Origin of the sequence: Roseinatronobacter domitianus (genome assembly GCF_023336755.1) — a bacterium.
Lineage (GTDB): Bacteria > Pseudomonadota > Alphaproteobacteria > Rhodobacterales > Rhodobacteraceae > Roseinatronobacter > Roseinatronobacter domitianus.
Genome location: NZ_JALZWP010000001.1, coordinates 74,037 through 130,157, shown reverse-complemented (window position 1 = coordinate 130,157; position 56,121 = coordinate 74,037). Strand labels below are relative to the sequence as shown.

The window sequence follows — 56,121 nt, the reverse complement described above, 5'->3', positions numbered from 1 at the left end:
GTGCTGAAACTGTTCCATTTCGGGCGCTTCGACATTGCGCTTATGGCGCATAGCTACGGCGTGACCTGCGCGCCGGTTTATTGCACCAAGATCGCCTCGAAACTGGTGCGCACCTATACCGACCGGCATGGGCTGAAATACCTGCTGTCGGAATTGCTGGGCGTGGACATCTCCAAGCAGCAGCAAAGCTCGGATTGGGGGGCTGTCACGCTGACGGATGCACAGCAAACCTATGCCGCCTCTGATGTGTTGCATCTGCACCGGCTGCGCGACGCGCTGGATGCGATGCTGGAACGCGAGGGCCGCCGCGATCTGGCGCAGGCCTGTTTCGACTTCCTGCCAACCCGCGCCACGCTCGATATTGCGGGCTGGCCCGACACCGACATCTTCGCGCATTGATGAACGCGGCCCTGCGCGAGACACTGACACGCGTGCTGCGGCTTGGCTTGCCGTTAAGTGCGCTGGTCTTGCTAATGACCGTGTTTCTTGTCTCGCGCTCGGTGGACCCCACCCGCGCGCCGGGTGTGGCGGGTCTGGACCCCGAACAAATGACGCGCGAACCCCGCATTGCCACCGCACGCTTTGCGAGCGTCACGGATGACGGCACCGCACTGACCATTTCCGCAGGATCCGTCCGCTCGCAATCCGCAGCCGTTGGCACCGGCCCGCTACAACTGAATTTCACCGACCCCGAAGGACTGCTGCGGTTTCCCGATGCCAGCAGCGCAAGTTTCGATGCCGCAACTGCCATTCTGGACGAGACCGCAGGCGTGCTGACCGCCCAAGGGCCGGTCATGCTGGAAAATTCCGACGGTTATGTGCTGGAGTTGGGCGCGCTGACAGCCATGCTTGACCAGACCCGGCTGACCGGCACAGGCGGCGTAGATGGTCTGGCCCCGGCAGGCACCATACGTGCCGACGCCTTGGAACTCACCCGCAGCGGTGGGCCACAGGGCGGATATAGGCTTGCCTTTACCGGCAATGTCAGGCTGTTATACACGCCAGAATGACCGGAGGAGCAGACTTGCGCAAATTCGCACATATCACCCTCGTGGCAGCCTGCCTCGCGACGACTGCCCCGGCGGCGTTCGCGCAAGGCACCAGCCTATCTTTCTCTGGGCTGAACGCCGTGCGCGGCCAGCCGGTCGAAGTGCGCTCGGACACGTTGACGGTCAACAACACCACAGGCCAGACGACGTTTTCAGGCAATGCCGTGCTGGGACAGGGCGACATGCGGCTCGCCGCGCAGACCATCACGGTGGTCTATACGCAGGGCGACACCACGCGGATTTCGCGGCTGGAAGCCTCTGGCGGTGTGACGCTTGTGACCGCCGTCGAAGCGGCCGAAGCCGCGAACGCGGCCTACGACATTGATGCGGGCACCGTGCAGATGAACGGATCGGTGATCCTGACACAAGGGCCAAATGTGCTGTCAGGCGACCGGCTTACGGTAAATCTGCGCAGCGGACAGGGCCGCCTTGAAGGCCGGGTGCGAACCATCATCCAAACCGACCGTTAATCGCCTATGACAACGCAAAACGGCCAAGACGCGCTGGACGTGTCGCAGCTTCAGAAAAGCTATGGCAAACGGATGATCCTGCGCGACATCTCGCTGCATGTCTCTCCGGGCGAGGTGGTGGCGCTGCTGGGACCAAATGGTTGTGGCAAGACCACCTGTTTTTATTGCATTGCCGGTATCGTGAAACACGAAGGCGGCACCGTCCACCTGAACGGAGAGAATGCCACCGGGCTGCCGCTATTTCGGCGTGCGCTGATGGGTCTTGGTTATTTGCCGCAGGAAATGAGCATCTTTCGCGGCCTGAGCGTGGCGCAGAACATCCTGTCGGTGCTCGAAATCCGCCTGAAAGACAAGGCGGAACGGCTGACCGCGCTGGACCAGTTGCTGGCCGAATTCTCTATCACGCATCTGCGCGACGCGCCCGCGCTGGCGCTGTCGGGCGGCGAACGTCGCCGGGTAGAGATTGCCCGCGCCCTTGCCGCCAATCCGCGCTACGTGCTGCTGGACGAACCTTTCGCCGGGGTGGACCCGATCGCAGTGGGCGAAATCCGAACGCTTGTGGCCGATCTGAAGACACGCGGGCTGGGCGTGCTGATTACCGATCACAATGTGCGCGAAACCCTCGCCATCGTAGACCGCGCTTATATTCTGCATGATGGCTGCGTGCTGCGTGCGGGCACCCCCGCCGAAGTGGTCGCCGATGAGGATGTGCGCCGGGTCTATCTTGGGCGCGATTTCCGGCTGGACAGCTTTGATACCTCTGATTGAGTTTTTCACCCTGCCCTCAGCGATCCGTTGACAAAGCCCCCCGATCTGTCGCCAAATACCTGAACTGATGCGACGCGCTTACGGCACCCCTCGCCGCACCGCGCGCCGCGACAGAGCAGTATGACCCAAGCGGGGCGGCCTCCGCGCACCCCGATAATCAGGAAGGAATGGCCCATGCGCTATCAGATCAGCGGCAAACAAATCGACATTGGTGATGCACTGCAAACCCATGTGAAGGCCGAGTTTGGCGAGCTGGTCGAAAAATATCAGCAGCGCCCGACAGAGGCCCTGGTGGTGTTTTCCCGCGATGCGCATAACATGGTTTGCGAAGCCACGCTGCACCTGACCACCGGGCTGACGGCACAGGCACGCGGGCAGGCACATGACATCTACGCCGCCTTCGAATCATGCCGTGAAAAGCTGGACAAGCAGTTGCGCCGCTACAAGCGCCGCTTGAAAGACCATCACCGCGACCGCACGACCCCGGTTGAGTTCGGCGGTGGATCATCGTACGTGCTGGCCTCAAGCGATGACGAGTCGGCGGAAGAACCCGACACGTTGCAACCAATGATTATTGCCGAGATGGAGACCAAGATCCCCTCCTTCTCTGCCGGGGAAGCCGTGATGCAGATGGAACTTGCCCATGCGCCCGTGCTGGTGTTTCGCAACGAACGCCATGGCGGCCTGAACGTGGTGTATCGCCGCGAGGATGGCAATGTCGGCTGGATCGACCCACAGCAATAACACCCCACCCTGAATGACCCGCCGCGCCATGGGCCTTGCGCCCCGGCGCGGCATTTCATTATACCCGATCGGAGACAGCCTATGCAGATGTCAGAGCTTCTGGATGCAGATGCCCTACGTGTCATCGGATCGGCGACCAGCAAGAAACGCCTGTTCCAGACATTGGGCGATATGGCGCAATCGGTTTACGGCCTGTCTGGCAGCGCCGTGGTCGAAGCCTTGCAGGAACGCGAGAGCCTTGGGCCAACCGGTGTGGGCCACGGCGTGGCCCTGCCGCATGCCCGACTGGACGGGGTGGACCGGGTGCTGGGTGTGTTCCTGAAACTGGACCGCCCGCTCGATTACGGGTCGGTCGACAAAAGCCCGGTCGATCTGGTCTTCGCGCTGTTTGCCCCGCGCGATGCCGGGGTGAACCACCTGAAAGCACTGGCATTTGTGTCGCGCACCCTGCGCAACCCCGCGATCTGCGAGAAATTGCGCGCTAATGACGAGCCTGCGAAATTCATCGAGATCTTGTCAAGCGAAGCCGCGACGAAGGCGGCGTGACAAGCGGTCAGCACCGCATTCAAAAACGCAAAGGTCGCTGTAGTAATCGATAAGGATTACCTTTCTTGACAATTATTTTTGACTACATAGACCACGATACAGTTATTTCTGTAAGTGATAGGAGAGTAACATCACAATATAGAGTCCACAGCGAACTATTTAACAAGTCAATTTTTTGCACGACGCGATCTGGATTCTTACATATTTCATTCACTGGACTTGCTGAAATCAAAGGCATTCAAACCGACTTTTGGCTTGCGTCAAAGATTTTGCGTAGGCGCTTGGATCCAAGAGTTGTGCTATCAACCCAGAGACAAGAACAAATCTCGCTGTTACAATCACCAAATCAAGTGCGGAACGCGATTGTGAGAGCAATCATGCATGAAGCATCAAAAAACAGAATTTTAAGAGAACATGGCGTCGAGATTATTACCTCTGGACTTACACTTTTCCGGGGGTCTCTAAAACCAGATTTTCTGATCATTAAGACCAACAAGCAAGGTGAATTCGTGTTTAATAAGAGGCTAAGGCCAAAGCGGGCGCCTCCAAATGGGTATGTTCTTAACGCATCAGGCGGATGGGATATAAAATATCCAGAATTATGGAAGAAAGCTTGCTGTCAAATACGGGAAATTCGCGAGGCAGGTTTGAGTTCGCTAAGAATTGTAGATGTTCTAGTTGCCACTCTACAGGCTTTTTCAGAGAAAACTCCAACAATCGGCGGCAATGCAGTTGCGACAATCACCAGAATATCTGAGAGGAAAACACAAGTAACTTATTCAGAAAAATATTCTACCAAAAAAGTGGATCCAATAGCAAGAATTTTAGGCGCCGCAACTCCCGCTTTCACACCACTTTTTATTTCTCCAACGTCAGTGAAAGGGCCGATAGCTGTAACAGGAGCACCATTGAGAACTTTGCTTTGGAGAGTAGCCGGCGAGGAGCATTGGGCTGAAATAGCCCCACCGCCTGGCGGAAACTATTTTTGGATGGGTTCATATAAGAGATAATGGTGAGCGAGCTTAAAAGCTTAAAATGGGAACCAAAAAATACAATATCTGAGTTTTCTTAATCGTAGCTGGCAGGGTCTTTAGCAAAAAAGGCCGCAGCATCCGCTGCGGCCTCTCTCTTTCCCGAACCGATCCGCGAAGGATCAGTCGCGGTCCTTGAGCGCGGCGCCCAGGATGTCGCCCAGGCTTGCGCCTGCGTCCGACGATCCGAACTGTTCCACGGCTTCTTTCTCCTCCGCGATCTCGCGCGCCTTGATCGACAGATCAAGGCGGCGGGCTGGGTGCTGAAATTCGGGCCTGCCAGTCTTTCTGCCATCGCAAATTTGCCGTCGATTCAGAGTCGCATCACAAAAGATCATATGTATAGTCCTATCGAGCCTTGAGGGCGGCTCGATGATCTTGGGAGGGATTATGAGCCATTCAGACCGTCCGTGGACCGCGTATTACGGCCCGTCCATGCGCTCCAGGATAGAGGCCGCACAGTTCCGCACCATAGGCGACATGGTCCGCGCAGTATCGCACCTGTATAGTGATAAAACAGCGTTTACGGCCTGCTTGCCCAACGGCATAAACGGCTCCCTTACCTTCAAGCAAGTCGACGAGATGTCCGACGGCCTTGCAGTCTATCTGCGTGAAGCCGTTGGCCTCACGCAAGGCGACCGCGTTGCCATACAGATGCCCAACGGTCTGTCTTTTCCAGTGGCAGCCTTTGCAGTCCTGAAAGCGGGCTGCGTCATCGTGAACGTCAACCCGCTTTATACGGCCGAGGAAATGGCGCATCAGTTTGCGGATTCCCAACCACAAGCCCTGATTGTCGTGGACATTTTTGCCGACAAGCTGACCCAAGCCCTCAAGGGGCATCAGATCCCCAATATTATCGTCACTCAAGTGGCAGAGTTTTTCCCCGCCATTCCACGCGGCATTGTGCGGCTTGTGCAAAAACACTGGGACCGCACGCTGGCCCCGATCACCTTGCCGCATATCCGGCTGCCCGAGGCGATCGAGGCGGGACGTCAGATAAGCCAGCGCAAGAGCATTACCGTTGAAGGATATAGCAGCGTTCTGTCGCCCGATGACATCGCCTGCCTGCAATATACCGGTGGCACCACGGGCGTCGCGAAGGGTGCAATGCTGTCCCATGGCAACCTGATGATAAACATGGAACAAACCATGGAGATGATTAGTGATGGCGTTGAAAAAGGTCGAGAGGTCGCGCTGACGGCCCTGCCGATGTATCATATCTTTGCGTTCACCGTGAATCTGCTGGGGTTCTATTACCTTGGCGCACGCAACGTCCTGATCCCCAATCCCCGGCCATTATCCAACCTCAAACGCGCATTCGAAAATTATCCGATCACGTGGATGAGCGGTGTGAATACGCTGTTCAACGGGCTCAGCAATGAAACCTGGTTTCTGGACACCCCCCCAAAACACCTCAAATTTGCCTCTGCCGGCGGTATGGCGCTGCAAAGTTCTGTGGCAGAGTGTTGGAAAGAGGTCACTGGAAAGCCTGTGTTGGAAGGGTATGGGCTGACGGAAACCTCGCCTGTGATCACCTTTAACCCACTTGGCAAAACCCGCCCGAATTCCATCGGTATCCCTGTGCCGTCGACCGAATTGTCATGTCTGGATCAGGACGGCAAAGAGGTGCCGCGCGGCGAGGCCGGAGAGCTGGCCGCGCGTGGGCCGCAGATCATGAAGGGGTATTGGAACAAACCCGAGGAAACGGCCAAGACCATGCGCGGTGACTGGCTGCTGACGGGCGACATCGGGGTAATGGACGGGGACGGTTATTTTTCCATTGTGGATCGTAAGAAAGACATGGTGCTGGTATCCGGCTTTAACGTCTACCCCAATGAGATTGAAGACTGCCTTGCGCGCCACCCCGGTATCCTTGAGGCGGCGGTGATCGGCGTGCCCGATGGCACATCGGGCGAGGCAGTGAAGGCCTTTGTCGTGCTGCGCGATCAGACGCTGACCGGGGCGGACATTCGTGCCTTCTGCAAGGAACATCTTGCCGCGTACAAAGTCCCGAAGACGGTCGAATTGCGTGCCGATCTGCCGAAATCGAATGTCGGTAAGATCCTGCGCAAAGATTTGCGCGCCGAAGAAACCGCCTTGCGCGATGCGTCCTAAGGTCACTGATTACAGGTAGATTTTCAAAATGGTCGGACCACTCGAACAGGCAATCCTCGCGCTCATGATCTTTGTGATCATGCTGGGCATGGGCGCGTCCCTTACACCGCGCGATTTCATGCTGGCTCTTAAACGCCCTTACGGGCTGATTATTGGCGTGGTGTCGCAATACGGGTTTATGCCATTGATCGGATTTCTACTGGCGCTGTTGCTGCCCGTATCGGACCCGATCAAAATCGGCATCCTGATAATGTCCTGTATGCCCGGCGGCACAACGTCCAATATTTTTACCTATTTTTCAAAGGGTAATCTGGCGCTTTCGGTATTGATGACTGTGACATCGACCGTCGCAGGCGTGGTGATGATCCCTATCGTTTTGATCCTTTATGCAGGCGCATTGGACGTGGATATCCCGCGCGAGAACATCATCATTACGTTGATTCTGCTGCTGGTGCCTGTGGGTATCGGCATGGTCCTGCGCAAATTCAATGCCAACATTGGCGCAGTCATCGAGTTTATGGGGTCCATGTTGGGTGTCTTCTTCATCGTGTTCTTGGTGGTGTCCTGGATTCCACGCAACTTCAGCTTTTTGCTGGAAACCAACTGGGCGACATATGTGGCCACCATCGCGATCGGCGCCATCGGGATTGCGGTTGGCTATCTGTTCGCAAAGGTTCTGAAACTGCACCCTCGCAATGCGCGCACCGTGGGCCTAGAGACGGGGATCCAGAACGGTCCATTGGCCATCGCCATCATCGCCTTCACCTTTTCGGGCGCCGAGCAGCAGGCGATCAACGCCGTGCCCGTCCTTTATTCACTGTTCATTGTGATCATCGCGACGCTCACCACCCTCTATTTTCGGCGCGCCAATACGGCAGCGGAACAGAAGATGCCTGACGGGTTGCTGTAGGCACGCAGAGCTATAGGCACAAAAAGTGAACCGGCCCTTTGCATCAGATTGATGCCGACATTGCGTTCGCCACCACCCCCGACATTCGCGGCAAAACAGAAAGTTGGGAAGTTTGGGCTGACTGCTGTCCCGGTATCGGTTATCGAACCGAAAAAGGCCGCAGCTTTCGCTGCGGCCTTTCTCTTTCCCAAACCAATCCGCGAAGGATCAGTCGCGGTCTTTGAGCGCGGCGCCCAGAATGTCGCCCAGGCTTGCGCCTGCATCCGACGATCCGAACTGTTCCACGGCTTCTTTCTCTTCCGCGATCTCGCGGGCCTTGATCGACAGGCCAAGGCGGCGGGTCTTTGCGTCCACCGAGGTGACACGCGCATCGACCTTGTCACCAACCTGGAAACGCTCTGGGCGCTGGTCAGCCCGGTCGCGTGCCAGATCCGAGCGGCGGATGAAGGCTTTCATGTCGTTGTAGATGACCTCGATGCCGCCATCTTCGATCGAGGTGACTTCGCAGGTCACGATCGAACCACGCTTCACGCCTTCGACAGCTTCCGAGAAGTTGTCATTGGCCAGTGCCTTGATCGACAGCGAAATCCGCTCTTTCTCGACATCCACTTCAGAGACAACCGCCTGAACGATATCGCCCTTGCGGTATTCCTGAATGGCATCCTCGCCGCGCTGATCCCAGCTTAGGTCGGACAGGTGCACCATGCCGTCGATATCGCCGTCCAGACCCACGAACAGACCGAATTCGGTGATGTTCTTGACCTCGCCCTCGATCTGGGTGCCGGTCGGGTAGCTTTCGGCGAACTGCTCCCACGGGTTGCGCAGAGTCTGTTTCAGGCCCAGCGAAACACGGCGCTTGGCGCTGTCGATCTCCAGCACCATGACTTCCACTTCCTGCGAGGTGGAGACGATCTTGCCGGGGTGCACGTTCTTCTTGGTCCAGCTCATTTCCGAGACATGAACAAGACCTTCGACACCGGCTTCCAGTTCGACGAACGCGCCGTAATCGGTGATGTTGGTCACGCGGCCTTTATGGACGCTGTCCAGCGGGTAGTCACGCTCGACCGAATCCCACGGATCGGCTTGCAGTTGCTTGATACCAAGCGAAATGCGGTGGGTTTCCTTGTTGATCTTGATGACCTGCACCTTGATCGTTTCACCGATGGTGACAACTTCGGACGGGTGGTTGACCCGGCGCCATGCCATGTCGGTGACGTGCAGCAGGCCATCGACGCCGCCAAGGTCCACAAACGCACCGTATTCGGTGATGTTCTTGACCACACCATCGACGGTCTGACCTTCGGCCAGTTTGGCGATGACTTCGGCGCGCTGTTCGGCGCGGCTTTCTTCCAGAATGGCGCGGCGCGATACGACGATATTGCCGCGGCGACGGTCCATTTTCAAAATCTGGAAAGGCTGCTTCAGACCCATCAGCGGGCCAGCATCGCGCACGGGGCGCACATCGACCTGAGAGCCGGGCAGGAACGCCACGGCACCGCCCAGATCGACGGTAAAGCCACCCTTGACGCGGCCAAAGATCGCGCCTTCGACGCGGGCTTCGTCGGCATAGGCTTTTTCCAGCTTGTCCCATGCGGCTTCGCGGCGGGCCTTGTCACGGCTGACAACGGCTTCCCCGCGCGAGTTTTCGACGCGCTCCAGGAAGACCTCGACCTCATCGCCCACGGCGACAGAGGGGGCTTCACCCGGATTTGCGAATTCTTTCAGATCGACACGGCCTTCCATTTTGTAGCCGACGTCGATGATGGCTTGTCCAGCCTCGATTGCGATGACCTTGCCGGTCACGACACTGCCCTCAGAGGGCGTGTCCATTTCGAGGCTCTCGTTGAGCATTGCCTCGAAGTCTTCCATGGTTGCTTTAGCGCACATTCAGATCAGGTTCCTTTGTTCATGTTTCTGGCCAGACGGTTGACTCCGCCGGTCTTGGGTTGGCACCAGAAGGGCGTGCCGACACGCCGCGCGGGGAACAAAAAACACAAATGCGGGTCTGGGCATTGGCCCGACCCTGTTCCAGTTGCGCAAAAGGCATGACAAGCCCCCTGATTGCGCGTGTCCATAAGGGGTCAGAGCCGCTATGGCAAGGGTTCGAGCGCGAATTCGGCGCAACGAGCGAGCGTGGACTACAGGTTTTCCAGCATTTCGGCAATCCGCGCGGCCTCTGCCGCCATGCCCCAGGGCGCGCGCAGCACTGCCATGCCGGACCCAATCATCCGGTGGCCGGGGCGCGCGGGTTTGAAGCGCGCCTCAAAACAGGCGATTTCGGGCATCTCGGCACGCAAAGCGGCGGTCAGGCTGGCATGCGGGCCATCGCGCAGGATGGGAAACCACAGCACCAGCACGCCCACATTCCATTTGCGCGCGATCTGGCCCAGCGCGCGGGGCAGCGTAACGTAATCGGCCTTCACCTCGTAGGACGGGTCCACCATCAGCACCCCGCGCCGGGGCGTGGGTGGGCACATGGCCTGCGCCATGTCCAGCCCGTCGCGTTTATAAACCCGCGCGCCCTGCCCGGCCATGGCGCGGCCCAGCGCGTCATGCTCGGCGGGGTGCAGCTCTGCCAGCGTGATCCGATCAAACCCTGCGCGCAAGCAATGCGCGGCAATCAGGGGTGAACCGGGATAGGCATTTGGCCCATGCGCAGCGCGCGTCGCGGCCAGCGCACGCATATAAGGATGGTCGAGGGCGAATAGGCTTTCGGCGCAGGAAATGCCCGCCGCCGCTTCGCCGGTCTTCAACGCTTCCGGCGCGCCAAGGTCATACAGCCCGCGCCCGGCATGCGTTTCGATATAGGACAGCGGCTTGTCCTTGGCGGTCAGGTAATCCAGCAACCACGCCAGCAAAGCGTGTTTATGGACATCGGCCAGATTGCCCGCGTGAAACCCGTGTTGATAGGACAGCATGCTAACAGCGCAGGCTATCGGGGCCGGTATAGGCCCCAATGTCGCGGGTTTGCAAACGCCCGGCCACCAAGCGTGTCGCCAGCACGCGCCGCCACTCGCGGTCGGCCGTCACGATTTCCAGCCCTTGACCGCAGTCGAACACGCCGCCTTCAATGTTGGGCGCGCCGTAGCGATGGTTGGTGTGTCCATCGGCACTGGCTACAGGTTCAACCCGCCAAGACTCACCCGCTCGCCAGACACGGATCACCCGCAACACCCGCGCCAGATGCGGGCGGTCGACATAGGCGATTTCCATGCGCCCGTCGCCGTCCAGATCGGCAATACCCGCAATCGCCAACCAGCGGTGGCGGGTGCCGATGGGGGTATTCCAGACCAAGGGCGCCAACGCCCCGTCGCGCAATCCCCAGACCATGACCTGCGCGCCTTGGTCGAAGATCGAAACAACCGTCACCACCTCTGGCGCGCCATCGCCATCCAGATCAGCAAGGCGCGGCGCGGTATCCTCAAAAACCTGACCTTCCAGCCGCACGCGATAGCTGCCTTGTGCTGTCGTCACCTCCAGCCCGGCGAATTCGCCATCGGGCAATGCCCCATGGCCATATTCAGCGCTTGGGGTGACATAACGTGCCCCGGTGATGATCTCTTGCGCAGACGCCGGGGCCGCGAAAACCAGCAGGCAAACAACAAACCGCCACATCACGCGCGCGTCTCCAAGCGTTCGGCAATGACCTCTTTTGCGGCCTCAATAGCCTGTGCCACGGTCATTTCTGTCGTGTCGAGCAAGATCGCGTCCGGCGCGGCCAGCAAAGGTGCGTCGGCCCGGCCAATATCGCGCGCATCACGGGCGCGGACCTGCGCCAAAACCTCTTCGTAGCCGCCTTGCTCTCCCGCTTCCAGCCAGCGGCGGCGGGCACGGGTTTCGGCACTGGCGGTGACAAACAGTTTCACCTCGGCCTCGGGGCAGATGATCGTGCCGATATCGCGCCCATCCAGAACCGCACCGCCCGCGCGCTGCGCGAAATCGCGCTGAAACGCCACCAGCGCCGCGCGCACCTCTGGCAGCACGGCAACACGGCTTGCGGCCTCGCCCGCTGCCAAGCTGCGCAACCCATCGCGCGCCAGATCATCCGAGGACAGGTTCCGCGCCGCAATAATCGGATCGCCGCCCTTCATGCCGACGGCCCGATACAGCAACCCGGTATCCAGATGCGCAAACCCGAACTCGCGCGCAATGGCGCGGCTGATCGTGCCTTTGCCAGCTGCGGCGGGGCCATCTATTGCAACCGTGAATGACATTTCGATACCAACTTTCCCCTAGGCATTTGCAATTTCCAGCGGTCAAAGCGGCAGAAACCGCTGGTTCTGGAATATGGTGTGCATGGATATGCAGATTGCAGTAGCGCGGCTTTTACGCTTTGGTCAATGGCAAGACGCACACCGTAGCAGAGTGAAAAATGCCAGCAACTTCGAGCTTGGGGATCGAATGCATATCGGATGCAATCGTTCACCCGACAAAACTCATCGACTGGGCGCCCGAAAATATGAGCACGGGCGTTCAGACGCGTGACGGACAGTTCTTGACATCAGCAAACCTGACGCGCCTGGATCAGACCGGAAACCGCTACGAAGCCCAGCGTCCCGCACTGGCGGCAGACACAAAACACGCCATTGAAAAGGGCTTTTTTGCTGGAATGCTGGACCACCGATATGGTCATTTCCTGCTTGAAAGCTTAGGCCGACTTTATTGCCGGGATGACTTTCCCGATTATCCGGTCGTCTGGTCCGCACGCTGCGATGTTGCGCAGCAGGGCTTCCAAATCTGGCAGTCTCAGTTGCTCGATTTACTTGGCGTCAAAGGCCCACATATTTTGGTGACTGAACCGTGCAGCGTTTCCAGGCTTATGATCGCGCCAAGCGGCTACGTTATTCAGCATGAGTTCACTCAAGCACAGCAGAGCTTTCTCGCAAAGGTGCCCTGGCGTCCAGAACGCGGCAAAAAGACTTGGCTATCTCGCCGAAACCAAACGCGGCGCCCCGTTCCCGGAATGTCAGAGTTTGAAGACACATTGCGCGCCGAGGGTTGGACGATCATCGCGCCAGAAACGCTCTCCGTTCCCAAACAACTGGAGGTTCTTGCACGCTCCGAAAGAATCGCTGGACCTATTGGCTCTGCCCTTCACAGCTTGATTCTTCTGAAAGACGCCGATGGGTTGCAAGTAGATCTCTTCGTGCCCGAGCCATTTGGCACAGAGGCCCGGATGAACCAAAATTATGTCACGATTGCGCGCGCCAAGGGGTTCAGGCAGGCTGTGCATTTCATTCCGAACGCAGATTACGTGGCACGCCAAAACATCAGCATGTCTGATGTTATCTCTCGGCTGCAAAGCTGTCTTGCCTGACCTATTTTGCAATCCGAAACGCCACAGACGCTCTGGCTGAGGCGGCACGCCCAAGAGAGTTCCGACTTTAACCGCCCGTATGGCTCATGTGGCGGGTCATCTGTCCGTCCACGGCCTGGCGCGAATAGTCGAAATCATGGCCCTTGGGTTTGCGCCCGATTGCGGCGCGGATGGCACCTTCCAACGGTGCGTCACTGTCCGACGACCGCAATGGCGCGCGCAGATCGGCCATATCCTCTTGGCCAAGGCACATGTAAAGCTCCCCTGTGCAGGTCAGCCGAACGCGGTTGCAGCTTTCGCAGAAATTATGCGTCAGCGGCGTGATGAAGCCAATTTTCTGCCCCGTCTCCTCCAGCCGCACATAGCGCGCCGGGCCACCAGAACGCTCTGCCAGGTCGGTCAGCGTGTAGCGTTCCGCCAACCGCTTGCGCAGGTCCGAGAGCGGCCAATACTGGTCCAGCCGGTCCTCATTGCCCAGATCGCCCATCGGCATGACCTCTATCCAGGTCAGGTCCATGTCGCGCGCGGCGCAGAATTCGGTCAGCGTAAAAAGTTCGTCCTCGTTGAAGCCTTTCAGCGCCACCGCGTTCAGCTTGACCCGCAGGCCCGCTGCTTGTGCGGCGTCAATCCCGTCCAGCACTTGGGCCAGCTTGCCCCAGCGCGTGACATCGGCGAATTTCTGGTCATCCAGCGTGTCCAGCGACACATTGATACGCCGCACCCCGCATTCGGCCAATTCACCCGCGAATTTGCGCAACTGGCTGCCATTGGTGGTCAGCGTCAGCTCTTTCAAAGCGCCACTGTCCAAGTGGCGGCGCATGTTCTGAAAGAACGTCATGATCCCCTTGCGCACCAAGGGTTCGCCCCCGGTAATGCGCAGCTTTTCCACCCCCAACCGAATGAAGGTCGAACACATGCGATCCAGTTCTTCCAGCGTCAGAAGTTCCTTCTTGGGCAAGAAGGTCATGTTTTCCGACATGCAATAGACGCAGCGAAAATCGCAGCGGTCCGTAACAGAGACGCGCAGATAAGAAATCGGGCGGGCGAAAGGGTCGATCAAGGGGGCTGTCATACCGGCAAGGTAGCCACTGCCCCGGCCACCGACAAGAGGATATGTGATTGCCGCGCGACAGCATAGGTATTAACCTACCCAGCATGAAATCTAGCATCATGCTTTTTTGTGGGATCGGTATTCTGGCGGGCTGCGCGCTGGCGCCGTTGGACAGGTGGAACCCGAACACACCGGGCACAGCCGACATTGTGGTGGCGCGTCCCGATTCTGAGACCCCGCGCCCGCAAGCGCGCCCCGACCGGGGTGCCGATACAGAGGGCTCTTCGGACCTCGCTGCCAACTCAAGTGCAGGCCAAAGCGTTGCAGGGCTGGGCGAAACGCTGGCTAACCTTGGCAGCCCGACGGAACCGGGACTATGGCTGCGCACGGGGCTGGTCACACGCGTGCAGCAAGGCCGGGTCGCGCGCGCCGATGGCAACGGCACGATCCGCGTGGAACTGCGTCCCTCTGGCGCGGCCCCAAGCGCGGGCAGCCAACTATCACTGGCGGCATTTCGGGCGCTCGATGCCCCTCTGACCCAGCTTGTGAAGCTTCGGGTCTTTGCGGAATAACGCAACCCGCCCGCGTGGAACCACCGCGCAGTTGAGCGATCCAAACACAGGCCACGGGCCACCCGGGCACGGCTTCGCTCTTGCCCTGCGCCCAGATCAGCCCTAAGCCTTGCGACATGAAACTGCTTTTTCTTGGCGATGTGATGGGCCGCGCGGGCCGCAACGCGATCACCGGCTGGTTGCCGGTGCTGCGCAAGGCTTGGGCGCTGGATTTCGTTGTGGTCAATGGCGAGAACGCAACCGGCGGCGCGGGCCTGTCACCGGATCATGCCAAAGCGCTTCTGGCGGCGGGCGCAGATTGCCTGACGCTGGGCGATCATGCTTTCGACCAACGCGCCATGCGCGAGTTCTGCGCGCAGGAACCGCGCATTATCCGGCCCCTGAATATCGCGAAATCGGGCGCGCCGGGCCATGGTGCGCATGTGTTCACCGACGGGCGCGGGCGGCGTGTTCTGGTGGCGCAGGCACTGGGCCAAGTGTTTATGAAACAGCCCTATTCCGATCCGTTTTCAGCGGTAGAGCCCGTGCTGCGAGCGCACCCACCCGGTGGCAGAGTGCAGGCCAGCCTGATCGACATCCACTGCGAAGCCACATCCGAGAAAACCGCAATGGGCCATTGGTGCGACGCGCGCGCCAGCGTGGTCGTGGGCACCCATACCCATATTCCCACCAGCGATGCGCAGATCCTGCCCGGCGGCACCGCCTACCAGTCGGACGCGGGCATGTGCGGCGATTACGATTCGGTAATCGGCATGAAGAAAGACGAACCCATGCGGCGCTTCATCACCGGCATGGCACGCGCCCGGTTCGAGCCGGCCATGGGCGTTCCCACGCTCTGCGGGCTCTATGTCGAAACAGACGATGCCACGGGCCGCGCCACCCGCACCGAGATGGTGCGCGCGGGCGGGCGGCTGGCCGCGTCCGGCCCTGCCCCGGTGGATCTGCCCGCCATGACAAATGGCGCGGCCTGACCACGGCGCATAGTCCAGACCGCTGGATTTTGGCCTGCTGGGGTATCTTCGCAGCGCCTATGGCGGGCCAATGCGCATTGGGCTGGACCGTGCTGCGGGAATATCCCCCGGCCAACCCGCCATGGCGCTTGCCGGACAAGCAGTTGTGCGCCCAAAGGCAGGGCACAGCGGCGCATAATCAGGCAGGCTCTTGCGCAGCCTCTCGACCTTTCCGCGCGATTTGTTAGGTTGGGTGTACAGGCAGAAGGATTTGACATGCGCAGGCCCGTCATCGGCATAATCGGCAATTCTCATCTTATCAACGACGAATACCCGGCGCATGCGGGCGGGGCGATGAATTCCGAAGCCGTGGCGCAGGTATCGGACGGCATTCCGCTTCTGGTGCCCGCTGACCCGGCTTTGGTGTCGGTAGAGGAGTTGCTGGAGGTCTGTGACGGTTTCTTGCTGACGGGCGGCCGCCCCAATGTCCACCCGGAGGAATATGGCGAGGATGAGACCCCCGCCCATGGTGCATTCGACCGCGCCCGCGATGCGATCACCCTGCCGCTGGTGCGCGCTTGCGTGGAACGCGGGCAACCGTTTCTTGGGGTCTGCCGTGGGTTTCAAGAGGTCAATGTCGCTATGGGCGGCACGCTTTATCCCGAAATCCGCGATCTGCCGGGCCGCATGAACCACCGCATGCCCCCCGATGGCACGCTGGAAGAAAAATTCGCCCTGCGCCATATCGTGCGCTTTACCCAAGGCGGCGTGTTCCACCGTCTGATGGGCGCGCCAGAGGTGATGACCAACACGCTGCACGGCCAAGGGGTAAAACGTGCAGGCGCGCGCATTGTGATCGACGGGCACGCGCCTGATGGCACACCCGAAGCGATGTATGTGGACGGCGCGCCGGGCTTTACCCTGTCGGTGCAATGGCACCCGGAATGGCGCGCGGGCGACGACCCGGTGTCGCGCCCCTTGTTCGAGGCATTCGGTCAAGCCGCCCGCGCTTGGGCCAGCGGCGCGCGGGAATGGCGGCTGAGTGCATGAAACTGAAACTGGGCATACTGGGCCTTGCTATTCTGGTCGGTGCAGGGTTCTGGGCCATGAGCGGACAGCAGGCGCAAAGCGTCATGGTCGATGTGACGGTGCCAGAGCTGAGCGCGCCGGAACAAAAGGGCGCAGCGCTCTTTGCGCAAAACTGCGCAACCTGTCACGGGGAAAATGCAGCCGGCAAGGACGGCGTCGGCCCGCCCTTGGTGCATATCATCTACGAACCCAGCCACCATGGCGACGGGTCTTTCTACGTTGCCGCCCGCATGGGCGTGCGCGCGCATCATTGGTCTTTCGGAAACATGCCCGCACAGCCGCAGATCACGGATGAAGACGTGGCGAAAATCGTAGCCTATATTCGCGCATTGCAGCGCGCGAACGGGATATTCTAACTCGGCCGCCGCGCCTTGACCGCGCTGACCGCGTCCTGATTGTCATGCAGGAATTGCACAATATGGGGCGCCACCGCTTCGGGCGCCTCTTCATGCACCAGATGCCCCCAATGCGGTAGCGCCAGATGCGTGGCGCGCGGCATTCGGGCTGCGGCCTCGGCAGAGACGCGCGTTGGAACCGCCTTGTCGCCTGCCGCCGTCATCAGCAGTGTCTGCACCGCGATTTGTGGCAATCGCTCCAATAGCGGTTCCAACTGCCACTGCGCCATCATGCCAAGCGTGCCTTCGATGTGACGGGTGCGGCTGACAAGCCTGCGATACATGTCGACCCCCTCGGCGTCGAGCGGCGAGCCCATACCCGCGAGCAACCGCGCCACTTGCGGACGCGACGAGGACAGTTTCGTAACCACCGCCGCGGCAAAAGGCCCGGTCGCCATGGCCCGCGCCAGCTTGGGGAACAGCCAGCCCGCAAAACCGTCAAACGGACCAAGCGCGGCATTTATCCCCACCACGGCGCGGGGCGGGCGCGGCATGATTTCGGCCATGCGCAACGCCACCGCCGCACCCGCCGAATGCCCGATAATGGCCACGGGCCGCCAATCCTGATCCTCGCATAAACTGCCCAGATCATCGGCCATGGCATCCAATCCCAGCCGCATATGCCCGCCCGCCCGCGTATAGCCCTGACCGGGCAGGTCGGGCAGGATAAGCCGATAGCCCGGCAAATAGGGTAATAGCCGATGAAAGCTGTGCCCGGACGCCGCAGCCCCGTGCAACAGCAACACATCCGGCCCCTGCCCCACGGTCTGCACATGCCAGACATGCGGCCGACACCGGATCATCCGGGAGCGTTCGCGTAAGGGCCAGTCGGCAGGAAGCTCGTTCATCATCGCCTAACTTCCCAAAGCCGCGCCAAGCGTCGCGGCCATCGCGCGCGCATCGGCGCGGGGCAACACGATCCGCGTGGCATTCATCGTCGCGGCCAACTCTGACAATTGCGGCTTGGGGCGCAGGCTGGTGTCGATAACCAGCGCCGGGATCGCGCGGGCCGCGATCGCGCGGGCCAGCGTCATCGCGTCCTCTCCGGCCTGCGCGCGGTTGGCGGTGCCATCCAGCGCGATATTGCCGCGCCCGTCGGTCAGAAAAGCCAGCGTCGGCGACATGCCGCGCCCGCGCGCCTGAAGCGCAGCGTCGAATGCAACCTGCATTGCGCCCGCCAAGGGGGTCGCCCCGCCACCGGGCAAGCCCGCCAGCCGCCGCTTGGCCTGCACCAAGGATCGCGTGGGCGGCAGCGCCAGTTCTGCCGTGTCGCCGCGAAAGGTCACCAGTGCCACATGATCGCGGGCGGAATAGGCTTCGGCCAGCATGATCTCGACCGCGCCCTTGGCTTCGGCCAGACGGGCAACTGCGGCAGAGCCGGAAGCATCGACCACGAAGATCAGCACCCGGTCAGTGCGGTCGCGGTAGCGTTTGATGCGGATATCATCCGGCATCAACAACAAGCGCCCGTCGGGCGCATCGGGCCGCGCGGCGCGGCGCATGGGTTGCCAAGGTGCTGCTTGGCGGAGGGTGGCGATCACATCGACACGCGCACCGGACCCCGGCTTGCCGGGGCGTGACGGAATGGGCCGGCCCCGCGAGATGGATTTGCGCACCGCCCCCGCGCCGCTATTGCCTGCGGCTGCGCGCGCGGCTTTCGCCGCTTGCAACCGCGCCAGCAGGCCGGGCGGCAGCGCGGCAAAAGCCGCATCAATCAGCAGATCATCCGGGATTTGCGGTTCCGTGCTGTCACGGTCGCGCCCCTCCTCGGGGTCGTTTTCGGGTGGCTCCGGCGGGGGCGGCGTTTCGTCGGGCGGCGCATCATGCGGAAGCGCGCGCGCGCGTTGCGCCAGCACAAGCTCCACCCCCACGCGCAAGTCACCTTCTGCCAGCGCTTGCCCGCCGCGCCACGCAGCATGCGCGCGCGCGGCCATCAACGCCAACCAGGGCGCGCGCAGGCTGTCAATGGCAAGGCCATGCGCCACGCGGGTTAATTGTTCCAACGCATCGGGGCTAAGGGGGATCGCGGCAAGCCGCGCTTTCGCGGCGGCAATGCGCGGCGCGTCAAGCTGTAGATCGGCGCTATCTGACCATCCAAACCCGTCAATATCCAAGAACAGCGCCAAACGATCCGCAAGAGGTTGCGGCAGCCCCTCGCCGTCCTCAGCGGCCTCATCAAGCGCGATCAGCGCCAGACCGGGCCGCGCATCGAGCGCCTGCCCCAGCCGCACCGCAAGCCCTGCCGGGCATCGCTCTGCCATCGTGAGCGTCAGAAACCCGTCGCGGGACAACAGCCCCACATGGCGTTGCAAACTGTTCAGCGCCAGCGTGGCCGACAGGTCCAGCCCGCCCGACAGCGCATCCTCTGGCATGAAGGGATGCAGCTTGCGCGGGGCCAAGGGCGCCAGCGCGCCCAGCACGCAGTCGCGCACCGGCCCGGCACGCCCGCGCAGCCACAGCCCACGCAAGCCCTTGGGGTCAATCGCCAGCAGGTTTAGCGCAAGACCCACCTGCGCCCAAGGGTCAGGAGGGGGCGGCGGTCGGTGCGACCCGCTGGTGTCGTCGAAGGGTGTCATATGCAGGGCGACATGCGGGGGGCGCTGCCCCCCTGCACCCCCCGGAGTATTTTTGGCAAGATGACGCCAAAGGTCATGGCAGCACTTCGGCCAATTGCCGGGCAACACGCGCGGTCGACCCTGCATCATCAAGCGGGTCGCGGCGCAAGCGATGACGCAGCGCCATGGGGGCTGCGGCGCGGATATGGTCGCGGGTCACATCGGGCGCGCCCTCATAGGCGGCAAGCGCGCGGGCGGCGCGCAGAAGCGTCAGTTCACCGCGCAACCCGTCAGAGCCAAGTGCAAGACAGACCGAGGCCACGTCATGCAGCACGACATTGCTGGTTTTCAATTCGGGCAAAGCAGCGCGCGCAGTCAGGATGCGGTCGCGCAAGGCGGCATCTTCAGGCTGCCACTGGTCCATGAAGGTGGCGTGATCGTTTTCATAAGCGTCGCGGCGGCGGATAACTTCGATCCGCGTGTCGATGTCGTTGGGGCTTTTCACCTCCACTGACAAACCGAACCGGTCCAGAAGCTGCGGGCGCAACTCGCCTTCTTCGGGGTTGCCGGACCCGACCAGCACAAAGCGCGCGGGGTGACGGATGGACAGCCCTTCGCGTTCGACCACGTTCTCGCCCGATTGCGCCACGTCGAGCAGCAGATCGACGATGTGGTCCTCCAGCAGGTTGACCTCGTCAATATAAAGGTAGCCGCGATTGGCGCGCGCCAACAACCCGGCCTCGAACGCCTTTTCGCCACGGGTCAGCGCGCGTTCGATGTCGAGAGCGCCCGTCACGCGGTCCTCTGATACGCCCAGCGGCAGGTCCACGACCGGCGTGGGGCGGTCGACCATGGACGTGTCAGTGACCTGCGCCCAATCGGGGCAATCCTCTGGCGTGGCAGAATTGCAAGGGCAGCCCGCAACCGCGCGGATCGGCGGCAAAAGCGCGGCCAAGGCCCGCACAGCGGTGGATTTGCCGGTGCCACGGTCGCCAAACACCAGCACACCGCCGATTTTCGGGTCAATGGCAGTCAGCACCATCGCGGTTTTCATCTCATCCTGGCCGACGATGGCGGCAAAGGGAAAAGGCGTCATGCGGCCTCCTGTTGAATGGTCTGCGCAAGGGGGTCATGTCCCTGCCATGTGCCCGCCGTGCCGATCAGCCGGAACCGGGCGTAAAGTTCTTCGTTGAACCAACCCTCATCGCGGACAGCACGGATGGCCTCTGCATGTGGGCCACGGCGCGCGAAAGCGGCCATGCTGGCGATATCGGGCCAGACAGAAAACGTGACCTGATGCAACAGCGGCACCTCTCCGATGCCGATCTTGAACATCACGTTCGGGTCAGACCCCACCTTGGCCGAGATATCCGGCACCCGACCCCAAAAGCGCAAGGCGCGCGCGGGTTTGACGGTGGCGCGGGTCATCGCCGCGACTGGACCTGTCACCTCTCCTGCGGGTTGGAAGGGACGCTGCCCGCCCCAATGGCCCCGAACGGATGCAGGCTCCATGTAGAGTGTGTATTGTTCATCTGCACGCGCTTGCCACTTGGCGTAAGGGTTCATCGCAAGCCCTGCGCGCGCGGCCCCCATATCTTCCCAAGCTGACAGAATTGCCCAGACACCCCAATTGGGGCGTGGCGTGAACCCTTCGCCCGTGCCGGAGCCACACAGCTTCCAGAATGCCAGACCCGGCACACGCGGCAAAACCAGCCGCGCAGCCCCCATTTGCCCCAGCACCCAAAGGCGCGAGAGCGGGCTGTCAAACCGGAACAAGCTGAGTGTGACCGTCTGCATGGTCGATTCCATCCTAAGACTTCTGAAAAAGTCTGTCACACATGTTAGACAGAGTAAAGCAACAAATGTAAACCTTGATTGACACTTCTGGGCAGTGTAGGCTGAGGTCAATGAAAAGGCACGGGAACCGACCATGACTGATTCTTCTACGCCCTCACGGGCCATCGTGATCGGGGCGGGGCTTGGCGGATTGGCCAGCGCCATGCGGCTTGGTGCCAAGGGCTATCAGGTCACGGTTATCGACAAGTTGGACCGCGTTGGCGGGCGCGGGTCGTCCATCACACAAGGTGGCCACCGCTTTGACCTTGGCCCAACCATCGTGACCGTGCCGCAAGGGCTACGCGATCTGTGGGCGGCCTGCGGGCGCGATTTTGACCGCGACGTTACGCTTAAGCCCATGAAACCCTTTTATGAAATCCGCTGGGACGATGGGTCGTCATTCCGGTTGCACGCCGACAAAGCCGCGACTGAAGCAGAGGTCGAGGCGCTCTCTCCCAGCGATCTGAATGGCTTTCGCAAGTTCCTGTCAGATGCCGAGGATCGCTATTGGTTCGGCTTTGAGGACCTTGGCCGCCGCCCGATGAACGAACTGTGGGAGCTGATAAAAGTGCTGCCGCGCTTTGTCTGGCTGCGCGCAGATCGCTCGGTCTATGCCCATGCTGCGCGGCGCGTGCGTGACCCGCGCTTGCGGTTCGCGCTGTCGTTTCATCCGCTGTTCATTGGTGGCGACCCGTTCCGCGTGACATCCATGTATATCCTTGTCAGCCACCTAGAGAGCCAATTCGGCGTGCATTATGCCATGGGCGGCGTGCAGGCGATTGCGGATGCCATGGCGCAGGTTATCCGCGACCAAGGCGGGCAGTTGAAGATGTCCACGGAAGTCGATGAAATAACAGTGGAAAATGGTCGCGCATCTGGCGTGCAGCTGGCCGACGGCACGCAGCTTCGCGCCGATGTCACCATCTCGAACGCCGATGCCGGGCACACCTATACTCGCCTGCTGCGGAACCGGTCGCGCCGCCGCTGGACCGATGCCAAGGTCAAGCGTCAGCGTTGGTCGATGGGGCTGTTCGTGTGGTATTTCGGCACGCGCGGCACGCGGGACATGTGGGCCGATGTGGGCCATCACACCATCGTTGTCGGCCCGCGCTACCGCGAGCATATCAAAGATATATTCATCCGCGGCAAGCTGGCGGAGGATATGAGCCTCTATGTTCACCGTCCATCCATCACCGACCCATCGGTTGCCCCCGATGGCGATGACACCTTTTATGTTCTCAGCCCTGTGCCACATCTGGGGCATGATAACGGGGTGGATTGGGCGGTCGAGGAAGAGCCCTACCGCCTCAAGATGCTCAAAATGCTGGAAGACCGCCTGCTGCCGGGCCTGTCACAGCACCTGACGGAAAGCCTTGTTTTCACGCCCGAAACCTTCCGCGACCGGTATCTGTCGCCGCTTGGCGCGGGCTTCTCGATAGAGCCGCGCATTCTGCAAAGCGCCTATTTCCGGCCGCATAACGTGTCAGAGGAACTGCCAGGCCTGTATCTGGCGGGCGCAGGCACCCATCCGGGCGCGGGCGTGCCCGGCGTGATCGGCACCGCAGAGGTGATGGGCCAGCTTGTGCCCGACGCACCCCGCCCCATGGCGCCGCCTTTGCCCATGGCTGCGGAATGAGCGCCGAAAGCGATCTGGCCGAATGCCGCGCGGCGATCCGAACCGGGTCACTGTCCTTTCACGCAGCGTCCAGACTGCTGCCTGCGCGCGTGCGCGACCCGTCACTGGTGCTCTACGCGTTCTGCCGTCTGGCCGATGACGCCGTGGACGAAGGCGCAGCCCCCGTGCAAGCGGTGTTGCATTTGCAAGACCGGCTTGACCGCGCCTATGCGGGCCACCCCTTCAACGCCCCGATAGACCGCTGCTTTGCCCGCATGATAGAGGCGCACGCCCTGCCCCGCGCCTTGCCAGATGCGCTGCTGGAAGGGCTGGCATGGGATGCCGAAGACCGCACCTATGACAGCTTGTCGCATGTGCTGGACTATTCCGCCCGCGTCGCCGCCGTGGTGGGCGTTATGATGTGCGTGCTGATGGGCGTGCGCGACCGCCACCGGCTGGCGCGCGCCTGTGATCTGGGGCTGGCGATGCAATTGACCAATATTGCCCGCGATGTTGGCGCAGATGCCGGTCTTGGGCGGATCTACCTGCCGCGCGACTGGTTTGCGGATGCCGGGGTCGACCCGCAGGCGTTCTTGCGCCGCCCGGCCGCGACGCCCGAAATCCGCACCATGACCGACCGCCTGCTGCGAGAGGCCAACCGCCTCTATCTGCGCTCGGAACCCGGCATTGCCGACCTGCCGCTGGCCTGTCGCCCTGGCATTTTCGCCGCACGGCACATTTACGCAGGTATCGGCGGGGCGGTGCGCGCGCGCGGATATGACAGCGTAACGGGCCGCGCCCATACCGGCAAAACCCGCAAACTTGGATGGCTGGCATTGTCGGGCCTTCGCGCGGGCCTCAGCACCATCCAACCGCGCATGGCCACGCTTTATGCAAGCGCTGCGCCCGAAGTCAGCTTTTTGGTCGATGCAGCCGCCGGCCACGCCCCGACCGGCCGCTCCGACACGCTGATAAACGCGCTTACCCGGCTGCGGGCGCATGATATTGCACGCCGCAATGCGCAAATCGGCCTAGACCAGCGCAGCGCATGACTTAGGTCTGACCAAATACCAAGCAGACCAACTGCGCCCGCAAGGGCGCTCCAGTAAAGGCTTGCCCCCGCAAGGGGGCGCTATTAGGTCAAGACCACTTGATCAGAAAAGGTGCGCGTATGGACTGGATGCTGTTTTTGACCTTCCTCGCCGCCTGCGGCGCGGCCGGAGCGACCGGGGCCATGTTCGAGCCGGGCACATGGTATGACAATCTGGACAAACCCGTCTGGACGCCGCCGGGCTTCATGTTCCCGCTGGTCTGGATCACGCTCTATATCGCCATGTCCTATGCTGCGATGCGTGTGGCACTGATCGACGGCTCGCAGCAGGCGCTTGCCTTCTGGGCCATGCAGATCGCCTTTAACACGCTCTGGTCGCCGGTGTTTTTCGGGCTGCGTCGCATGCGCGCGGCAATGGTCATCCTGTGCTGTCTTTGGGTGTCCGTCGCGCTCACAGTGGTCAGCTTTTACCTGCTCGATCCGCTGGCCGGCGCGCTGATCGCACCCTATCTGCTCTGGGTCACGATTGCCGGGGCGCTGAATTTCTCAGTCTGGAAGCGCAATCCACAATTCGCCTAGCGCGCTAAAGCATATCGCGCAAAACGGGTTCCCGGTTTCGCGCGATATGCATTACATAAGGTTCGAGTGGTCGCGTGAATGCCAGTGAAAGCGACACGCGCTAGTGATTGAGCGATGCTTCGGCCAGCGCGCTCGCGCGCTCGGCCCCGAAAATCTGCGCCGCGTGGTCGCGCAGGTAGATCCGCAGCCACGGCGTGAAGCGTTCCGGGAAGCGTTCGATCACCGCGTTCAGGGATGACAGGTTGATCCAGTCGGTATCGGACACTTCATTGGGGTCCGGCGAGATGCTCAGCTCGCGCATCGCACGTGCCGTGTAGACCTGCACCAACTCATGCTCGATCATATCGCCGCCGACATCTGCGCGATATTCGATCTCTGCCACATGGCGCAGATGCAACCCTGTAATGCCCATTTCTTCGTTCAGCCGCCGGTTGGCGCAATCGAGATCGGATTCGCCCCAATGCGGATGCGTGCAGCAGGTATTCGTCCACAAGCCCGGTGTATGATATTTATGATCGGCCCGGCGTTGCAGCAACACGCGGTCGCCCTCCGTCACAAAAACCGAGATCGCCTTGTGCTTCAGCCCGCGCCTATGCACGTCCAGCTTGTCCAGCGCGCGCAATTCGCCGTCTTCCCATGCGGGGATCAGACAGCTCATGTGAAATTCGGGCGCACAAGCCCGCTTAGATGCAACAGGTTCTTCACACCAATGCGCAGATGCGCCATGGGGCGTGCGGCGACCAGTTTCTTGTTCATATACGCCTCGAATGTCAGGCGCTGCACGTCGATATCGTGGCATAGGCTCACGAACCGCTCGCGCCGGTCATCGGATTTGTAATAGGCATCCTGCATCGAGCGCAACACCTTGAACACGGTTTTATGCTCGCGCATGAACAGCTTGCGCGCCAGTGCCAGATCCTTGGGCTTGCCAGAGGCCAGAGCCGCTTGCGCCGCCGTGGCCGCCACTCGGCCCCCGACCATCGCGTAATAAATCCCCTCGCCAGAGCTTGGAGCGACCACGCCCGCCGCGTCGCCAGCCAGCACCACGTCGCGGCCATTGTCCCAACGGTCCATCGGGTGCAGCGGAATGGGCGCGCCTTCGCGGCGGATCGTCTCGCATCCGCTCAGGCCAGACATTGCGCGCAGATCGGCGGTGGCGGCTTTCAGGTCGGCCTCTGGCTTTTCCGTGCCCATGCCAACCGAACAGCTTTTGCCATGCGGAAACACCCAACCGTAAAAGTCGGGCGAGATGCGACCATCATAGATCACATCACAGCGGTCGGGGTTGTATTGGTCATTCGCAGGCGGCGCCTTGATGATCTCATGATAGGCAATCACATAGGGAATTTTATCGCCGCCCGGCACTTCGGCGCGGGCCACGTTCGAGCGCGCGCCATCGGCCCCGATCACCAGCTTGGCCGGGCTGCGCCGTTCGTCTTTCGACGCCTTGTCCCGCCAAACGACATGGGTGCCGTCCGCGTCCCGCTCGATGCGCAGGAAAGTGCCGGTCAGACGCTCGGCCCCGTGCGCGGCGGCGCGTTCGCGCAGGAATTCGTCGAAATGCTCGCGGTCAACCATGCCGACAAAGCCGTTCTCAATCGGAATATCCACCGCGCGCCCGGTAGGCGAAATCATCCGCGCCGTGGTGATCTGCGCGACCACTTGGGACATGGGAATGTCGAAATCGGCAATCGCGCGCGGCGGGATCGCCCCACCACATGGCTTGATGCGCCCAGCCCGGTCCAACAGGGCCACCTTGTGGCCAGCGCGCGCAAGATCATCGGCTGCCGTTGCGCCCGAAGGGCCACCGCCCACGATAAAGACATCATATGTCATGGTTTATTCCCCCGGAACCAGCAGCGCCGTGGCGCGCGGTGTCATGATACGTGCGGCCAGATAGGCGGACGCGATGAAAAGAGTGGCCTGGAACAAAAACACCGCACCAAACGCATCGGCCACGGGCATCAGGCTGCGCGCAACATCGACAAGCGCCGCCCCCGTCAGCCCGCCAAAGCCCGCCGCGATAGCTTGCGACGCGCCCCACAGCCCCACGCGCGCACCTTCGCGCTTGTCCGCGCCCTCGCCTGCAAGCTGCATCATCGACCCGATGGCCGCGACCGCGAACATGCCGTTGAAGAAGCCAAGCGCCACAACCAGCGGCACCAAGGGCAGCGCCCAAAAACTGGCCCCGGCAATGGCGATCAGCATCAGCGCCGACCCGGTGCAACCTGCCATGACCCAAACACGCAGACTGCCCAAGCGAAAGCCCGTTGCCGCCACGCCGACCAGCACCATGCCTAAGAACACGCCGCCATTCTGCGCGCCCGACATGGAGGTGGATTGACCGGGCGTGAAGCCAAAAACCAGCCCTGCATAGGGCTCCAGGATCAGTTCCTGCATGAAATAGGCGGTCATGGACAGGAACACGAAAAAGGTGAAATGCCGCGCGCGGGTATCGGCCCAGATGTCGCGGATGCCATCGCGAAAGCTTTGTGCGGGCGGGGCTGGGCGTGCGATGACGCGCCGCTCTATGCCCCAGACCGCCAGAATGGTCAGCGCGACCGCGCCAGCACAAATGACAGCCACGACCGCCAACAGACGCGCGTGGCTGTAGGGGTCCAGAAATTTACCCGCCGTGATCGCCGTCAGCGCAATGCCCGCGATCATCATCAGCCATGTGATGGTGGCTGCGGCCGGACGACGGTGTTCGGCGGTCGCGGTGGCCAACAACGCCAAAAGCGACGTGCCGGATGCGCCGACGCCAAGCCCGATGACGGCATAGGCCACGACCGATACGGCCAGACCCAGCGCCAAGTTGCTTTCCAAAAGCGGAATGGCCAGCGTGGCACCCACGCCACCCAGCGCCAGCACCACCATGCCCGCGATGATCCAGCGTGTGCGGTTGCCGCCCTGATCGGCCAAATGGCCCCATTGCGGGCGGGTGATCTGCACGCCGTAATGCAGGGCAACCAGCGCACCGGGCAGAACCACGGGCAGCGCCAGTTCCACCACCATCAGGCGGTTGAGGGTCGAGGTCATCAGAACGACAATCGCGCCAAGCGCGGCCTGCACCAGCCCAAGGCGGAAAATTTGCAGCCAAGACAATGTCATGCGGGCAGTCCTTGAAGTGCGAAAGCGGCCACCATCATGCCCAGAACATAGGGGCCAACGCCGGTGCCGTTAAACCATGGGGCCAGTTTTGCCGGGTCGGTGCGCCAGCGGCCCAACGCCCAGATTTGCACGCCAACGCCAAGCGCAATCACGGCGGCATGGATGGGTTTGCCCCAAATCACCAGCAGACAAACCACGACCAGTTGCGCCAGCACCATGACAGTGCCCGCGACGGTCGCCGCATTGACCGGGCCAAGCGTAACCGGAAGCGAACGCAGGCCCATCTGGCGGTCGCCCTCGATGGCTTTGAAATCATTGATCGTCATGATGCCATGCGCGCCAAGGCCGTAAAGGACGGCCACCGCGACAATCTCGAACCTTGGTGCTCCTGCGGCGATGACGGCAGCGCCGGTGAACCATGGCAACGCCTCATAGCTGAGGCCCACAAGCCCCGGCCCCCACCAGCCCGAGCGTTTGGCGCGGATCGGTTCCACCGAATAGGCCCAAGCGGCCAGCACGCCAATAACGGTTGCGCCAAAGCCCCAAGGGCCAAGCAACCAGCCGACGCCCAGCGAGAGCACGCTCATCGCCAGCGCAATATAGAGGCCCCAGCGCCCCGGAATACGGCCCGACGGGATCGGGCGGTTGGGTTCGTTGATGGCATCCACATGCCGGTCGCACCAGTCATTGGCGGCCTGCGACATGCCGCAGACAATGGGACCGGCCAGCAGAACGCCCAAGACGACAAGCGCCCAGCTTTCAGGCCAGACACCCACGGAGATGATGCCGCACAAATACGCCCACATGGGCGGGAACCATGTGATGGGCTTTATCAGCTCCAACATGGCGGCGGGATGCGGCAGGCGCGCTGGTATACTATCGCTTACAGTCATGGTGTAAATCTTGCCTGTCAACCTTGAGTCGCGCAAGTGTAAAGTTGAATTGACACACCGAAAGTCCGCTCAGAGGCCCCGCATCAGGTGCGGGGCGCGATGCGAAAGATGCAGGCGGGTGCGCCCATGGCGGTGCAATGCTCTTCCACGACATGGACATCAGGCCAGACCAATGCGTCGAACAGGCGTTCGAACACGGCGGCGTGCCAATGGCAGATGGGCGCTTCGGCGGCATGCTGCGCCAAAGGGTTGTCGCGGATTTCCACGCGCAAAGGGCCATAGCCCAGCACCCGAAACGCGCCGGACCCGGCAAAGGTCCAAGCGTGCTTGGTGATGGCCAGTGCCAGAAGTCGCGCACCCAAGGGCGCAGGCAGGACCCGAATTAACCATTTCGCAAGCCGCGGGATGCGGTGCGCCAGAATGTAATCCCCCGTTGCCAACCCCGCCGCGCGCTGAATATCCGGCGCGCGGTCGGGCAGGAACAGGCGCACGGCGTGATGCAGACGCGCGACCTCGTCCTCGGGTAACATACCGGCATCTGGCGGGGGCTCTGCCACGCCCGCGCGGTGCAAAAGCGCGCTACGCAGGCGTTCACCGATGGCATCATCCAGCACCGGCAAATGTTGCAGGATCGCGTTTGGCCCGATCCGTGCCCTGTCTTGAGTTAGGGCAGCCATGGCCACTCACTCCGCCGGTTCTGTGCGGGTCGCGCTCGCGCCGTTGGGCATTTTGAAACTTCGCGCTTCATCCATTTGCTGACTGCCGCCACCGCAGGCCTTCGCCGCGTTGCGTTCCACCGCCCGCGCCTTGCCTTGGGCGCGCAACGCGTCGCGGCGTTCCTGCGCCTTGCGCTTCTTGTCGGCGTGGTCTTCCCAATCGGCCATTTGCGCATCGGCAATGGTGCGGGTCATGTCGAAGCCGAAGGTCACGTCATCGCGCGATTTCATGCTGAAATAATCGGTCTTGCCCAGATCGTAGAACTGCCGCTGAACCCCGGCCTTCAGGAACGCTTTCAGACAGCCCAGCAAATACTTGCGCCGGTAGCCGGTGCCGCGCCACGGGTAATGGAACAGCGCCTTTTTCATGTAGAAACGGCGATAGTTCTTTAGCACACCTTCCAAGAGCGCCCCGCGTGTCATGGCGGCAGGCTTCATGATGGGGGTCACGAAGTTATACTTGGAATAGTCGAACACCTCGACCTGATCGCGCAATTCTTGAAACAACGGCGTGAAGGGCCACGGCGTATACATCGCCCAGTTGGCCAGATCCGGCTGCCAGTCCCACGCCATCTGATAGGTTTCTTCCAGCGTTTCGGGGGTCTCGTTGTCCAAGCCCACGATGAATTGCGCCTCGACGAAAATATCGGCCTCGCGCAACAGGCGGATGGCTTCCTTGTTCTCGGCAACCGTGGTTTCCTTGTTGAACACATCCAGCTTCATCTGCGCGGCAGCTTCTGTGCCAAGCGACACATGTACCAGCCCGGCCTTGCGGTAAAAGCCCAGCAAATCCTTGTCGCGCATGATGTCGGTCACACGGGTATTGATGCCCCATTGAATGCGCTCCGGCAGGCCGCGGGCGATCAACTCTTCGCAGAACTCAATGAATTTCTTCTTGTTGATCGACGGTTCCTCATCGGCCAGAATGAAGAAGCCGACGCCGTGGTTATTGACCAGATCTTCGATCTCATCGACGACCTTTTTGGGGTCGCGCACGCGGTAATCGCGCCAGAATTTCCACTGGCTACAGAAGGAACAGGTGAACGGACAGCCCCGCGCCATGTTGGGGATGGCCACTTTGCGGTTCAGCGGGATGTAGATGTATTTGTCCCACTCAAGAATGGACCAATCGGGTTTGATCCCGTCCAGATCCTTGACCGTGGGGGCGGCTTCGGTCGCGGTGATCTCGCCTTCATTTGCAAAGGCCAAGCCCTTGATCTTGTGGCGATCTGCGGGCCAGCGCCCCTCTGCCATCGCGTTCATCAGGTTGACGATGATCTCTTCGCCCTCGCCGCGCACGATCACATCAATCCACGGTGCTTCGGACAGCACTTGACGGAACATGAAAGTTGCATGGATACCGCCCAGAACGGTGTGGGCGTCCGGGCAGACATCTTTGGCAATGCGCAGGCATTCCTCGGCTTCATAGATCGACGGGGTGATTGCGGTGGCGCCGACCACATCGGGCTGCAATTCCGCCAGTTTTGCGCGCAACTCATCGGGGCCGACATGGTTGGTCATCGCGTCGATGAAATGGATGTCGTCAAAGCCATTGTTTTTCAACGCCCCGGTCAGATAGGCAACCCATGCTGGCGGCCAGTTCCCGGCAATCTCGGCGCCGCCGGAATGATAGTTCGGGTGAATGAAAACGATCCGCATGTGGCGACTCCCCTGTGTGTAAGTAGAAGTTTACACATGGAGTGACAATATTAATTGACACAGATCAACTCTGACGCAGTTTTACAAAAAAGACCGCGAAACCCCGCGTCAATCCTCGTCGCGCGACAGCATGTCGTATTTGCGCAGCTTCACATAGAGCGACTGGCGCGACAGGCCCAGCATCTCTGCGGCGGCAACGCGATTGTTGCGCGTCAGCTCGATTGCGGTTTCGATGCAGATCTTTTCAATGACATTGGTGGTTTCGGCCACGATGTCTTTCAAAGTGCTTGATCCGACCAGTTCCATCACACCGCGCATATCTGCATCTTGCGCGCCCGCTTCATTGCGCCGCGCCACGGCGCTAGAGGCATTCCGGATCACCAGCGCCAGAACCGGCGACAGGCGGTCATCCAGCCATGTCGCAGAAATTTCGGCGGCAACAGTCGCGTCGAAATCGGTTTTCAGCTTGGTGGAATACATGCGCAACTGGCCCGCGCGCTGCGCGTTTTCCAACAGCACCTTCAGGTCTACCACGCCGCGCGCCAGGAAGTCGGCAACGGACCGCCCCTGCACCGCCGATGGGTTGGACACATCTGTCAGGTTCAGGAAAGTTTCGTTCGCAGACAGAATATTCCCATCGCGGTCGGTAAAGACCATCGCATCGGGACCACGATAGAACAACTGGCGCAGATTCGCGACCAGCTTGCCATCTGCGACCGATCCCAGTTCCGGATCGCTCAGCCGCACAAAGACCAGTTGCTCCCCGGCCGCGCGGAACAGTTTGGACGACAACAGCAACTGCCGTTGCGAAACCTTCAGCTCCACCTCTATCGGGCCGGGCGTGTCCATTGCCAATGGCGAGGTCAGCGCCGACATCAACTCGCCGCGTCGACGCCCGTTGAACCGTTCGGCAAATGGCGTATCAAGCAGTTCGGCCCGCGATGTGCCGAACAACGACGCTGCATTATGGTTCAGGTCAACGATTGCACCAGTCGTGGCAGACACAAGCGCCACAGCGTCCGACGTGAAATCCATCAACAGCCGGTAGCGCGTATCAAGCTCGCGTTGAGATTCGTAATCCTGCTCCAGTGCGATCTGCGCATTCATGAGCTGCTGCTGCATCTCCATGACCGGGCGTTGATCCTGCCCCAGAAGCAAGACCTCATCGCTTTGGCTGACCCAATGCATGGCGTAGCGCACCGGAACCCCGCCGCTGCCAACGCCCTTGTGCACAAGTTCAACCCAGCGGAACGGCGATGCCTCTCCAGATTGGGCACGAGCGGACAGATCCTCGCAGCGCGCCCGGAATCTGTCGGCGGAATCGCCGTCCAGCGACGCGGCGAATGCCTGGCCGATCCATGACTTCACCACACCGGCAAAACCAGAGTCCGGCTTTGCCACGGCGGCACGCACCCGACCATCCTGCCCGATAACAAGCGACACATCGGACAGCGTTGCCACCACAGATGTAACGACAGGGTCCCTTAGAATGGGGACCGCGCCGTCCGACTGAAAATTGGCACCATCATTCGACACGTGCGACTTGCTCCCATACTGGGTCTACCCAAGGCAAACCGTAGTTTGACGTCCTGACTACTCTGCAGCCTGCGCCTTATTGCTAAAGCCACATACTGCAAGTGCCTTGGTCACATCAGAAGTCGCCATGTCGGCACCGACATGGTTGGCCAAGGCCTTGAGATCCATGTCATCCTGCAATTCTTTCAATATGCCGCCACCCAAAACAACCGGTAGATCGCCGAGCGGCAACCGACGAATTTTCTTCACCAATTCAACGCAAGACGCAAGGCAAGAACGGTTTGAGGCAGAGACAAAAACGGCATCGAAGCGATTGTTCAGCAGTTTCTGCTCCAGCAGTGACGAGTTGGGGACAAGACAGACACAAACAGATACACCGATCCGGCGCATCTGATTGGCCGCGACCATCGCCCCGAGCGTGTGCTGCTCGCCACCGGGCAAGGCCAACAGAACGCGCGGGCCGCCGGGGCCACCAACGCTATCCGACACCCAGGCTCGCCCAAGTTCGCGCAACAAGGCCTGCAAACGCGACATACGCAGCGTGGCTTGCAGAATATCCAGATCACCCTCGTGCCACTCATTGCCGATCCGGCTAATGGCGGCAGGGAAATATGTATCGATAATTTCTTCGGCAGCGATACCGCGGCGCTTCATCTCATTATACAGAGAGCCCAGCGGTTCGGTATTGCCGTTCAAGGCATGGCGCAGCAGCAAGCTTAGCACATCATCCTGCGGAACACCGGTTTCAATTGGGGTGTTGCGCCGCAGCTCCGAAACGACGCGAAGCGCGAATTGCGTCAGCGCGCCACCAGAGCCGCCATCGTCCCGCCGATCTGTCTGGCCGTGATGATCCACATCGTCCTCACAGTTCGCTCCAGGCGTCGGTTCGATCATCGAAGAGCGCAGAGCATTGTCAACTTCAAGTCTCGCAGTTGACCAAAAGAATGTCAAAAGAAACTTACACCAATTCCAGCAGCATTCCGAAACGATCAGATTATCCCGCTACATGCCTCTAGTAAAAAGGGGTTTTCGGCGCATTTTCGTTCAATATGCCAGATTTTCCAGCACTGTTAGCCCGACATGAGTGATTGTAAGTTTTAATTGACACTTTGCCAGAGAGAGCAGTAACATCACCTCATGGAATCGAGAAGGGAACGGCAGATGGGCGCGGCGACAAGCCACAAACCACTCTACACCGCAGAGCAGCGCGCGCGCCGCGATGCCTCGCGTTGGACCTTGGTGCAAGGCATTCTGGCCCCGGTGCAACTGGTGATCTGCCTTGTCTCTGCCGCGCTGGTCATCCGCTACCTGATGACGGGCGAAGGCTATGGCCTTGCGACCGCATCCGTCGTGCTCAAGACCATCGCGCTTTATACAATCATGGTGACTGGCGCGATCTGGGAAAAAGAAGTGTTCGGCCAATACCTGTTTGCCGAAAGCTTCTTCTGGGAAGATGTCATCAGCTTCGGGGTGATCGCGCTGCACACGATTTATATTGCCGCGCTGTTCGCAGGCTCCATGGGTCCGACCAACCTGATGATCCTCGCGCTGATCGCTTACATCGCCTATTTCGTCAATGCCGGGCAGTTCCTGTGGAAATTGCGCATGGCACGGCTGGGCGGCACGCTGGAGGTGACAGCATGAACGCCCCCCTCGACACAGGCTGCCGCGACACGCCGGTTCTGCGCGAACGCGGCCAACGCGAAGTGTTTTGCGGCCTGACCGGCATTATCTGGCTGCACCGCAAGATGCAGGACGCGTTCTTTCTGGTTGTCGGCTCGCGCACCTGCGCGCATTTGTTGCAATCGGCGGCAGGCGTGATGATCTTTGCCGAACCTCGTTTCGGCACCGCGATTCTGGAAGAAAAAGATCTGGCTGGCATGGCCGATGCCAATGCCGAACTGGACCGCGAAGTCGCGCGCCTGCTGGCCCGCCGTCCCGATATCAAGCAGCTTTTCCTTGTCGGCTCTTGCCCGTCAGAGGTTATCAAGCTGGACCTGTCACGCGCCGCCGAACGGCTGAGCGCGCAGCACGGGCCAAAGGTGCGGGTGCTGAATTATTCGGGCTCTGGGATTGAAACCACCTTCACCGAAGGCGAAGACGCCTGCCTTGCCGCCCTCGTGCCGTCCCTGCCCGAAACGCAAGCGCGCGAACTCTTGCTGGTGGGCGCCCTCCCCGACGTGGTCGAAGATCAGGCGCTCGATCTCTTGGCGCAGATCGGCATCTCGCCCGTCCGCTGCCTGCCCGCCCGCCGCGCTGAAGACATGCCCAGCATCGGCCCGAACACCGTCTACGCGCTGACCCAGCCTTTCGCCGGCGACACTCATGCCGCCCTGCAACGCCGCGGCGCGCGCCGCATCCCGGCCCCCTTCCCCTTCGGCGCAGAGGGCACAACGCTCTGGCTGAAAGCCGTCGCCGCCGAATTCGGAATCGCGCCCGAAAAGGTCGACCAGGTCGTCGCCGCTCCGCGTGCGCGCGCAGAAAAAGCCATCGCCGCCGCCGCGACCACACTGCGCGGCAAGCGTATTTTCTTCATGCCTGACAGCCAGTTGGAACTGCCACTCGCGCGCTTCCTGACCCGCGAATGCGGCATGGAAGCGGTGGAAATCTCTACCCCCTATCTGCATGCCGATCTGCACGGCCCGGAACTCGACCTCATCGCCAAAGGCCCGGTCATCTCCGAAGGGCAGGATGTGGACCTGCAACTCGACCGCGTGCGCGCCACGCGCCCCGACCTGACCGTCTGCGGCCTTGGCCTTGCCAACCCGCTCGAAGCCGAAGGGTTGGCGACCAAATGGGCGATCGAACTCGTCTTCACGCCTGTCCATTTCTATGAGCAGGCCGGTGATCTGGCGTCCCTCTTCGCGCGCCCCCTGCGCCGCCGCGACCTTCTCGCGCGCCAGCATCCCAACCGTCTGGAGGCCGCCGAATGACCGCCTCTTTCATCCTTGCACAAATATCCCTGGGTCTGGGGCAGCGCCCCAGGAATCAGCCATGAAGCTCGCCGTCTGGACATATGAAGGCCCGCCCCATGTGGGTGCAATGCGCGTCGCCACAGGCATGCGCGACATGCATATGGTGTTGCACGCGCCGCAAGGCGACACCTATGCCGACCTTCTCTTCACCATGATTGAGCGGCGCAACCACCGCCCGCCCGTCAGCTACACCACCTTTCAGGCGCGTGATCTGGGCGCCGATACCGCTGGCCTGTTCAAGAATGCCTGCCAAGACGCCTATGACCGGTTCAAACCCGAGGCGATGATCGTGGCGGCATCTTGCACGGCTGAACTTATTCAGGATGATCCCGGCGGTCTGGCCGAAACCATGGGGCTGCCCGTGCCTGCCATTGCGCTGGAATTGCCCAGCTACCAGCGCAAGGAGAATTTCGGCTGCGACGAAGCGTTCTTGCAGATCTGCCGCACGCTCGCCAAACCCATGACCCGCAGCGAGCGTGTGACCTGCAACATCCTTGGGCCGACCGCCTTGGGCTTCCGTCACCGCGACGATCTGGCCGAAATCACCGGCCTGCTGTCCGAAATGGGGATAGAGGTCAACGTGGCCGCCCCCATGGGGGCCAGCCCGTCCGACATCAAACGCATGGGGGCGGCGCATTTCAACGTGCTCCTTTACCCCGAAACCGCCGAATCCGCCGCGCGTTGGCTGGAAAAGGAACATGGGCAACCCTTCACCAAAACAATCCCCATCGGTGCCAACGCCACCCGCGCTTTCATCAATGAGGTCCGCACGCTCGCGGGTAGCGCCCTGCCCGTGGACGAATCGCGGCTGCGCCAGCCGTGGTGGGCCGCCAGCGTGGACAGCACCTATCTGACCGGAAAACGCGTGTTCCTGTTCGGTGACGGCACGCATGTGATGGCGGCCGCGAAAGTGGCCCGCGACGAGATGGGCTTCGAGGTTTGCGGCATGGGCTGCTACAACCGCGAACAGGCCCGGCCCTTGCGCGCCTTGGCGAAGGAATTCGGCCTCGAGGCCTTGATTACCGACGATTACCTCGATGTCGAAACCGCCATCGAGGCCGCAGCGCCAGAGATGATCCTCGGCACCCAGATGGAGCGCCATATCGGCAAGCGTCTGGGCATTCCCTGCGCCGTCATTTCCGCGCCCGTCCATGTGCAGGATTTCCCCGCCCGCTATTCACCCCAGATGGGGTTTGAAGGCGCGAATGTGCTGTTCGACACATGGGTCCATCCGCTGGTCATGGGGCTGGAAGAACACCTGCTGCACATGTTCCGCGACGATTTTGAGTTCCACGACGATGCCGGCCCCTCGCATCATGGCGGACACGCGCCCCGCGCCGAGGTCAGCGCACCCGCCGCCCCTGCGGCAGCGGCGGTCGCGGGCTCGATGCCCGCGGCAGACGCCCCCCCTGAAGCGGTCGCCGCGGCACAAGACAACGTGGTCTGGCTGTCATGCGCAGAGCGCGAGTTGAAAAAAATCCCGTTCTTCGTGCGCGGCAAGGCACGTCGCAACACCGAAAGCTATGCTACCGAAAAAGGTCTGCGCGAAATTTCGGTCGACACCCTCTATGAGGCGAAGGCGCATTATGCTCGATAGTCAGCACATCCAGCCCGAACCGTATCGCTTCGTCGTTGTCACGCTCGACGCGCATGCGGCTGGCCCGGCAGAGCGCATCCTGCCGCGTCTGCAAGCCGATTTTCCGGGGCTGGAAGTGTCGGTCCATGCCGCCGCAGAATGGGCCGAAAACCCCGAAGCGCTGGCGCGGGCGAAAGCCGCGATCAACGCCGCAGATATCGTCTGCGCAAACCTTCTGTTTATCGAAGAACACGTCCTTGCCTGCCTGCCCGAAATGCAGGCCGCGCGCGCGCGTTGCGATGCGTTCGTCGGGGTCATTTCCGACCCGCAGATCGTGAAGCTGACCTGCATGGGCGATCTGGACATGGCCAAGCCCGCCACGGGCATTGCCAAGATCATGAAAAAGCTGCGCGGCGGGGGCGACAAATCCAAGCCTGCCTCTGGTGCGAAGCAGATGAGCATGCTGCGCCGCTTGCCGAAAATTCTGCGGTATGTCCCCGGCAAGGCGCAGGATCTGCGGGCCTGGTTCCTGTCGATGCAATATTGGCTGGGCGGGTCCGACGACAATATTGAATCGATGATGCGTTTCCTGATCGGGCGCTATTCGAACCGGCCCGACTGGGGGCAGGTCACAGCCGCCGCCCCCATCGATTACCCCGAAGTGGGCCTGTATCACCCTGACCTGCCCGAACGCATCACCATCAACCCCGATGCCCTGCCGCGCCCTGCGAACAGTGTCGGCACCGTGGGCGTTCTGCTTATGCGGTCTTATGTTCTGGCCAATGACACCGCGCATTATGACGCCGTGATCCGCGCGCTGGAGGCCAAAGGCCTGACCGTGCGCGCCGCGTTTGCCGGGGGGCTTGATGGCCGCCCCGCGATAGATGCGTATCACAAAGGGCAGGTCGACACGCTTTTGTCGCTGACCGGGTTTAGCCTTGTCGGCGGCCCTGCCTATAATGACAGCCCGGCTGCGGTGGAAACTCTCAGCGCGCTGAACGTGCCCTACATGGTCGCGCATCCGCTGGAGTTTCAGACGCTTGGCCAATGGGGCGGGTCGGGCACGGGCCTTGGCCCGGTCGAGACCACGATGCTGATTGCGCTGCCCGAGATTGACGGCGCGACCAACCCCACCGTATTTGCGGGCCGCCATGGGGCCGAAACCTGCACCGGCTGCCATATGGCGTGCCACGTCACAACCGGATCACGCGAGATGGCACCTTGCCATGAGCGGATCATCTCGCTGGCCGAAAAGACCCTGCGCATGGTGCAATTGCGCCGCAAGGAAAATGCCGCCAAGAAGGTCGGGATCGTTCTGTTCGGCTTTCCGCCCAATGCGGGCGCGGTCGGCACCGCCGCATATCTGAGCGTGTTTGAAAGCCTGTTCAACACCCTGACCCGCATGAAGGCCGAGGGCTATACCCTTGATGTGCCTGAAGATGTCGGCGCCCTGCGCGAGATGGTTCTGAAAGGCAATGCCGCGCAATATGGGCAAGAAGCCAATGTCGCGGCGCATGTCACCGCAGATGAGATGGTCAGGAACTGCCCGCCGCTTTCGGCCATCGAGGCGGTCTGGGGCCCGGCCCCCGGTCGCATCCAGTCCGACGGGCGCGGCGTGTTCATTCTGGGCCACCAGTTCGGCAATGTTTTTGTCGGCGTGCAGCCCACCTTTGGGTATGAGGGCGACCCGATGCGCCTGCTCTTCGAACGCGGCTTTGCGCCGACGCATGCCTTCGCCCAATTCTATCTGTGGCTGCGCAATACCTATGCCGCCGATGTCGTGCTGCATTTCGGCATGCATGGCGCGTTGGAATTCATGCCGGGCAAACAAGCGGGCATGGGCGCGCGCGATTGGCCCGACCGGCTTATCGGCGAGATGCCGAATATCTATCTGTATGCTGCGAATAACCCCTCTGAGGCCTCGCTCGCCAAGCGCCGTTCTGGTGCCGTGACGATCACGCATCTGACGCCGCCGGTGGCGCATGCGGGCCTGTATAAAGGCCTGCAAGAGCTGAAAGACAGCCTGCAACGCTGGCGCCGTGTCGAAGAGGACGACGCAGAGACTCGCGCCGATCTGGAAGCCTTGATCGCGGATCAGGCGAAGGCGCTGGATATGACCGGCGTGCCCGATACGCTGTGGCTGAAACTGCTGGAACTGGAAGATGCGCTGATCCCCGAAGGCCTGCATATTGTGGGCCGCAAGATGGATGCAGCCGCCCGCGCACATCTGCTGGCGCAGGTCGATTGCGACGATGCCACCCGCGCGGCGATGGACTTGGCGCTGCAGGGCGATCACGAGCTGGACGGTATCATGCGCGCGCTGAGCGCCGAGTTTATCACTCCGGTTCCGGGCGGGGATTTGATCCGCGCGCCGCAGATCGTGCCGACGGGGCGCAACATTCATGCGTTCGATCCGTTCCGCATGCCCACCGCCTTCGCGCTGCGCGAAGGCCGCGTGCAGGCGCAAAAACTGCTTGACGCGCACCCAACCTTGCCACGGTCCGTGGCGATGGTGCTGTGGGGGTCGGACAATATCAAATCCGATGGCGGGCCGATTGCGCAGGCGCTGGCGCTGATCGGCGCAACGCCCCGTTTTGACGCATATGGCCGCCTGTCCGGCGCCGACCTGATCCCGCTCTCGGACCTTGGTCGTCCGCGCATTGACGTAGTGATGACCCTCTCGGGTATTTTCCGCGACCTGCTGCCGCTGCAAACCCGCCTTCTGGCCGAAGCCGCGCTGAAAGCGGCACTGGCGGATGAACCCGCATCGCAGAACTTCATCCGCGCGCATGCCATGGCAACCGCGCAGGAATTGAACATCCCGTTGGAAACTGCCGCTTTGCGGGTCTATTCCAATGCCGAGGGCGCTTACGGGTCGAATGTAAACGCATTGGTCGACAGCTCCACCTTCGGGGACGAAGACGAATTGGCCGATGCCTACCAGACCCGCAAAGGGTTTGCTTACGGGGTAAACGGCAAACCCGTCGCACAGCCCGATTTGCTGAAATCCTCGCTGTCGCGCGTGGACATGGCCTATCAGAACCTTGAGTCGGTCGAATTGGGCGTCACCACGGTGGACCATTACTTCGATACGCTGGGCGGCATTGCCCGTGCGGTAAAACGTGCGCGCGGCGGGCAGGATACGCCGGTCTATATTGGCGACCAGACACGCGGCGCGGGGCAAGTGCGCACATTGCGCGACCAGATCGCACTGGAAACGCGGTCACGCGCGCTGAACCCCAAATTCTATGAGGCACTGCTGGAGCACAAGGCAGAGGGCGTGCGCCAGTTGGAAGCGCAGGTCACGAACACGCTTGGCTGGTCGGCCACGACCGGCACGGTAGAGCCATGGGTCTATCAGCGCCTGTCGGAAACTTTTGTGCTGGATGAAGCCATGCGCAAACGGTTGGCAGACCTGAACCCGCAAGCCAGCGCGCGCATGGCGGGCCGTCTGATCGAAGCATCGGAACGCAACTACTGGCAACCCGACGCCGCCACCTTGGCCGCGTTGCAAGATGCCGCAGACGAGATCGAAGACCGCGTGGAAGGGATTGCCGCCGAATGAGCCGCCCCGCCACAATATCGCCAGCTTCGGCCCGTGGGGGCCAGCCCCCACACCCCCGGAGTATTTTTCGCAAGATGAAGGGAAACACGCTATGAGCCCCAAAGACGAGATGCCAGACCTGAAAGGCCGGGACGGTGAAGGCTCGGTGCAAGTGCATCTGGACCCCGCCACCAAGATTGAAGGTGCCACGGTGTTTTCCATCTATGGCAAGGGCGGGATCGGGAAATCGACCACCTCCTCCAACCTGTCGGCGGCGTTTGCCAGCATGGGCAAGCGCGTGTTGCAGATTGGGTGCGACCCCAAGCATGACAGCACCTTTACCCTGACGGGCAAGCTGCAACCCACCGTCATCGACATTTTGAAAGAGGTGGACTTCCACCCGGAAGAATTGCGCCCCGAGGATTTCGTGACCGAAGGCTATGGCGGCGTGATGTGCGTGGAGGCCGGCGGCCCGCCTGCGGGCACGGGCTGCGGCGGGTATGTCGTGGGGCAGACAGTGAAGCTGTTGAAGCAGCATCATCTGCTGGATGATACCGATGTGGTGATCTTTGACGTGTTGGGCGATGTGGTTTGCGGCGGCTTTGCCGCGCCCTTGCAGCATGCGGACAAGGCCGTGATCGTGACCGCCAATGATTTCGACAGCATCTATGCGATGAACCGGATCATTGCCGCTGTGCAGGCGAAATCGGCCAATTACAAGGTGAGGCTGGCCGGGTGCATTGCCAACCGCTCGAAGGCCACCGACGAGGTGGACCGGTTCTGCCGCGAAGTGGGGTTCAACCGCATTGGCCATATGCCCGACGTGGATGCCATCCGCCGCTCGCGCCTGAAGAAAAAGACGCTGTTCGAAATGGATGCCGACGAGGATGTTCTGGCCTGCCGGGCCGAATACATGCGGCTTGCGCATGCTTTGTATAACGGAACAGAGCTGACAAGCCCGGCGCCCTTGCCCGACCGCGACATATTCGAGTTGCTGGGGTTCGATTGATGCGCGATCTTGCCCCGTCCAGCGCCAGCTATGACGCCACGCGCCACCGGGTCGCCAGCTATTTCGATGGCACGGCGACGCGGGTGTGGGAACGTCTGACCTCGGATGCGCCGGTCAGCCGCGTGCGCCAGACGGTGCGCGAGGGGCGCGATACGATGCGCGCGTTGATGCTGGCGCAACTGCCGGAGGATTTGCGCGGCGCGCGCGTGCTGGATGCCGGGTGCGGCACAGGGGCGGCAAGTGCGGAATTGGCCGCGCGCGGCGCAGATGTGGTGGCGATTGATATTTCGCCCAAGCTGGTCGAAATCGCGGCGTCTCGTCTGCCCGAAGGGCTGGCGGGAGCCGTGGAGTTTCGGGCGGGCGACATGCTGGCCGCCGGCTTGGGCCGGTTCGACCATGTGATCGCGATGGACAGCCTGATCTACTACACCCGCCCCGATCTGGAAGCCGCGCTGGAGGGGCTGTCGTCCCGCGCAAGCCAAGTGGTGTTCACGGTCGCGCCGCGCACGCCGCTGCTGATGGCGATGTGGAACGCGGGCAAAATCTTCCCGCGTTCGGATCGCTCGCCCACCATGATCCCGCATGACTGGCGGCGCATGAACGTCACGGGCCTGGGCCGCGTAGGGCGTGTCTCTCGCGGGTTTTACATTTCGGAATGTCTGAAGGTGCAGCCATGATTATCGGCAAAAGCACGATCAAGGGTCTGAGCGGCAATTGGCTGCCCTTTGCGGATGCGGCCAGCGAAGGGCTGACGCTGCGCCAGATCTGGCGAATGAGCCTGTTTCAGGTCAGTGTCGGCATGGCCACGGTGCTGCTGCTGGGCACGCTGAACCGGGTGATGATCGTGGAATTGTCGCTGGCCGCAAGCCTTGTCGCGATCATGATCGCGCTGCCGGTGCTGATCGCGCCGTTCCGCGCGTTTCTGGGGTTCCGGTCGGACAACCACCGCTCGGCCATTGGCTGGAAGCGCATCCCCTACCTGTGGTTCGGGTCGCTCTGGCAGTTCGGCGGCTTGGCCATCATGCCCTTTGCGCTGATCGTGCTGAATGGCGACAATGTCTATGATGTGCCCTTCGCGGGCGAGGTTCTGGCGGCGCTGGCCTTCCTGATGACCGGCCTTGGCCTGCATATGACGCAAACGGCAGGCGTGGCCTTGGCCGCGGATCGCGCGACCGATGAAACCCGCCCCCGCGTGGTCGCTTTGCTATATGTGACTTTCCTTGCTGGCATGGCGATTTCCGCGCTGATCGTAGGCTATTTGCTGCGCGATTTTTCCGAATTAACGCTGATCCGCGTGGTGCAGGGCTGTGCCGTGGTCACGCTGGCGCTGAACATTCTGGCACTCTGGAAGCAAGAACGTGTCCGCCCCATGACCCGCGCCGAACGCGAGGCACCGCGCCCGTCCTTTAGCGAAGCGTGGAACGATTACATCAAGGGCGGGCAAGCGGGCCGCTTGCTGGCGGTGGTGTTCGTGGGCGGGTTGGCCTTCAACATGCAAGACGTGCTGCTGGAACCTTACGGCGGCGATGTGCTGGGCCTGTCGGTCGCGGCCACGACCACGCTAACGGCCGTCTGGGCCGTGGGCGCGCTGATCGGGTTTCTTTGGGCCGCGAAGGGTTTAGGACAAGACGCCGACCCGTTCCGGCTGGCCGGCCGGGGCCTGCTGTTCGGGATTCTGGCCTTTTCCGCTGTCATCTTCGCCGGGCCTTTGCAGTTCGCGCCCTTGTTCTATGCGGGCGCTTTCGGGATCGGGCTGGGCCTTGGGTTATTCGCCGTCACCACATTGACCGCCGCCATGGAAATGCCGCGCCGGGGTGTGGTTGGGGGCGGACTGGCGCTTGGCGCCTGGGGGGCTGCGCAAGCAACCGCTGCCGGGCTGGCCACCATCATCGGCGGGGGCTTGCGCGACACGGTGCAAACGCTGGCCGATGCCGGGCATCTGGGCGCAGGGCTGATGACCCCCGATATCGGCTATTCCGTCGTCTACCACCTGGAGATCGGGCTGTTGTTCCTGACCCTTATCATCCTCGGGCCGCTGGTGCGGACCCGTATACTGACCACTGAACCTCGTAACCAACGGATCGGCCTTGCCGATTTTCCGACCTGACCTGAAACGGAGGACTACCCATGGATACCCCATATGGCTGGATATTCTTTGGCAATTTCGATCTGGCGCTAATTTCGCTTTATGCCTTCTGGCTGTTTTTCGCGGGGTTGATCTACTACATCCAGCGCGAAAACCAGCGCGAGGGCTACCCGCTGGAAAACGACGATGGCAGCTTGGCCGGGTCGAACCTGTCGGTGCCCGAACCCAAGACCTTTTTGCTGCCGCATGGTCGCGGCGAATACAAAGCCCCCAATGCAGAGCGTGAGGCCCGCGATCTGGCCATGGCGCGCACCTCGCAATCTGGCGGCTTTCCGTTTGCGCCCACGGGCGACCCGCTGAAAGACGGTGTTGGCCCGGCCGCTTGGGCCGCGCGCCGCGACGAGGCCGAACTGGATGGCCACGGCCACGCCAAAATTCAGCCCATGGCAAAGGTTGGTGAATTCGCCGTGTCCGCCGGTCGTGACCCGCGCGGGTTGATGGTGATGTGCCACGACCGCAAATCGCCGGGCAAAGTGAGCGACATGTGGGTCGACGTGCCCGAGCAGATGGTCCGCTATCTGGAAGTGACGCTGGATGATGGCGGCAAACGGCTGGTGCCGATGACATTGGCCAAGATCAAGGCCGACCGCGTTGTCGTCAATGCGCTGGACAGCGAAAGCTTCAAGGGCATTCCGACTATCGCATCGGACGCGCAGATCACCAAGCTCGAGGAAGAGAAGGTCTCTGCCTATGTCGCGGGTGGCTACATGTATACCGGCGACAAGCGCGTCAGCCAAGTCAGCGCGATCAAGCAGATCATGGCCTCTCCGGCCTGATCCGATACGACCTATAAAAAAATAAGGAACCGGCCCATGTCACATGATGATTTCGCATTCGAACCTGTTAAAGGCTTGCCAGAAAGGCCGCCTGAACACGAACACATCCTGTGGCAGGGCCGGCCCGATACTTGGGCGCTGGCGAACGAAGCCTATAAGATCAACTGGATCACCGCTTATTTTGCCGTGGTCATCGGCTGGCGGGCCAGCGTTGGCGCTGTTGAAGGCGGCGCTGCGGGCGCTTTCGCCTTCGGCCTGCCCTACACCATTCTCTGGGCGCTTGGCATGGCAGTTCTGCTGCTGATGGCATGGGTTCAGGCGCGCAGCACCGTCTACACCATCACCACCGCACGGGTTGCCATGCGGATTGGCGCGGCGCTGACCGTCACGCTCAACCTGCCCTTCCGCCAGATCGCCAATGCTGATCTGAAACTGCGCAAATCGGGCGTGGGCAGCATTTCGCTGGAAACCTTGGGCGAAACGCAGTTTTCTTACCTTATCCTCTGGCCACATCTGCGGCCCGGCCATGTGAAAGTCACCAAACCCGCATTGCGCTGCATCCCCGATGCCCAAAAGGTCGCGGGTATTCTGGCAGAGGCCGCCGAAGCGCGCGTCAGCCAGCCCGTTGTCGAACGCAAACCCACCAAGGCCGCGCCGCAAGGCGGTCTGGTCGCCGCCGAATAAGGAGCGCGCCTCATGTCCAGCACCGATAACGGCGGTTTCAAACCCGGCTTCAAGCGCGACGACAACAATGACATGATCCCGGTCGGGCTGATCCGCGCAATGTTCGCGCTGGTTGCAGTGACCTTGGCGCTTGTCACCTACGCGTCCGTCACGGGCCGCGAAAAGGCCGCGATCCCCGCCACCGCCCCGATTGTCGAGCAATGGTCGATCCAAATGCTTGGCCACGATGCGCAGGCCGTCACTGTCTTGCGCGCCGATGGCAGCGTCTTGGCTGACATGGATCATGGCGGCTTTGTCACGGTTATCCAGAATGGTCTGATGACCATGCGCCGCCGCCACGGGATAGACCCGACCCTGCCCATCGATATTATCCGGTTCGAGAATGGCCGTCTGGCCGCGATCGACCCGCTCACCGATTACCGGGTGGAGCTGACAGTGTTCGGCCCGGAAAACTACGCAGCTTTTGAAGCGATGCTCCAAAAATACTAAGACGACAAGACGACCCATAAAAAAACTAAGGGAACCCTCAAATGTCACTCTTCACTCGGAAAGTCGAACACGTCCCCTGCACCGTAGAGGTCAGCCACCGGTTCGAGGCGCTGCATGCCCATGTGCGGTTCAATGACGGATCGACCATCAACCCCGGCGACGAGGTGCTGGTTCAAGGCCCGCCCGTGCTGGCCGCATGGGGCGAGGTTATCGTCGAGGACCGCACCGCCGTCATTACCCGCGCCACTGCGCTGGAACGGCTATGGACCCGCCTGACAGGCGATTTTGAAGTGATGGAACTCTGCGAGTTCTCATTTTCCGAGGAGATCACGCTATGAACATGCACGCCACCACCCATGACGAACTTGCCGCCGAAATGGGCGACCGGTTCGACACCGACGCGATGGCGCAGGAATCGACCCTGCTGAACCCGCGTTTCTACACCACCGATTTCGACGAGCTGGACCGCATTGACGTGACGCCTGTTCGCAAGGAATGGGACATTTTGATCGCGCAGATGAAAGCGGACCCCAACAAGGGCCATTTCAAGAAAAACGCCGATTGGGATGAGGTCGACTGGGACGGGATGGAGCCAAAGCTCAAGCGCGAATTCATCGACTTTCTGGTGTCCAGCTGCACCGCCGAATTCTCTGGCTGCGTGCTGTATAAGGAAATGAAACGGCGCGGCAACAACCCCGATATCTGCGAGCTGTTCAACTACATGGCCCGCGACGAAGCGCGGCACGCAGGCTTCATCAACGACGCGCTGCGCGAAGCCGGTGTGGCCGTTAATCTGGGCTTTCTGACCAAAGCCAAGAAATACACCTATTTCCGGCCCAAATTCATCTATTACGCGACCTACCTGTCGGAAAAGATCGGCTATGCGCGCTATATCACCATCTATCGCCACCTGGAGCAGCACCCCGAACAGCGCTTCCACCCGATCTTCAAGTGGTTCAAGGAATGGTGCAACGATGAGTTCAGCCATGGCGAGGCCTTCGCCCTACTGATGCGCACCGATCCCAAACTGACGACCAGCTTTGCCAACAAGCTGTGGATCCGGTTCTTCCTGACGGCTGTGTTCGCCACCATGTATGTGCGCGACCATGCGCGGCCCGAATTCCACAAGGCGCTGGGCGTCAATATCGACTGGTATGACCAGGAAGTGTTCCGCAAGACCGGTGAAATCGCGAAGCAGGTCTTCCCGATGGAGCTGGACATTGACCACCCGGCATGGATGCCGACGCTGAAAAAGATCGAGCGGGCCTTCCGCAAGATGGAAGCGGCCGAAAAGCGCGGCGGCATGGGCGGCAAACTGGCGAAATGGTCCGCCATGGCCAGCGCAGGTATGGGCTTTGCACGGCTGTATGTGATGCCGGTGAAGAAATCGACCCCGCCCGCCTCGGTCCGTCTGGAACCGGCATATTGAAACTGTTGGGTGCGTGATGGTTGCGCACCCCACCCCTGACAGGAGCGCGCATGTTCGAAACCCCTTGGATCGCTGCACTGGCTGCGCTGTTCCTGTGGTGGTTCGCCACGGGCATATTGCTGTGGCGTGTGCACGCGGCGGACCGGGGCGGGCCTGACAGCCATGTCTGGTCGGTCATCCTGTCGCTGCCTTTGTTCGCGGTGGGTGTGTTGGGGGTGAATGCCACGCTCACTGACCCCAGCGCGCAAGGCGCGTGGTTTGCGTTCCTGTCGGCACTGGCAATCTGGGGCTGGGTGGAACTGGCGTTCTTGTCGGGGATCATCACCGGCCCGAACACGCGGGTCTGCCCGCCGGGGCTGGATGCGCGCGCGCGGTTTCTGGCCGCGTTCCGCACCGTGGCCTGGCACGAAACCGTGCTGGTCGTGGTGCTGGTGTCACTGGCCTATGCGGCATGGGGCGCGGCCAACCCGTTCGCACTCTGGACCTTCGCGCTGTTGTTCTTCGCGCGGGTCTCGGCCAAGCTGAACCTGTATCTGGGCGTGCCGTTCATCAACACTGCCTTCCTGCCTTCACCGCTTGTCCATCTGGCCAGCTACTTCCGGCCCGGCCCGGTCAGCGGCTTCTTCCCGGCCTCTGTCACGCTTCTGGCGCTGGGGTTCGGCTGTTTCCTCGAACGTCTGTGGCGCGCGCATCAGGCCGGGGACCAAGGCGACATCATCGGCTTCACGCTACTGTCGATGCTGGCCGCCCTCGCATTGCTGGAACATTGGTTCATGGTCTGGCGTGTGCAAGACGACAAACTCTGGCGCTGGATGATTCCAGCCCCGGCAAATGACAAAACAAAAACCTGAATAACGACCGAGGGGATACCCAGATGGACTTCAACGCCCATTTCAAAGCCACGTTGGACACGCTGAAAAACGAAGGCAATTACCGCATCTTTGCCGAGGTGGAGCGCCAATGCGGCAGTTTTCCCAAGGTCCGGCATTTCAACGGCGATGACGTGAATGAAGTGACCGTCTGGTGCTCGAATGATTACCTTGGCATGGGCCATCACCCCGACGTGGTCGATGCCATGGTCAAGACCGTGCAGAATTGCGGCACGGGTGCCGGCGGCACGCGCAACATTTCCGGCAACAACAATTACCACCGCCTGCTGGAAGAAGAACTCGCCGACCTGCACGGCAAGGAAGCGGCAACGCTGTTCACATCGGGCTATGTGTCGAACTGGGCCGCGCTCAGCACGCTTGGCGCGAAAATTCCCAATGCGGTGATCCTGTCGGACGAAGGCAACCATGCCAGCATGATCGAAGGAATCCGCCATTCACGCGCCGACAAGGTGATCTGGAAGCACAATGACTGGCGCGATCTGGACCGCAAGTTGAAGGCCGTGGGCGACCGTCCAAAGATCGTGGCCTTTGAGAGCGTCTATTCCATGGATGGCGACATTTGCCCCATGCGCGAGATCGTCGAAGTGGCCGAGGCGCATGGCGCGCTGACCTATCTGGACGAGGTCCACGCGGTCGGCATGTATGGCCCGCGCGGTGGCGGCATCTCAGAGGAACGCGGTCTGGCGCACCGCATCGACCTGATCGAAGGCACGCTTGGCAAGGCATTCGGCGTGGTCGGCGGCTACATCACCGGCACGGCGGCGATGTGCGATTTCGTGCGGTCCTTCGCGTCGGGGTTCATCTTTACCACCGCCCTGCCCCCGGCCGTGGCAGCGGCCGCGACAGCCTCTATCAAGCATCTGAAACAGTCGGACGTGGAACGGCTGGCACAGCGCGACCGGGTGGCAAAACTGCGCGCGCGACTGGATGCGCGCGGCATTCCGCATATGGCCAGTGACAGCCATATCATTCCGGTCATGATTGGCGATCCGGTCAAATGCAAAATGCTGTCCGATATCCTGATGCAGGATTGGGGCGTGTATGTGCAGCCCATCAATTACCCCACCGTGCCCAAAGGAACCGAACGGCTGCGCATCACGCCCGGCCCGTTACATTCGGATGCAGATATCGAGCACCTGGTCGAAGCCCTCGCATCGCTTTGGAAACAATGCGCGATTGCCCACGCTGTCGCCTAATCGTGGCTTGACTCGCACAGGCTGCGGGTCATGTATGGCACTGGGAAGTATAAAGGGAGTAACTTGCCATGAAATTTGTAACCAAAGCCGCCATCGGTGCTTTCGCGCTGACCCTGTCCGGCCTGCCCGCCTTTGCACAGAGTGCTGAAGATGGTGCGACCGTGTTCCAGCGCCAGTGCCAGAACTGTCACAACATCGTAGACGACTCGGGCGAGGTTCTTGCCGGACGCCCGAACATGCGCACAGGCCCGAACCTGTATGGCGTGGTTGGGCGTCAGGCTGGGATTATCGACGGGTTCCGTTATGGCGATGACCTTGTTTCCGCTGGCGCCGAGGCCGGGCTTGTCTGGTCGGAAGAAGAACTGATCGCCTACCTTCAGGACCCGCGCGGCTACCTGCGTGAGAAACTCGACAACAACCGCGCGCGCAGCCAGATGGCGTTCCAAGTGCGCTCGGAAAGCGATGCAGCCGACGTGGCAGCCTATTTGGCCACCTTCGGCGCCCCCGAGGCAGAAGAAGCCCCCGCAGGCTGATCCCGCCACGCGACTGTTGCAAACAAAACCCCCGAACGCCTAAGTCGTTCGGGGGTTTTTTCGTTCCGTAATAGACAAAGTCGGACAATGGCCCGAATTGTATCTAAAACATGTCATAATTCGCTGGGATAACAGCACCGGCCACAAGGGATTTCGCGTTATGGACATTGCTTTACATCTGGGTGCTCATCTGACCGATGATGGACGGCTGCGCGGCTGTCTGGAACAAAATCGGCACATGTTGCAGCGTGCCGGCATCGAAGTGCCGGAAGCAGCACAGTTTCGCACCAGCATTCTGGATGCGGTCAAGACCCATGCTCAGAGCGGGATTGCGCCGGATGCGGGCGACATGTTGCTGGACAGCATTGTCACCTCGGACAATACCGAACGGCTGGTGCTGTCGAGCACGCGGTTTCTGTCGCCCTTGCCCAGTGCGGTGCGCCGTGCGCAATTTTGCCCAATGGCGGAACCGCGTATGAAAGGGCTGCGCGCGCTTTTCGCGGATCATAATGTGTCGCTGTATCTGGCCATCCGCAACCCCGCCTCTTTTGTCCCGGCTCTTCTGGGGGCAGTGAATGACGAACAGGCCAATGTAATCCGGGGCGATCTGGAACCAACCGCGCTACGCTGGTCGGACCTTGTGCGCACCATCCGCGACCAGTTCCCCGAAGCGCCAATCACCGTCTGGTGCGACGAAGACACGCCATTCCTGTGGGAAGATGTTCTGACAGAAGTTTCTGGTCATAAAGACGGCCAACCGCTTGCCCATGTCTATGACTGGTTCGACACTGTCATGGTCGAAGGCGGCGCAGCAAAACTTGCCAGCTATATGGACAACGCCCCGCCGATGGAACGCAGCCAACGGCAACGGGTGATCGCGGCCTTCCTCGACAAGTTCTGCGACGAAGACAAGATCGACATTGACGTTTCAACAACCGGTTGGTCCGAAGAGACGGTGGACCTGCTGTCAGAACTTTACGATGAAGATGTCGCCACCCTCGACGCGATGGACGGGGTGACGCTGCTTCAGCCCTGACCGCGCTCAGACCATGCCGAGCGCGGATTTGTATAGCTCCAGAACCGCTTCTTCCTCGGCGATATCATCGGGCTTGCGCTTGCGCAGCGCTATGATCTTGCGCAACACTTTGGTGTCGTAGCCGCGGCCCTTGGCCTCTGCCATGACCTCTTTTTGCTGCTCGGCTATATCTGCCTTCTCGGCTTCAAGATGTTCGAACCGCTCCACGAACTGGCGTAGTTCTTCGGCGGTTACATTATAGGCGTCGGCAGCAATGTCGGACATGGGGTATGGCCTTTCCGGTGGCTTCTGAAGTTGCTCTGGCCTCGGTTTGCCCAATCAGGACCGCGCATGCAAGAGGCAAGACTGCCACGCCGCAGCGCGGTTTCGACTTTGCAAAATAGTTTTCATTTGAAAGCAGAAGCCGGTCTGCTACCCTCGTTCAAACCAGCAAAGGCGGTGCAATGCCCGATCAGACAGCCAAGGAACTGCGCAAATATGAGAAATCCTTGCCGATTTCACTGCTGCGCGCCCGCGAGGCGACGACACGTTACTTCAAACCCTATATTGACCGTCACGACCTGACCATGCCGCAATGGCGTGTGCTGCGCGCGCTGGCCGAAGAGGAAGGGCTGGATGCGCGGACGTTGTCGGAACGCTGCGTAATCCTGCCGCCTTCGCTGACACGGATATTTCGTAGCCTGACCCAGCGGGGCCTTATCAGCCAAGTGGATTGCTCGGATGCCCGGCGTCATCGTGTGACCCTGACCGATACCGGCCGCGCGCTGTTTGTAGAGGTGTTGGAAGAATCCGAACCTGATTACCAGCGCCTTGCCGCCGCCTTTGGGCCAGAACGGTTAGAAAGCCTGCTGAACCTGCTCAGCGAGCTGCGCGACACTGTCGAAGACCTGAACGCAGAGGATGCGCAGGACGCAGCAGAACCGCGCCGCAAACTGGCCGCCGCCCGTTAGAATGAGTTGCGGTTCCGGGCTTTCCGCCACGCGCTCTAGATCGGGGCTTGCGCCCCGGTTTCCTTGACCGCTTCCATCACAACATGGGTCGAGGTCGAGGTAATGCTGGGCAAGCCAGAGATGTGATCTGCCAGAACACGCCGGTATGTCGCAATATCGCGCGAGCGCACCTTCAGCAGGTAGTCGAATGCCCCGGCAATAAGATGGCATTCTTCTATCTCTGGCACCTTGCGCACTGCCTGTTCGAACGCGCTGAGCGCGCCTTCGCGCGTGTCCGACAGCTTCACCTCGACAAAGGCGATATGTGCCGCGTCAATCTGGTGCGGGTCTATCAGCGCGCGATACCCTAGAATGACACCCTGCTCTTCCAGACGGCGCAGGCGCGCTTGCGTGGGGGATTTGGTCAATCCAATCCGGTTGGCCAATTCCGTTACACTCACGCGGCCATCTACTGCCAGATTGCGCAGAATCGCATGATCGAAGCTGTCTAGCTTGATGCGGGTCATTGTTTTGCTTTTCTCTGAAAATTCAGCCAACTTGGCTGTTTAAAACCATAAAAAAGCGAGAATTGAAACGAAATAATCGCCATATTCAGGAAAATTGGTAATCAAGCCACACGGAGCGTGCGATGAGCTTTTCTGTTCCTGAAAACATATCACATAACATCTTGCGCGACGAGAGTGCAGAAACGGCCAAAGCTATAGCCGCAACTGGCCTTGACCCGCAGGCAAGGCAACAAATCAGCGCCCGCGCGGCCGGGTTGGTGCGCGACATTCGCAGCAGCGATACGCCCGGCCTGATGGAAGTATTCCTGGCGGAATATGGCCTGTCCACATCCGAAGGCGTGGCTTTGATGTGTCTGGCCGAAGCCCTGTTGCGCGTCCCCGATGCCGCAACCATCGACGACCTGATCGAAGACAAGATCGCGCCCTCGGATTGGGGCCAGCATCTGGGGCGGTCTTCGTCCAGCCTTGTGAACGCGTCCACATGGGCGCTGATGCTGACGGGTCGCGTGCTGGACGAGCGCGGGAAATCCGCCGCTGCCACCCTGCGCGGGGCCGTCAAACGGCTTGGGGAACCCGTGATTCGCACTGCCGTGGGCCGCGCCATGCGTGAAATGGGCCGCCAATTCGTGCTGGGCGAAAGCATTGACAGCGCCATGACCCGCGCCGCCAAGATGGAAGCGCGCGGCTACAGCTATTCCTACGACATGCTGGGCGAAGCCGCCCGCACCATGGACGATGCCAAGCGCTATCATACCGCCTACGCCCGCGCGATCCGCGCGATAGGCGCGCGCGCCACCGGCAATGACATTCGCACCAATCCGGGCATTTCGGTCAAGCTAAGCGCCTTGCACCCACGGTATGAGGTCGCGCAGGAAGACCGCGTTCTGTCCGAACTGGTGCCGCGTGCGCGCGAATTGGCGCGGCTTGCGGCGGCGCTTGGCCTTGGCTTCAACATAGATGCCGAAGAAAGCGACCGTCTGGCCCTGTCATTGAAGGTTATTGACCGCGTGCTGGATGATCCGGCGCTGGACGGCTGGGACGGCTTTGGTGTCGTGGTGCAAGCCTACGGCCCGCGTGCCGCCGACACGATCGCGTGGCTGGCCGCCAAGGCCGAAAGTCTTGACCGCAAGCTGATGATCCGGCTGGTCAAGGGCGCCTATTGGGACACGGAAATCAAACGCGCGCAGGTCATGGGGCTGAATGGCTTTCCGGTGCTGACCCAAAAACCCGCAAGCGACGTGAATTACATCGCCTGCGCGCGGCAATTGCTAACCGCCCGCGCCCGGCTTTACCCGCAATTCGCCACACATAACGCCCATACCGTCGCTGCCGTGCTGCATATGGCCGAGAGCATGGGCGTAGACCCTGCCGATTACGAATTCCAACGTCTGCACGGCATGGGCGAGGCGTTGCACGATATCGTCCTGAAGGCCGAGGGCACGCGCTGCCGCATTTATGCGCCGGTGGGTGCACATAAGGACCTGCTGGCCTACCTTGTCCGCCGCCTTCTGGAAAACGGCGCGAATTCGTCCTTCGTCAACCAGATTGTCGATGAGAACGTGCCCCCGCAAGAGGTCGCCGCCTGCCCCATTGCAGCACTTGACGGCATCGGCGGGCTGAACCCGAAACTCGCCAATGGTCCCGATCTGTTCGGAGCAAACCGCCGCAATGCGCGCGGTTGGGATCTGACCGATGCGCGTGATCTGGAGGATATTGCAAAGGCGCGCGGCCCTTGGGCAGACGCCACCTTTACCGCCGCTCCGCTAATCGCGGGCACGACCACAGGCGGCACGCCCTATGACGCGCGCAACCCTGCCCGGCCAGAAGATTGCTTGGGCAGCGTCACCCCGGCCAGCGCGGAAGACGTGCAGACCGCGCTCCATGCCGCGCGCGAATGGGCCACGGATGCGGCCACGCGCGCCCGCGTCTTGCGCAAGGCCGCCGACCTTTATGAAGACCATTTCGGTGCATTTTTCGCCATCCTTGCGCGCGAGGCCGGCAAAAGCCAGCTCGATGCCGTGGGCGAATTGCGCGAGGCGGTCGATTTCCTACGCTACTATGCGGGTCAGGCCGAAGCCCTTCAGCATCCGGCACGGGGCGTCTTCACCTGCATCAGCCCCTGGAACTTCCCGCTGGCCATTTTCACCGGCCAGATCGCCGGAGCCTTGGCCGCGGGCAATGGCGTGCTGGCCAAACCCGCAGAACAAACGCCCATCACAGCGCATTACGCGGCCCAGCTTTTGCTGGCGGCTGGCGTGCCGCGTGACGTGTTGCAACTGCTGCCGGGCGATGGCGCGACAGTCGGCGCGGCGCTCACCTCGGACCCGCGCGTGGCGGGCGTGGCCTTCACCGGCTCCACGGAAACCGCCAAACTGATCCAGAGCGCGATGGCCAAGCATATGGCCCCCGGCGCGCCGCTGATTGCGGAAACCGGCGGGTTGAACGCCATGATCGTCGACAGCACGGCGCTGCCCGAACAGGCGGTGCGCGACGTGCTCGCCTCGGCGTTTCAATCGGCCGGGCAACGCTGTTCGGCGCTGCGTTGCCTCTATGTGCAAGAAGATGTGGCCGAAGAGTTCGAGCGAATGCTCTTTGGCGCCATGAATGAACTGCGCCTGGGCGACCCGTGGCATCTGCCCACAGATGTCGGCCCCGTGATCGACGCAGAGGCACAGGCCCAGATCGCCGATTACATTGCCCAATCCCGCGCCGAAGGGCGCGTCCTGCACGAGCTGACCACCCCGGCAGAGGGCCATTTCATCGCCCCCGTCGCCCTACGCGTGCGCGGCATCCACGACCTGACGCGCGAGGTCTTCGGCCCGGTCCTGCATATCGCGCGCTTCAAAGCCGCCGATCTGGACCGCGTTATCGCCGATGTGAACGCCACCGGCTACGGGCTGACCTTCGGGCTTCACACCCGCATTGACGGGCGCGTGCAACATGTGGTGGACCGCATCCATGTGGGCAACATGTATGTCAATCGCAACCAGATCGGCGCCATCGTCGGCAGCCAACCCTTCGGCGGCGAGGGCTTGTCAGGCACCGGGCCAAAAGCGGGCGGGCCGCAATACCTGGCGCGCTTTACCGTCGCCAAAACGGGCAGCGTGGCGCGCCAACTGCCCGCCCTGCCAAGCGGCAGCTTGGCCAAAGCCCTGACCAACCCCACCGAAACCACGCGCGCAGAACACAGCCTGCCCGGCCCAACCGGCGAATCAAACCGCCTGCGTGACGTCACACGCAGCCCGCTGCTATGCCTTGGGCCGGGGCCTGAGGTTGCGGCAGAACAATGTCGCGCGGTGCAGGCGCTTGGTGGCCGCGCCGTGGTGCTGGACGGCATCCCACCAGACCTCGACCGCGTCGAAGGTTTCTCCGGCGTGCTCTATTGGGGCGATAGAACCACGGCCCGACAGATCGCACAGGCTCTGGCGCGGCGCGAAGGTCCGATCCTGCCGCTGATAACCGACAGGCCCGACCGCGCCCATGTCGTCCTGGAGCGGCACCTCTGCGTCGACACCACCGCCTCTGGCGGCAATGCCCAGCTTTTGGCAGAGGTCGCCGCCTGACCCGTTCATCCTTGCAAAAATATCCTGGGGGAGGCCGGCCCCGGCACGGGGTCGGTCGGGGGCAACGCCCCCAACCGTCCGCATCCAGATACCCTAACGCGTGATTTTCACGCCTTCGCGCCCAGCAAGGTCGGTAAAGAACTGCCAAGCCACCCGGCCCGAGCGGCTGCCCCGCGTCGCCTGCCACTCGATCGCCTCGGCGCGCAGGCGCTCAGGGTCAATCTTCAGGTCATAGGCGGCGCAATAGCCCTCTATCATCGC

The 56,121-nt window shown here is 61.4% G+C and carries 56 protein-coding genes (2 of these 56 running past the window's edge); 35 read left to right on the top strand and 21 right to left on the bottom strand.

The window, feature by feature from the left end; all coding sequences use genetic code 11:
- The 7 genes from M3N55_RS00645 to M3N55_RS00615 form a co-directional block, all read left to right on the top strand.
- Positions 1–399, top strand: partial view of a ribonuclease D gene (locus tag M3N55_RS00645; RefSeq protein ID WP_249055411.1) — the 3' portion only. Its footprint begins 213 nt before the window's first position; 399 of the gene's 612 nt are visible here — the last part of the coding sequence; its start codon lies off the left edge, out of view; it ends in the stop codon at positions 397–399.
- Positions 399–1,010 (top strand): hypothetical protein, encoded by a 612-nt coding sequence (locus M3N55_RS00640; RefSeq protein WP_249055409.1) that lies wholly within the window; start codon positions 399–401, stop codon positions 1,008–1,010. The genes M3N55_RS00645 and M3N55_RS00640 overlap by 1 nt, the downstream gene beginning before the upstream one ends.
- A gap of 14 nt (positions 1,011–1,024) precedes the next feature.
- The gene (locus M3N55_RS00635) at positions 1,025–1,519 is read left to right on the top strand and encodes an LptA/OstA family protein (RefSeq protein ID WP_249055407.1); all 495 of its coding nucleotides are present in this window, start codon (positions 1,025–1,027) and stop codon (positions 1,517–1,519) included.
- 6 nt (positions 1,520–1,525) lie between these two features.
- Positions 1,526–2,287, top strand: coding sequence for an LPS export ABC transporter ATP-binding protein (lptB, locus tag M3N55_RS00630; RefSeq protein WP_249055404.1), 762 nt, complete (start codon positions 1,526–1,528; stop codon positions 2,285–2,287).
- 174 nt (positions 2,288–2,461) lie between these two features.
- Entirely contained in the window at positions 2,462–3,031 is a 570-nt protein-coding gene (gene hpf, locus M3N55_RS00625; RefSeq protein WP_249055401.1) for a ribosome hibernation-promoting factor, HPF/YfiA family, read from the top strand.
- 81 nt (positions 3,032–3,112) lie between these two features.
- Positions 3,113–3,577 (top strand): PTS sugar transporter subunit IIA, encoded by a 465-nt coding sequence (locus tag M3N55_RS00620; protein ID WP_249055400.1) that lies wholly within the window; start codon positions 3,113–3,115, stop codon positions 3,575–3,577.
- Between the two features lie 65 nt (positions 3,578–3,642).
- Positions 3,643–4,587: a hypothetical protein gene (locus M3N55_RS00615; protein WP_249055398.1), complete on the top strand. Its 945-nt coding sequence runs from the start codon at positions 3,643–3,645 to the stop codon at positions 4,585–4,587.
- Positions 4,588–4,730: 143 nt separating this feature from the next.
- On the opposite strand, the gene M3N55_RS00610 is transcribed toward M3N55_RS00615, so the two are convergent.
- Positions 4,731–4,946 (bottom strand): hypothetical protein, encoded by a 216-nt coding sequence (locus M3N55_RS00610; RefSeq protein ID WP_249055919.1) that lies wholly within the window; start codon positions 4,944–4,946, stop codon positions 4,731–4,733.
- A 52-nt stretch (positions 4,947–4,998) separates the two neighbouring features.
- Here M3N55_RS00610 and M3N55_RS00605 point away from each other — a divergent pair, with 52 nt between their 5' ends.
- Complete coding sequence (locus M3N55_RS00605; RefSeq protein ID WP_249055396.1) at positions 4,999–6,723, top strand: AMP-binding protein; 1,725 nt, start codon at positions 4,999–5,001, stop codon at positions 6,721–6,723.
- Positions 6,724–6,751: 28 nt separating this feature from the next.
- The gene (locus tag M3N55_RS00600) at positions 6,752–7,633 is read left to right on the top strand and encodes a bile acid:sodium symporter family protein (RefSeq protein ID WP_249055394.1); all 882 of its coding nucleotides are present in this window, start codon (positions 6,752–6,754) and stop codon (positions 7,631–7,633) included.
- 207 nt (positions 7,634–7,840) lie between these two features.
- Here the strand turns inward: M3N55_RS00600 and rpsA are convergent, their stop codons facing one another.
- From rpsA to M3N55_RS00580, 4 genes are all read right to left on the bottom strand, one after another.
- Positions 7,841–9,520, bottom strand: coding sequence for a 30S ribosomal protein S1 (gene rpsA / locus M3N55_RS00595; protein ID WP_249055393.1), 1,680 nt, complete (start codon positions 9,518–9,520; stop codon positions 7,841–7,843).
- 251 nt (positions 9,521–9,771) lie between these two features.
- The gene (gene rlmJ, locus M3N55_RS00590; protein ID WP_249055391.1) at positions 9,772–10,551 is read right to left on the bottom strand and encodes a 23S rRNA (adenine(2030)-N(6))-methyltransferase RlmJ; all 780 of its coding nucleotides are present in this window, start codon (positions 10,549–10,551) and stop codon (positions 9,772–9,774) included.
- A 1-nt stretch (position 10,552) separates the two neighbouring features.
- The gene (locus tag M3N55_RS00585; protein ID WP_249055387.1) at positions 10,553–11,248 is read right to left on the bottom strand and encodes an FG-GAP repeat domain-containing protein; all 696 of its coding nucleotides are present in this window, start codon (positions 11,246–11,248) and stop codon (positions 10,553–10,555) included.
- Positions 11,248–11,847, bottom strand: a complete 600-nt coding sequence (locus M3N55_RS00580; protein ID WP_249055385.1) for a (d)CMP kinase — start codon at positions 11,845–11,847, stop codon at positions 11,248–11,250. The genes M3N55_RS00585 and M3N55_RS00580 overlap by 1 nt, the downstream gene beginning before the upstream one ends.
- 158 nt (positions 11,848–12,005) lie before the next feature.
- On the opposite strand from M3N55_RS00580, the gene M3N55_RS00575 reads away from it, so the two are divergent.
- Positions 12,006–12,950 carry a glycosyltransferase 61 family protein gene (locus tag M3N55_RS00575; RefSeq protein ID WP_249055383.1) on the top strand — a complete coding sequence of 315 codons (945 nt, stop codon included), beginning with the start codon at positions 12,006–12,008 and terminating at the stop codon, positions 12,948–12,950.
- A gap of 67 nt (positions 12,951–13,017) precedes the next feature.
- Here the strand turns inward: M3N55_RS00575 and moaA are convergent, their stop codons facing one another.
- Entirely contained in the window at positions 13,018–14,022 is a 1,005-nt protein-coding gene (moaA, locus tag M3N55_RS00570) for a GTP 3',8-cyclase MoaA (RefSeq protein ID WP_249055381.1), read from the bottom strand.
- Between the two features lie 98 nt (positions 14,023–14,120).
- Here moaA and M3N55_RS00565 point away from each other — a divergent pair, with 98 nt between their 5' ends.
- The 4 genes from M3N55_RS00565 to M3N55_RS00550 all read left to right on the top strand — a co-directional run bounded on the left by M3N55_RS00565 (position 14,121) and on the right by M3N55_RS00550 (position 16,968).
- A complete protein-coding gene (locus tag M3N55_RS00565) occupies positions 14,121–14,573 on the top strand; it encodes a D-galactarate dehydratase (protein ID WP_249055380.1) in 453 nt (150 codons plus the stop codon).
- Between the two features lie 116 nt (positions 14,574–14,689).
- On the top strand, positions 14,690–15,544 hold the full coding sequence (locus tag M3N55_RS00560; RefSeq protein ID WP_249055378.1) for a TIGR00282 family metallophosphoesterase: 855 nt from the start codon (positions 14,690–14,692) through the stop codon (positions 15,542–15,544).
- Between the two features lie 255 nt (positions 15,545–15,799).
- Positions 15,800–16,573, top strand: coding sequence for a gamma-glutamyl-gamma-aminobutyrate hydrolase family protein (locus M3N55_RS00555; RefSeq protein ID WP_249055377.1), 774 nt, complete (start codon positions 15,800–15,802; stop codon positions 16,571–16,573).
- Positions 16,570–16,968: a c-type cytochrome gene (locus M3N55_RS00550; protein ID WP_249055376.1), complete on the top strand. Its 399-nt coding sequence runs from the start codon at positions 16,570–16,572 to the stop codon at positions 16,966–16,968. The genes M3N55_RS00555 and M3N55_RS00550 overlap by 4 nt, the downstream gene beginning before the upstream one ends.
- Here M3N55_RS00550 and bchO read toward each other — a convergent pair.
- The 4 genes from bchO to crtA all read right to left on the bottom strand — a co-directional run bounded on the left by bchO (position 16,965) and on the right by crtA (position 21,359).
- On the bottom strand, positions 16,965–17,858 hold the full coding sequence (gene bchO, locus M3N55_RS00545) for an alpha/beta fold hydrolase BchO (RefSeq protein WP_249055374.1): 894 nt from the start codon (positions 17,856–17,858) through the stop codon (positions 16,965–16,967). The genes M3N55_RS00550 and bchO overlap by 4 nt on opposite strands.
- Positions 17,859–17,861: 3 nt before the next feature.
- Complete coding sequence (locus M3N55_RS00540; protein ID WP_249055372.1) at positions 17,862–19,583, bottom strand: magnesium chelatase subunit D; 1,722 nt, start codon at positions 19,581–19,583, stop codon at positions 17,862–17,864.
- Between the two features lie 73 nt (positions 19,584–19,656).
- Positions 19,657–20,658 (bottom strand): magnesium chelatase ATPase subunit I, encoded by a 1,002-nt coding sequence (bchI, locus tag M3N55_RS00535; RefSeq protein ID WP_249055371.1) that lies wholly within the window; start codon positions 20,656–20,658, stop codon positions 19,657–19,659.
- Positions 20,655–21,359, bottom strand: a complete 705-nt coding sequence (gene crtA, locus M3N55_RS00530) for a spheroidene monooxygenase (protein ID WP_249055369.1) — start codon at positions 21,357–21,359, stop codon at positions 20,655–20,657. The genes bchI and crtA overlap by 4 nt, the downstream gene beginning before the upstream one ends.
- A gap of 133 nt (positions 21,360–21,492) precedes the next feature.
- Here crtA and M3N55_RS00525 point away from each other — a divergent pair, with 133 nt between their 5' ends.
- From M3N55_RS00525 to tspO, 3 genes are all read left to right on the top strand, one after another.
- The gene (locus tag M3N55_RS00525; protein ID WP_249055368.1) at positions 21,493–23,034 is read left to right on the top strand and encodes a phytoene desaturase; all 1,542 of its coding nucleotides are present in this window, start codon (positions 21,493–21,495) and stop codon (positions 23,032–23,034) included.
- Entirely contained in the window at positions 23,031–24,065 is a 1,035-nt protein-coding gene (gene crtB / locus M3N55_RS00520; protein ID WP_249055366.1) for a 15-cis-phytoene synthase, read from the top strand. The genes M3N55_RS00525 and crtB overlap by 4 nt, the downstream gene beginning before the upstream one ends.
- A 119-nt stretch (positions 24,066–24,184) precedes the next feature.
- A complete protein-coding gene (tspO, locus tag M3N55_RS00515; protein ID WP_249055364.1) occupies positions 24,185–24,643 on the top strand; it encodes a tryptophan-rich sensory protein TspO in 459 nt (152 codons plus the stop codon).
- A 100-nt stretch (positions 24,644–24,743) separates the two neighbouring features.
- Here tspO and idi read toward each other — a convergent pair whose 3' ends face one another.
- The 8 genes from idi to M3N55_RS00475 form a co-directional block, all read right to left on the bottom strand.
- Positions 24,744–25,301, bottom strand: coding sequence for an isopentenyl-diphosphate delta-isomerase (gene idi, locus M3N55_RS00510; RefSeq protein ID WP_249055362.1), 558 nt, complete (start codon positions 25,299–25,301; stop codon positions 24,744–24,746).
- On the bottom strand, positions 25,298–26,479 hold the full coding sequence (locus tag M3N55_RS00505) for a geranylgeranyl diphosphate reductase (RefSeq protein WP_249055360.1): 1,182 nt from the start codon (positions 26,477–26,479) through the stop codon (positions 25,298–25,300). The genes idi and M3N55_RS00505 overlap by 4 nt, the downstream gene beginning before the upstream one ends.
- A gap of 3 nt (positions 26,480–26,482) precedes the next feature.
- Entirely contained in the window at positions 26,483–27,754 is a 1,272-nt protein-coding gene (locus M3N55_RS00500) for a BCD family MFS transporter (RefSeq protein WP_249055358.1), read from the bottom strand.
- Entirely contained in the window at positions 27,751–28,647 is an 897-nt protein-coding gene (gene chlG, locus M3N55_RS00495) for a chlorophyll synthase ChlG (protein WP_249055356.1), read from the bottom strand. The genes M3N55_RS00500 and chlG overlap by 4 nt, the downstream gene beginning before the upstream one ends.
- Before the next feature lie 83 nt (positions 28,648–28,730).
- Positions 28,731–29,324 carry a bacteriochlorophyll 4-vinyl reductase gene (gene bchJ / locus M3N55_RS00490; RefSeq protein WP_249055354.1) on the bottom strand — a complete coding sequence of 198 codons (594 nt, stop codon included), beginning with the start codon at positions 29,322–29,324 and terminating at the stop codon, positions 28,731–28,733.
- A 6-nt stretch (positions 29,325–29,330) separates the two neighbouring features.
- Positions 29,331–31,022 carry a magnesium-protoporphyrin IX monomethyl ester anaerobic oxidative cyclase gene (gene bchE, locus M3N55_RS00485; RefSeq protein WP_249055352.1) on the bottom strand — a complete coding sequence of 564 codons (1,692 nt, stop codon included), beginning with the start codon at positions 31,020–31,022 and terminating at the stop codon, positions 29,331–29,333.
- Between the two features lie 108 nt (positions 31,023–31,130).
- Positions 31,131–32,558, bottom strand: a complete 1,428-nt coding sequence (ppsR, locus tag M3N55_RS00480) for a transcriptional regulator PpsR (protein ID WP_249055350.1) — start codon at positions 32,556–32,558, stop codon at positions 31,131–31,133.
- A gap of 57 nt (positions 32,559–32,615) precedes the next feature.
- On the bottom strand, positions 32,616–33,452 hold the full coding sequence (locus tag M3N55_RS00475; protein ID WP_249055348.1) for a cobalamin B12-binding domain-containing protein: 837 nt from the start codon (positions 33,450–33,452) through the stop codon (positions 32,616–32,618).
- 267 nt (positions 33,453–33,719) lie between these two features.
- Here M3N55_RS00475 and bchF point away from each other — a divergent pair, with 267 nt between their 5' ends.
- The 16 genes from bchF (at position 33,720) to M3N55_RS00395 (ending at position 50,841) form a co-directional block, all read left to right on the top strand.
- On the top strand, positions 33,720–34,202 hold the full coding sequence (gene bchF / locus M3N55_RS00470) for a 2-vinyl bacteriochlorophyllide hydratase (protein WP_249055346.1): 483 nt from the start codon (positions 33,720–33,722) through the stop codon (positions 34,200–34,202).
- A complete protein-coding gene (locus M3N55_RS00465) occupies positions 34,199–35,491 on the top strand; it encodes a ferredoxin:protochlorophyllide reductase (ATP-dependent) subunit N (RefSeq protein WP_249055344.1) in 1,293 nt (430 codons plus the stop codon). The genes bchF and M3N55_RS00465 overlap by 4 nt, the downstream gene beginning before the upstream one ends.
- Before the next feature lie 61 nt (positions 35,492–35,552).
- Positions 35,553–37,130 carry a ferredoxin:protochlorophyllide reductase (ATP-dependent) subunit B gene (gene bchB / locus M3N55_RS00460; protein ID WP_249055343.1) on the top strand — a complete coding sequence of 526 codons (1,578 nt, stop codon included), beginning with the start codon at positions 35,553–35,555 and terminating at the stop codon, positions 37,128–37,130.
- Complete coding sequence (locus tag M3N55_RS00455; protein ID WP_249055341.1) at positions 37,120–40,674, top strand: magnesium chelatase subunit H; 3,555 nt, start codon at positions 37,120–37,122, stop codon at positions 40,672–40,674. The genes bchB and M3N55_RS00455 overlap by 11 nt, the downstream gene beginning before the upstream one ends.
- 91 nt (positions 40,675–40,765) lie before the next feature.
- On the top strand, positions 40,766–41,662 hold the full coding sequence (gene bchL / locus M3N55_RS00450; protein ID WP_249055339.1) for a ferredoxin:protochlorophyllide reductase (ATP-dependent) iron-sulfur ATP-binding protein: 897 nt from the start codon (positions 40,766–40,768) through the stop codon (positions 41,660–41,662).
- Positions 41,662–42,339 (top strand): magnesium protoporphyrin IX methyltransferase, encoded by a 678-nt coding sequence (bchM, locus tag M3N55_RS00445; RefSeq protein WP_249055337.1) that lies wholly within the window; start codon positions 41,662–41,664, stop codon positions 42,337–42,339. The genes bchL and bchM overlap by 1 nt, the downstream gene beginning before the upstream one ends.
- On the top strand, positions 42,336–43,769 hold the full coding sequence (locus M3N55_RS00440) for a PucC family protein (RefSeq protein WP_249055335.1): 1,434 nt from the start codon (positions 42,336–42,338) through the stop codon (positions 43,767–43,769). The genes bchM and M3N55_RS00440 overlap by 4 nt, the downstream gene beginning before the upstream one ends.
- 20 nt (positions 43,770–43,789) lie before the next feature.
- Entirely contained in the window at positions 43,790–44,584 is a 795-nt protein-coding gene (gene puhA / locus M3N55_RS00435) for a photosynthetic reaction center subunit H (RefSeq protein WP_249055333.1), read from the top strand.
- Positions 44,585–44,620: 36 nt separating this feature from the next.
- On the top strand, positions 44,621–45,268 hold the full coding sequence (puhB, locus tag M3N55_RS00430) for a photosynthetic complex putative assembly protein PuhB (protein WP_249055330.1): 648 nt from the start codon (positions 44,621–44,623) through the stop codon (positions 45,266–45,268).
- 12 nt (positions 45,269–45,280) lie between these two features.
- A complete protein-coding gene (gene puhC / locus M3N55_RS00425; RefSeq protein WP_249055329.1) occupies positions 45,281–45,757 on the top strand; it encodes a photosynthetic complex assembly protein PuhC in 477 nt (158 codons plus the stop codon).
- Between the two features lie 41 nt (positions 45,758–45,798).
- On the top strand, positions 45,799–46,095 hold the full coding sequence (locus M3N55_RS00420; RefSeq protein WP_249055328.1) for a hypothetical protein: 297 nt from the start codon (positions 45,799–45,801) through the stop codon (positions 46,093–46,095).
- Positions 46,092–47,186 carry a magnesium-protoporphyrin IX monomethyl ester (oxidative) cyclase gene (acsF, locus tag M3N55_RS00415; protein ID WP_249055325.1) on the top strand — a complete coding sequence of 365 codons (1,095 nt, stop codon included), beginning with the start codon at positions 46,092–46,094 and terminating at the stop codon, positions 47,184–47,186. Before M3N55_RS00420 ends, acsF begins: the two co-directional genes overlap by 4 nt.
- A gap of 50 nt (positions 47,187–47,236) precedes the next feature.
- Positions 47,237–48,037 carry a putative photosynthetic complex assembly protein PuhE gene (gene puhE, locus M3N55_RS00410; protein ID WP_249055323.1) on the top strand — a complete coding sequence of 267 codons (801 nt, stop codon included), beginning with the start codon at positions 47,237–47,239 and terminating at the stop codon, positions 48,035–48,037.
- Positions 48,038–48,060: 23 nt separating this feature from the next.
- Complete coding sequence (hemA, locus tag M3N55_RS00405) at positions 48,061–49,272, top strand: 5-aminolevulinate synthase (protein WP_249055322.1); 1,212 nt, start codon at positions 48,061–48,063, stop codon at positions 49,270–49,272.
- Between the two features lie 68 nt (positions 49,273–49,340).
- Entirely contained in the window at positions 49,341–49,805 is a 465-nt protein-coding gene (locus tag M3N55_RS00400; RefSeq protein ID WP_249055320.1) for a c-type cytochrome, read from the top strand.
- Positions 49,806–49,965: 160 nt separating this feature from the next.
- A complete protein-coding gene (locus tag M3N55_RS00395; RefSeq protein ID WP_249055318.1) occupies positions 49,966–50,841 on the top strand; it encodes a hypothetical protein in 876 nt (291 codons plus the stop codon).
- Between the two features lie 6 nt (positions 50,842–50,847).
- Here M3N55_RS00395 and M3N55_RS00390 read toward each other — a convergent pair whose 3' ends face one another.
- Positions 50,848–51,105: a DUF2312 domain-containing protein gene (locus tag M3N55_RS00390; protein WP_249055317.1), complete on the bottom strand. Its 258-nt coding sequence runs from the start codon at positions 51,103–51,105 to the stop codon at positions 50,848–50,850.
- Positions 51,106–51,284: 179 nt separating this feature from the next.
- Between M3N55_RS00390 and hpaR the strand changes: the two genes are divergently transcribed.
- Positions 51,285–51,791 carry a homoprotocatechuate degradation operon regulator HpaR gene (gene hpaR / locus M3N55_RS00385; protein WP_249055315.1) on the top strand — a complete coding sequence of 169 codons (507 nt, stop codon included), beginning with the start codon at positions 51,285–51,287 and terminating at the stop codon, positions 51,789–51,791.
- 35 nt (positions 51,792–51,826) lie between these two features.
- Here hpaR and M3N55_RS00380 read toward each other — a convergent pair whose 3' ends face one another.
- Complete coding sequence (locus M3N55_RS00380) at positions 51,827–52,297, bottom strand: Lrp/AsnC ligand binding domain-containing protein (protein WP_249055312.1); 471 nt, start codon at positions 52,295–52,297, stop codon at positions 51,827–51,829.
- 122 nt (positions 52,298–52,419) lie between these two features.
- On the opposite strand from M3N55_RS00380, the gene putA reads away from it, so the two are divergent.
- Positions 52,420–55,860: a bifunctional proline dehydrogenase/L-glutamate gamma-semialdehyde dehydrogenase PutA gene (putA, locus tag M3N55_RS00375; protein WP_249055311.1), complete on the top strand. Its 3,441-nt coding sequence runs from the start codon at positions 52,420–52,422 to the stop codon at positions 55,858–55,860.
- 93 nt (positions 55,861–55,953) lie between these two features.
- Here the strand turns inward: putA and M3N55_RS00370 are convergent, their stop codons facing one another.
- Positions 55,954–56,121: the 3' portion of an ATP-binding protein gene (locus tag M3N55_RS00370; RefSeq protein ID WP_249055309.1), read on the bottom strand. 687 nt of this gene lie beyond the right edge of the window; the window shows 168 of its 855 coding nt (coding positions 688–855); its start codon lies off the right edge, out of view; its stop codon occupies positions 55,954–55,956.

Excerpts from the sequence above, each read along its gene's own strand:
- M3N55_RS00640 (WP_249055409.1), top strand. The coding sequence starts at position 399 with ATGAACGCGGCCCTGCGCGAGACACTGACACGCGTGCTGCGGCTTGGC.
- lptB (WP_249055404.1), top strand. The coding sequence starts at position 1,526 with ATGACAACGCAAAACGGCCAAGACGCGCTGGACGTGTCGCAGCTTCAG.
- hpf (WP_249055401.1), top strand. The coding sequence starts at position 2,462 with ATGCGCTATCAGATCAGCGGCAAACAAATCGACATTGGTGATGCACTG.
- M3N55_RS00620 (WP_249055400.1), top strand. The coding sequence starts at position 3,113 with ATGCAGATGTCAGAGCTTCTGGATGCAGATGCCCTACGTGTCATCGGA.
- M3N55_RS00610 (WP_249055919.1), bottom strand. The coding sequence starts at position 4,946 with ATGATCTTTTGTGATGCGACTCTGAATCGACGGCAAATTTGCGATGGC.
- M3N55_RS00605 (WP_249055396.1), top strand. The coding sequence starts at position 4,999 with ATGAGCCATTCAGACCGTCCGTGGACCGCGTATTACGGCCCGTCCATG.
- M3N55_RS00600 (WP_249055394.1), top strand. The coding sequence starts at position 6,752 with ATGGTCGGACCACTCGAACAGGCAATCCTCGCGCTCATGATCTTTGTG.
- rpsA (WP_249055393.1), bottom strand. The coding sequence starts at position 9,520 with ATGTGCGCTAAAGCAACCATGGAAGACTTCGAGGCAATGCTCAACGAG.
- rlmJ (WP_249055391.1), bottom strand. The coding sequence starts at position 10,551 with ATGCTGTCCTATCAACACGGGTTTCACGCGGGCAATCTGGCCGATGTC.
- M3N55_RS00585 (WP_249055387.1), bottom strand. The coding sequence starts at position 11,248 with ATGTGGCGGTTTGTTGTTTGCCTGCTGGTTTTCGCGGCCCCGGCGTCT.
- M3N55_RS00580 (WP_249055385.1), bottom strand. The coding sequence starts at position 11,847 with ATGTCATTCACGGTTGCAATAGATGGCCCCGCCGCAGCTGGCAAAGGC.
- M3N55_RS00575 (WP_249055383.1), top strand. The coding sequence starts at position 12,006 with ATGCCAGCAACTTCGAGCTTGGGGATCGAATGCATATCGGATGCAATC.
- moaA (WP_249055381.1), bottom strand. The coding sequence starts at position 14,022 with ATGACAGCCCCCTTGATCGACCCTTTCGCCCGCCCGATTTCTTATCTG.
- M3N55_RS00565 (WP_249055380.1), top strand. The coding sequence starts at position 14,121 with ATGCTTTTTTGTGGGATCGGTATTCTGGCGGGCTGCGCGCTGGCGCCG.
- M3N55_RS00560 (WP_249055378.1), top strand. The coding sequence starts at position 14,690 with ATGAAACTGCTTTTTCTTGGCGATGTGATGGGCCGCGCGGGCCGCAAC.
- M3N55_RS00555 (WP_249055377.1), top strand. The coding sequence starts at position 15,800 with ATGCGCAGGCCCGTCATCGGCATAATCGGCAATTCTCATCTTATCAAC.
- M3N55_RS00550 (WP_249055376.1), top strand. The coding sequence starts at position 16,570 with ATGAAACTGAAACTGGGCATACTGGGCCTTGCTATTCTGGTCGGTGCA.
- bchO (WP_249055374.1), bottom strand. The coding sequence starts at position 17,858 with ATGATGAACGAGCTTCCTGCCGACTGGCCCTTACGCGAACGCTCCCGG.
- M3N55_RS00540 (WP_249055372.1), bottom strand. The coding sequence starts at position 19,583 with ATGACACCCTTCGACGACACCAGCGGGTCGCACCGACCGCCGCCCCCT.
- bchI (WP_249055371.1), bottom strand. The coding sequence starts at position 20,658 with ATGACGCCTTTTCCCTTTGCCGCCATCGTCGGCCAGGATGAGATGAAA.
- crtA (WP_249055369.1), bottom strand. The coding sequence starts at position 21,359 with ATGCAGACGGTCACACTCAGCTTGTTCCGGTTTGACAGCCCGCTCTCG.
- M3N55_RS00525 (WP_249055368.1), top strand. The coding sequence starts at position 21,493 with ATGACTGATTCTTCTACGCCCTCACGGGCCATCGTGATCGGGGCGGGG.
- crtB (WP_249055366.1), top strand. The coding sequence starts at position 23,031 with ATGAGCGCCGAAAGCGATCTGGCCGAATGCCGCGCGGCGATCCGAACC.
- tspO (WP_249055364.1), top strand. The coding sequence starts at position 24,185 with ATGGACTGGATGCTGTTTTTGACCTTCCTCGCCGCCTGCGGCGCGGCC.
- idi (WP_249055362.1), bottom strand. The coding sequence starts at position 25,301 with ATGAGCTGTCTGATCCCCGCATGGGAAGACGGCGAATTGCGCGCGCTG.
- M3N55_RS00505 (WP_249055360.1), bottom strand. The coding sequence starts at position 26,479 with ATGACATATGATGTCTTTATCGTGGGCGGTGGCCCTTCGGGCGCAACG.
- M3N55_RS00500 (WP_249055358.1), bottom strand. The coding sequence starts at position 27,754 with ATGACATTGTCTTGGCTGCAAATTTTCCGCCTTGGGCTGGTGCAGGCC.
- chlG (WP_249055356.1), bottom strand. The coding sequence starts at position 28,647 with ATGACTGTAAGCGATAGTATACCAGCGCGCCTGCCGCATCCCGCCGCC.
- bchJ (WP_249055354.1), bottom strand. The coding sequence starts at position 29,324 with ATGGCTGCCCTAACTCAAGACAGGGCACGGATCGGGCCAAACGCGATC.
- bchE (WP_249055352.1), bottom strand. The coding sequence starts at position 31,022 with ATGCGGATCGTTTTCATTCACCCGAACTATCATTCCGGCGGCGCCGAG.
- M3N55_RS00475 (WP_249055348.1), bottom strand. The coding sequence starts at position 33,452 with ATGATCGAACCGACGCCTGGAGCGAACTGTGAGGACGATGTGGATCAT.
- bchF (WP_249055346.1), top strand. The coding sequence starts at position 33,720 with ATGGGCGCGGCGACAAGCCACAAACCACTCTACACCGCAGAGCAGCGC.
- M3N55_RS00465 (WP_249055344.1), top strand. The coding sequence starts at position 34,199 with ATGAACGCCCCCCTCGACACAGGCTGCCGCGACACGCCGGTTCTGCGC.
- bchB (WP_249055343.1), top strand. The coding sequence starts at position 35,553 with ATGAAGCTCGCCGTCTGGACATATGAAGGCCCGCCCCATGTGGGTGCA.
- M3N55_RS00455 (WP_249055341.1), top strand. The coding sequence starts at position 37,120 with ATGCTCGATAGTCAGCACATCCAGCCCGAACCGTATCGCTTCGTCGTT.
- bchL (WP_249055339.1), top strand. The coding sequence starts at position 40,766 with ATGAGCCCCAAAGACGAGATGCCAGACCTGAAAGGCCGGGACGGTGAA.
- bchM (WP_249055337.1), top strand. The coding sequence starts at position 41,662 with ATGCGCGATCTTGCCCCGTCCAGCGCCAGCTATGACGCCACGCGCCAC.
- M3N55_RS00440 (WP_249055335.1), top strand. The coding sequence starts at position 42,336 with ATGATTATCGGCAAAAGCACGATCAAGGGTCTGAGCGGCAATTGGCTG.
- puhA (WP_249055333.1), top strand. The coding sequence starts at position 43,790 with ATGGATACCCCATATGGCTGGATATTCTTTGGCAATTTCGATCTGGCG.
- puhB (WP_249055330.1), top strand. The coding sequence starts at position 44,621 with ATGTCACATGATGATTTCGCATTCGAACCTGTTAAAGGCTTGCCAGAA.
- puhC (WP_249055329.1), top strand. The coding sequence starts at position 45,281 with ATGTCCAGCACCGATAACGGCGGTTTCAAACCCGGCTTCAAGCGCGAC.
- M3N55_RS00420 (WP_249055328.1), top strand. The coding sequence starts at position 45,799 with ATGTCACTCTTCACTCGGAAAGTCGAACACGTCCCCTGCACCGTAGAG.
- acsF (WP_249055325.1), top strand. The coding sequence starts at position 46,092 with ATGAACATGCACGCCACCACCCATGACGAACTTGCCGCCGAAATGGGC.
- puhE (WP_249055323.1), top strand. The coding sequence starts at position 47,237 with ATGTTCGAAACCCCTTGGATCGCTGCACTGGCTGCGCTGTTCCTGTGG.
- hemA (WP_249055322.1), top strand. The coding sequence starts at position 48,061 with ATGGACTTCAACGCCCATTTCAAAGCCACGTTGGACACGCTGAAAAAC.
- M3N55_RS00400 (WP_249055320.1), top strand. The coding sequence starts at position 49,341 with ATGAAATTTGTAACCAAAGCCGCCATCGGTGCTTTCGCGCTGACCCTG.
- M3N55_RS00395 (WP_249055318.1), top strand. The coding sequence starts at position 49,966 with ATGGACATTGCTTTACATCTGGGTGCTCATCTGACCGATGATGGACGG.
- M3N55_RS00390 (WP_249055317.1), bottom strand. The coding sequence starts at position 51,105 with ATGTCCGACATTGCTGCCGACGCCTATAATGTAACCGCCGAAGAACTA.
- hpaR (WP_249055315.1), top strand. The coding sequence starts at position 51,285 with ATGCCCGATCAGACAGCCAAGGAACTGCGCAAATATGAGAAATCCTTG.
- M3N55_RS00380 (WP_249055312.1), bottom strand. The coding sequence starts at position 52,297 with ATGACCCGCATCAAGCTAGACAGCTTCGATCATGCGATTCTGCGCAAT.
- putA (WP_249055311.1), top strand. The coding sequence starts at position 52,420 with ATGAGCTTTTCTGTTCCTGAAAACATATCACATAACATCTTGCGCGAC.